This is a genomic window from Bifidobacterium ramosum, from assembly GCF_009299505.1.
GTDB lineage: Bacteria > Actinomycetota > Actinomycetes > Actinomycetales > Bifidobacteriaceae > Bifidobacterium > Bifidobacterium ramosum.
The window spans coordinates 57,672-112,737 of sequence record NZ_WBSM01000011.1; the positions used below are offsets into that span (position 1 = coordinate 57,672).

General features: G+C 58.8%; 37 protein-coding genes (1 of these 37 running past the window's edge). 12 read left to right on the forward strand and 25 right to left on the reverse strand.

The genetic code is table 11. The features are described from left to right. From DSM100688_RS09640 to DSM100688_RS09655, 6 genes are all read right to left on the reverse strand, one after another. Positions 1 to 1,335, reverse strand: the 5' portion of a protein-coding gene (locus DSM100688_RS09640) for a restriction endonuclease (protein WP_152358881.1). Its footprint begins 1,920 nt before the window's first position; only the first 1,335 of its 3,255 coding nucleotides appear in the window; it begins with the start codon at positions 1,333 to 1,335; its stop codon lies beyond the left edge, outside the window. Positions 1,336 to 1,347: 12 nt separating this feature from the next. Next, positions 1,348 to 1,680, reverse strand: coding sequence for a hypothetical protein (locus tag DSM100688_RS12135; RefSeq protein WP_239519366.1), 333 nt, complete (start codon positions 1,678 to 1,680; stop codon positions 1,348 to 1,350). Between the two features lie 118 nt (positions 1,681 to 1,798). Next, on the reverse strand, positions 1,799 to 3,244 hold the full coding sequence (locus tag DSM100688_RS09645; RefSeq protein ID WP_239519365.1) for a site-specific DNA-methyltransferase: 1,446 nt from the start codon (positions 3,242 to 3,244) through the stop codon (positions 1,799 to 1,801). A 182-nt stretch (positions 3,245 to 3,426) separates the two neighbouring features. Next, on the reverse strand, positions 3,427 to 5,313 hold the full coding sequence (locus DSM100688_RS09650; RefSeq protein ID WP_152358882.1) for a site-specific DNA-methyltransferase: 1,887 nt from the start codon (positions 5,311 to 5,313) through the stop codon (positions 3,427 to 3,429). A gap of 205 nt (positions 5,314 to 5,518) precedes the next feature. Beyond that, the gene (locus DSM100688_RS11825; protein WP_170286289.1) at positions 5,519 to 5,689 is read right to left on the reverse strand and encodes a hypothetical protein; all 171 of its coding nucleotides are present in this window, start codon (positions 5,687 to 5,689) and stop codon (positions 5,519 to 5,521) included. A gap of 80 nt (positions 5,690 to 5,769) precedes the next feature. Next, positions 5,770 to 6,942 carry a tetratricopeptide repeat protein gene (locus tag DSM100688_RS09655; RefSeq protein WP_152358883.1) on the reverse strand — a complete coding sequence of 391 codons (1,173 nt, stop codon included), beginning with the start codon at positions 6,940 to 6,942 and terminating at the stop codon, positions 5,770 to 5,772. Between the two features lie 168 nt (positions 6,943 to 7,110). Here DSM100688_RS09655 and DSM100688_RS09660 point away from each other — a divergent pair, with 168 nt between their 5' ends. After that, a complete protein-coding gene (locus DSM100688_RS09660) occupies positions 7,111 to 7,584 on the forward strand; it encodes a hypothetical protein (protein WP_152358884.1) in 474 nt (157 codons plus the stop codon). A gap of 400 nt (positions 7,585 to 7,984) precedes the next feature. On the opposite strand, the gene DSM100688_RS09665 is transcribed toward DSM100688_RS09660, so the two are convergent. After that, positions 7,985 to 8,689, reverse strand: a complete 705-nt coding sequence (locus DSM100688_RS09665) for a DUF4391 domain-containing protein (RefSeq protein WP_152358885.1) — start codon at positions 8,687 to 8,689, stop codon at positions 7,985 to 7,987. Beyond that, the gene (locus DSM100688_RS09670) at positions 8,682 to 12,713 is read right to left on the reverse strand and encodes a helicase-related protein (protein WP_163146862.1); all 4,032 of its coding nucleotides are present in this window, start codon (positions 12,711 to 12,713) and stop codon (positions 8,682 to 8,684) included. The genes DSM100688_RS09665 and DSM100688_RS09670 overlap by 8 nt, the downstream gene beginning before the upstream one ends. Between DSM100688_RS09670 and DSM100688_RS11830 the strand changes: the two genes are divergently transcribed. Continuing rightward, positions 12,696 to 12,968, forward strand: a complete 273-nt coding sequence (locus tag DSM100688_RS11830) for a hypothetical protein (RefSeq protein ID WP_204316687.1) — start codon at positions 12,696 to 12,698, stop codon at positions 12,966 to 12,968. The genes DSM100688_RS09670 and DSM100688_RS11830 overlap by 18 nt on opposite strands. A 110-nt stretch (positions 12,969 to 13,078) precedes the next feature. On the opposite strand, the gene DSM100688_RS09675 is transcribed toward DSM100688_RS11830, so the two are convergent. From DSM100688_RS09675 to DSM100688_RS09705, 7 genes are all read right to left on the reverse strand, one after another. Next, positions 13,079 to 14,098 (reverse strand): hypothetical protein, encoded by a 1,020-nt coding sequence (locus tag DSM100688_RS09675; protein ID WP_152358887.1) that lies wholly within the window; start codon positions 14,096 to 14,098, stop codon positions 13,079 to 13,081. Then, positions 14,095 to 15,012, reverse strand: a complete 918-nt coding sequence (locus DSM100688_RS09680) for a hypothetical protein (RefSeq protein WP_152358888.1) — start codon at positions 15,010 to 15,012, stop codon at positions 14,095 to 14,097. The genes DSM100688_RS09675 and DSM100688_RS09680 overlap by 4 nt, the downstream gene beginning before the upstream one ends. A 193-nt stretch (positions 15,013 to 15,205) precedes the next feature. Next, positions 15,206 to 15,931 (reverse strand): hypothetical protein, encoded by a 726-nt coding sequence (locus DSM100688_RS09685; RefSeq protein ID WP_152358889.1) that lies wholly within the window; start codon positions 15,929 to 15,931, stop codon positions 15,206 to 15,208. Positions 15,932 to 16,103: 172 nt separating this feature from the next. Next, positions 16,104 to 16,472, reverse strand: a complete 369-nt coding sequence (locus DSM100688_RS09690) for a hypothetical protein (RefSeq protein WP_152358890.1) — start codon at positions 16,470 to 16,472, stop codon at positions 16,104 to 16,106. 5 nt (positions 16,473 to 16,477) lie between these two features. After that, positions 16,478 to 17,239 (reverse strand): hypothetical protein, encoded by a 762-nt coding sequence (locus DSM100688_RS09695; protein WP_163146861.1) that lies wholly within the window; start codon positions 17,237 to 17,239, stop codon positions 16,478 to 16,480. A gap of 410 nt (positions 17,240 to 17,649) precedes the next feature. Continuing rightward, positions 17,650 to 19,917, reverse strand: a complete 2,268-nt coding sequence (locus DSM100688_RS09700) for a zinc-ribbon domain-containing protein (RefSeq protein WP_152358892.1) — start codon at positions 19,915 to 19,917, stop codon at positions 17,650 to 17,652. Beyond that, positions 19,904 to 21,199: a zinc ribbon domain-containing protein gene (locus DSM100688_RS09705; RefSeq protein ID WP_152358893.1), complete on the reverse strand. Its 1,296-nt coding sequence runs from the start codon at positions 21,197 to 21,199 to the stop codon at positions 19,904 to 19,906. Before DSM100688_RS09705 ends, DSM100688_RS09700 begins: the two co-directional genes overlap by 14 nt. Before the next feature lie 11 nt (positions 21,200 to 21,210). Here DSM100688_RS09705 and DSM100688_RS09710 point away from each other — a divergent pair, with 11 nt between their 5' ends. From DSM100688_RS09710 to DSM100688_RS09735, 6 genes are all read left to right on the forward strand, one after another. Continuing rightward, positions 21,211 to 21,708 (forward strand): hypothetical protein, encoded by a 498-nt coding sequence (locus tag DSM100688_RS09710; protein ID WP_152358894.1) that lies wholly within the window; start codon positions 21,211 to 21,213, stop codon positions 21,706 to 21,708. An 82-nt stretch (positions 21,709 to 21,790) separates the two neighbouring features. Further along, on the forward strand, positions 21,791 to 22,600 hold the full coding sequence (locus DSM100688_RS09715; RefSeq protein WP_152358895.1) for a hypothetical protein: 810 nt from the start codon (positions 21,791 to 21,793) through the stop codon (positions 22,598 to 22,600). Beyond that, positions 22,581 to 23,120, forward strand: coding sequence for a hypothetical protein (locus DSM100688_RS09720; RefSeq protein WP_152358896.1), 540 nt, complete (start codon positions 22,581 to 22,583; stop codon positions 23,118 to 23,120). Before DSM100688_RS09715 ends, DSM100688_RS09720 begins: the two co-directional genes overlap by 20 nt. A 44-nt stretch (positions 23,121 to 23,164) precedes the next feature. Then, a complete protein-coding gene (locus DSM100688_RS09725; protein WP_152358897.1) occupies positions 23,165 to 23,542 on the forward strand; it encodes a hypothetical protein in 378 nt (125 codons plus the stop codon). A 117-nt stretch (positions 23,543 to 23,659) separates the two neighbouring features. Next, positions 23,660 to 27,187 carry a PD-(D/E)XK nuclease family protein gene (locus tag DSM100688_RS09730; protein WP_163146860.1) on the forward strand — a complete coding sequence of 1,176 codons (3,528 nt, stop codon included), beginning with the start codon at positions 23,660 to 23,662 and terminating at the stop codon, positions 27,185 to 27,187. Further along, the gene (locus tag DSM100688_RS09735; RefSeq protein WP_152358899.1) at positions 27,184 to 31,293 is read left to right on the forward strand and encodes a UvrD-helicase domain-containing protein; all 4,110 of its coding nucleotides are present in this window, start codon (positions 27,184 to 27,186) and stop codon (positions 31,291 to 31,293) included. The genes DSM100688_RS09730 and DSM100688_RS09735 overlap by 4 nt, the downstream gene beginning before the upstream one ends. Before the next feature lie 86 nt (positions 31,294 to 31,379). Here the strand turns inward: DSM100688_RS09735 and DSM100688_RS09740 are convergent, their stop codons facing one another. Then, the gene (locus DSM100688_RS09740; protein ID WP_152358900.1) at positions 31,380 to 33,260 is read right to left on the reverse strand and encodes a hypothetical protein; all 1,881 of its coding nucleotides are present in this window, start codon (positions 33,258 to 33,260) and stop codon (positions 31,380 to 31,382) included. A gap of 350 nt (positions 33,261 to 33,610) precedes the next feature. Between DSM100688_RS09740 and DSM100688_RS09745 the strand changes: the two genes are divergently transcribed. From DSM100688_RS09745 to DSM100688_RS09755, 3 genes are all read left to right on the forward strand, one after another. Further along, complete coding sequence (locus DSM100688_RS09745; protein ID WP_152358901.1) at positions 33,611 to 34,399, forward strand: hypothetical protein; 789 nt, start codon at positions 33,611 to 33,613, stop codon at positions 34,397 to 34,399. A gap of 2 nt (positions 34,400 to 34,401) precedes the next feature. Continuing rightward, positions 34,402 to 34,851 carry a hypothetical protein gene (locus tag DSM100688_RS09750; RefSeq protein ID WP_152358902.1) on the forward strand — a complete coding sequence of 150 codons (450 nt, stop codon included), beginning with the start codon at positions 34,402 to 34,404 and terminating at the stop codon, positions 34,849 to 34,851. 74 nt (positions 34,852 to 34,925) lie between these two features. After that, positions 34,926 to 35,567, forward strand: a complete 642-nt coding sequence (locus DSM100688_RS09755) for a hypothetical protein (RefSeq protein WP_152358903.1) — start codon at positions 34,926 to 34,928, stop codon at positions 35,565 to 35,567. 498 nt (positions 35,568 to 36,065) lie between these two features. On the opposite strand, the gene DSM100688_RS09760 is transcribed toward DSM100688_RS09755, so the two are convergent. Both DSM100688_RS09760 and DSM100688_RS09765 read right to left on the reverse strand, forming a co-directional pair. Continuing rightward, positions 36,066 to 38,126 carry a SpaA isopeptide-forming pilin-related protein gene (locus DSM100688_RS09760; RefSeq protein WP_152358904.1) on the reverse strand — a complete coding sequence of 687 codons (2,061 nt, stop codon included), beginning with the start codon at positions 38,124 to 38,126 and terminating at the stop codon, positions 36,066 to 36,068. 251 nt (positions 38,127 to 38,377) lie between these two features. Then, positions 38,378 to 42,283, reverse strand: coding sequence for a prealbumin-like fold domain-containing protein (locus DSM100688_RS09765; protein WP_170286291.1), 3,906 nt, complete (start codon positions 42,281 to 42,283; stop codon positions 38,378 to 38,380). Between the two features lie 580 nt (positions 42,284 to 42,863). On the opposite strand from DSM100688_RS09765, the gene DSM100688_RS09775 reads away from it, so the two are divergent. Continuing rightward, entirely contained in the window at positions 42,864 to 44,174 is a 1,311-nt protein-coding gene (locus tag DSM100688_RS09775; protein ID WP_152358907.1) for an ATP-binding protein, read from the forward strand. A 33-nt stretch (positions 44,175 to 44,207) separates the two neighbouring features. Here the strand turns inward: DSM100688_RS09775 and recR are convergent, their stop codons facing one another. The 7 genes from recR to DSM100688_RS09810 all read right to left on the reverse strand — a co-directional run bounded on the left by recR (position 44,208) and on the right by DSM100688_RS09810 (position 54,039). After that, positions 44,208 to 44,810 carry a recombination mediator RecR gene (gene recR / locus DSM100688_RS09780; protein WP_152358908.1) on the reverse strand — a complete coding sequence of 201 codons (603 nt, stop codon included), beginning with the start codon at positions 44,808 to 44,810 and terminating at the stop codon, positions 44,208 to 44,210. A gap of 108 nt (positions 44,811 to 44,918) precedes the next feature. Then, positions 44,919 to 47,876, reverse strand: a complete 2,958-nt coding sequence (dnaX, locus tag DSM100688_RS09785) for a DNA polymerase III subunit gamma/tau (RefSeq protein WP_152358909.1) — start codon at positions 47,874 to 47,876, stop codon at positions 44,919 to 44,921. Between the two features lie 361 nt (positions 47,877 to 48,237). After that, positions 48,238 to 49,086, reverse strand: coding sequence for an ABC transporter ATP-binding protein (locus DSM100688_RS09790; protein WP_204316747.1), 849 nt, complete (start codon positions 49,084 to 49,086; stop codon positions 48,238 to 48,240). Positions 49,087 to 49,215: 129 nt separating this feature from the next. After that, positions 49,216 to 50,313 carry a taurine ABC transporter substrate-binding protein gene (locus DSM100688_RS09795; protein ID WP_152358910.1) on the reverse strand — a complete coding sequence of 366 codons (1,098 nt, stop codon included), beginning with the start codon at positions 50,311 to 50,313 and terminating at the stop codon, positions 49,216 to 49,218. 60 nt (positions 50,314 to 50,373) lie between these two features. After that, positions 50,374 to 51,333 (reverse strand): ABC transporter permease, encoded by a 960-nt coding sequence (locus tag DSM100688_RS09800; RefSeq protein WP_152358911.1) that lies wholly within the window; start codon positions 51,331 to 51,333, stop codon positions 50,374 to 50,376. Between the two features lie 172 nt (positions 51,334 to 51,505). Beyond that, on the reverse strand, positions 51,506 to 52,636 hold the full coding sequence (locus DSM100688_RS09805; RefSeq protein ID WP_152358912.1) for an iron-containing alcohol dehydrogenase family protein: 1,131 nt from the start codon (positions 52,634 to 52,636) through the stop codon (positions 51,506 to 51,508). A gap of 41 nt (positions 52,637 to 52,677) precedes the next feature. Beyond that, the gene (locus DSM100688_RS09810) at positions 52,678 to 54,039 is read right to left on the reverse strand and encodes an aminotransferase class III-fold pyridoxal phosphate-dependent enzyme (RefSeq protein ID WP_152358913.1); all 1,362 of its coding nucleotides are present in this window, start codon (positions 54,037 to 54,039) and stop codon (positions 52,678 to 52,680) included. Between the last annotated feature and the right edge of the window lie 1,027 nt (positions 54,040 to 55,066).

Consider the following 55,066-nt stretch of genomic DNA (forward strand, 5'->3'; position numbering starts at 1 on the left):
CTTGTCGAGGTGGCTTTTGATGGTTTCGCGGATCTGGATGCGGCGCATGTCCGCTTCCGCACCGTCGTTGAGGATCTCGCCGCGGTTCAGGACGGTGCCGTTGAGGAACCGCACATAGCCGACGCCGGTCGCGCTCAACTGATCGGGTACGATGCCGTCCGGCGCGATACGCCAATCGTCGCGGTACGCTTCCAGTTCGTTGGATGCCAGATACAGGTCGTCGTTCACGTCGAACGTGGAGGTCGTTTTGACGACCTTGCCGGTGGTGGGGCGCATCTGCTTGAACTCGATGCGGGCCTGTGGCGCGCGGTTCGGCCGCACGATGATGTCTTGCAGATACAGGTAGCCGTCGGTGCCGCGCATGTTGTTCAGTTCGATGCCCTTGACCTCGATGCGCTTGACGAGACGCTGGTTGTACGCGTCCAGCGCATCGAGCGAGTACACGAGATCATGCTTGACTTTGTGCGTGGCCGAATAGTTGAGCACGAACAGCGGTTTGAACAGTCCGATGCCCTGCTGTGTGGCCTTGCCGCCCATTTTCTGCGGTTCATCCATGATGATGATCGGACGCATGGCGGCGATCACGTCGATCGGCCGGCGCGAACCGAAGTCGTCGCGCGGGGAGAAGATGATGCGCGATTCCTTGCTGCGGCCGTTCTCCTTCATGGATGTGTTGAACGCCTGCATGTTGATGACCATGACCGAGATGTCGGCCGATTGCGCGAACCGGTCGAGTTCGGTCAGGTTCGAGGAATTGTAGACGAACCAATTGATGTGCTTGCCGTAGCCTTTGCCATCGTCCGCACCGGACGTATAGAAGTAGTCGTCGGTCAGCGACAGCGACTTGGCCACGCCCTCGCGGATCGCGATGGACGGCACCACGATGATAAATTTCGACCAGCCGTACCGGCGGTTCAGCTCGAAAATGGTTTTCGTGTACACGAACGTCTTGCCGGTGCCGGTCTCCATCTCCACATCCAATTCGACCGCACCGTTGCCGACGAACAGTTTCTTGGAGTCGGGAAGACCGTTGTTGCGCTGCACCTTGTGGATATTGTCGAGCAGCTGGTTGGAGGATAGGACCAGGTCACCGTTGCGGTAACCGGTGTCGTCCAGTTCGTCGTAAAGCGCGTCGGATAGCGTGCCCTGTTCGGTCGCGGCAGGATCGATGCCAAGATCGCCCTGTTTCGGTTCCGGTGCCAGGCTTGGCGACTGCCACTGACCGACGTCACGGATGTAGCTGACCCGTTCCTGCGGCGGCTGGCCGGAGAACACATCGCAGACGGCGTTCGCCGCGTCGGTCTGGTATTGGTAGCGTGAGAACTCGAATTTCATGATTCATCCACCTCAGATGATGCGAATCTGCGTAGAGCCTTGCTGGGCGTTCGCGGTCTGCTTGAAGATCTCCGCGAAGTTCGTGACCGTCTTGCTGTTCTTCAGACCGGACTCAGCCGCGACCGCGTATGACGGCTTCGGGTCGAGCGCGGCCATGCCACGCAGCACGGATTCGGGGATTCCCGTGTCGAAGCACGCGACCAACTGCCCGCCGTTCACGCTGTACACGGTATGGCCGGCGAACGCGGGACCGTCCAGCACTTCGATCGAGGAATCATACGGCAGCTGGAACGTCGGGAAGCATTCGAACAGTTTGTCGAGGCTTTCGCGATCAGATTTGGCCACATCGATCAGATCGTCAAGCGATCCCTGAACCGTTTCCTCCGGAGTGCGACGAGCATCCTGATAGTTCGAGGAGTCCACACGCAATACACGGAAGCCGATATCCGGCACCTGCTTCAGATCACCCCCCCCCCAATGCCAATTGCTGATTCTCCACTTCAGCCTTGATCTTTTCTCCGGCGCGACGGATACGTTCTTCTCCGATCTCGCAGATCGTGTGATAACCGGCCTTCGCCGCCTCCGACTTCTCATCACACACTTCAGGCAACTGCACCATAATGAACTTACGATGGCCGCCATCCTCAGCATTCAACTGCATGACAGCGTGAGCCGTCGTGGCAGAGCCAGAGAAGAAATCAAGAATAATTGAATCTTTATCAAGATAAGAAATCAGTTGAAGCATGCGGTAAATCAGAGAGACTGGTTTAGGCGCATCAAAAGTTTTCCCTCCCATTAATGTTTTCAAATTGGCAGTAGCCGTCGAAGTTAAGCCAGCATCATCCCACCATGTCGTAGCCGTTTTACGAGATTCCTTCGCCTGAGCAAGGTAATACTTCTGAGCGAGACTGTCTCCTCGTTTAACAATTAATCCGTTCTGATATTTTTCCTGCATTGTTTGCTTGGAAAAACGCCAATATCCTTCAACTCCGAGGAATGAGTAGTAAGGATTACCTTTCCTAGCTCCGCCAGGACCATCTACAGGAACTAGCTTATACGGTCCGCGATTATCTTGATCGTCATTATCAAAGCCGGTTAAATCCGGATCTAGCCCAATTTTAGATTTTGTTTTTTCAACAAGATCAACATTCTTAACATAAAACAAAATAAGATTATGGTTTGGTGAAATAACCTTATCATTAGAAATGGATGCACGAGATTTATGACAAATAATCGCAACGCGATTCTTTTCACCATATATTTCATCCATGATTTTTGTTGCATTAGTTATTTCATTATCATCAAGACTGACAAAAATCGCACCATCAGAACTTAACAGGTCACGGGCAAGCAACAGCCTCGGATACATCATGCTGCACCAGTCGGAATGAAACCGACCGTTGGACTCAGGATTGGCTACAAGCTGACCTTCTTCCGTATGCTCGCCGTTATTGGGTTTGTAGTCATTATCCTTCTGAGCAAAATGATCATGGTACACAAAATCATGTCCGGTGTTGTACGGAGGATCGATGTAGATCATCTTGATCTTACCGGCGTAGGTTTCACGCAGAATCTTCAACGCATCGAGGTTGTCACCTTCGATGTAGAGGTTCTGGGTGTCATCCCAGTTCTTGCTACGCTCCTTGACCGGACGCAGGGTCTTGGCGATCGGGCGGCGCGCCTCTTCCTTGGCGGCGCGCTTGCCGGGCCACGTGAACTGGTAGCGTTCGCGCATGCCTTCGGCCACGTCACCGAGCTGGTCGCGCAACGCGTCGAAATCGATCGCACACTTGATCTCGCCGGTTTCCTTGTCTTGCACTTCGGTTCCCACGTTCGGGAACAGGGCAAGAATCTTCTCCACGTTCTCCTGCGTCAGATCAGGCGTCACTGCCTCAATGCGCTCTGGCATTGCTTCCTCCTTGTCGGCTGGCTTACCGGCCCACGCCGGCAAGCCCTCACTTGATGGCTCACATGCAGCGTCAGCCTCGGCATCCCCTGCACTCTGTATTACCGGACAATGCACGTTGTCTCAATCCAAAATCTTACCGTCGCCGCTCATCCCCTATCAGGAGTGACACCGCCGAGCCGGTTTTAGATAATGCGAATCTGCGTTGAACCTTGCTGGGCGTTCGCCGTCTGCTTGAAGATCTCCGCGAAGTTCGTCACCGTCTTGCTGCTCTTCAAACCGGACTCGGCCGCGACCGCATACGACGGCTTCGGATTGAGCGCGGCCATGCCATGCAACACCGACTCCGGAATCTCCGCATCGAAACACGCGACCAACTGACCGCCGTTCACGCTGTACACCGTGTGACCGGCAAATGCTGGAGCGTCCAGCACTTCGATCGAGGAATCATACGGCAACTGGAACGTCGGGAAGCACTCGAACAGCTTATCCAAGCTCTCACGATCCGACTTCGCCACATCGATCAGATCATCCAACGAGCCCTGAGTCATCTCCTCCGGAGTACGGCGAACATCCTCATAGTTCGATGAATCCACACGCAGCACGCGGAACCCGATATCCGGCACCCGCTTCGGCTCCGCGCCCAACTCAAGCTGTCCATTCGCCCCCTCAACCTCAGCCTTGATCTTCTCGCCAGCCCGCCGAATACGCTCCTCACCAATCTCACAGAGGTCGCCGAATGTAGTCTGTACGCTACCGGTCAGTTCCACGCCAGAGGGTATCTGCACAAGAATGTACTTCCTATGTCCATCATCAGTCGCATTCTTCTGCATCACCGCATCTGCGAGACTTGCCGAGCCGGAGAAGAAGTCCAGTACGACAGAATCTGGGTCGGAAGCAACATCCAGAATGCGTCGCATAAGTCGCGTCGGTTTCGGAGTATCAAAAGGCACGCCTTCCGGGAACAGTGCCTTCAGTTCCTTCTTGCCTTCCTGACTGTGGCCGACTTCTTCATACGGCCAGATTGTCTGGCACGCAACGCCTTGCTTGACTTCGGACAGAAAACGTTTGATGGCGGGAACATTGTTCCCATCTTCTCCGAACCAGACGCGGTTATCGGCAATTAGTCTCCCCATAGCATCCTGCGTATAGCGCCAACACATTCCACTCGGTAAATGATGTTGCTTTCCATTTGGGGCAGTTAAAACATAGAACTGACTTTTCGTTCCGTGTCCTGCCTGAGCATATGAATCACCCGCTTTCCAAGGCCCTCTTGGATCATTGTCGCGATTCGTATACCGAGCATTCATTTCCGCACTGCGCTCGAGCAGATTCGGCCGCCATGCTTCTTTGTTCTTTGCGTACACGAGGATGAAATCATGGCTTTCAGAGAACCATTGCACGGCATTCTGCGGGCTATAGCGCTTTTGCCAGATAATCGTGTCGACAAAATTCTGCGCGCCGAAAATCTCATCACAGATATTGCGTAGATTGCGATTCTCATTGTCGTCGATGCTGATAAAGATGGCGCCATCGTCAGCAAGCAAATCATACGCGACCCGCAACCGCGGATAGATCATGCTACACCAGTCGGAATGAAAACGACCGTTGGCTTCTAGATTAGCCACCAATTGTTCGCCGAATTCCCCGTGCTCTCCATCTTTTGACGCGAAATCATCCTTGTTGACAGAGAAGTCATCGTGGTACACAAAATCATGTCCGGTGTTGTACGGCGGATCGATGTAAATCATCTTGATCTTGCCCGCATAGGTCTCGCGCAAAATCTTCAACGCGTCAAGGTTGTCGCCCTCGATATAGAGGTTGTGTGTCTCGTCCCAGTTCTTGCTGCGCTCCTTCACCGGGCGCAAAGTCTTGGCGATCGACCGACGCGCCTCCTCCTTGGCCGCACGCTTACCCGGCCACGTGAACTGGTAGCGTTCACGCATCCCCTCGGCCACATCGCCGAGCTGCTCGCGCAACGCGTCGAAGTCCACCACACGCCTGATCTCACCGGTTTCCGGGTCCCGCACCTCAGTACCGACGTTCGGAAACATGGCAAGAATCTTCTCCACATTCTCCCGCGTCAGATCAGGTGTAACCGAGTCAACAGCCCTTAGGGGGGGGCATATGTTTCTGCTCCTTCATCGCAACCTTCAGTTATCAAAAGCCTTGTTCACATGCAAGGTCAGCTTCGGCGTCCCCTGCACAGAACCACTACCGGACAACCTGTCATCACCCGACACAGCAAAAACATTCCCAAACGACAGATCGTGGAGTTTAAGCGGCAACATTGTCGCTCTCATTGCGTTCATTGCCTCGCACCTCCACGATCTGATCGTTCTCACCAATCTCGCCAAGTACAATGCGCTTGTCCCACCCTATGATTTTACCGTCATCACTCACACCGATTGGGAGCGACACATCCAAGCCAAAGACTTCATTACCCATGATACGGCGAATAGCAGCAGCTACAGCGTCTAAAGACACTCTTCCGTCATTTCACACCAATCACAGCAAATTGAAAGAGTCTACAACGCTGGAGCCGTAGCTGCATCCAGCACTTCAGCACGATGCTGCCATCGAGTTCGCCTCACATCATCTCCAATGGAATCGGCCGCAGCTGCGCACAATTTTGCGATGCTCGCATCCGTCGATTCGGTGCTAACAAGCTCAGCCTTGCCACCCCTACCCACCTGCCATATAATTGCGGGTGTCGATCCGCGTTCAGATTCACGAAATTCGCACCAATACTTATCAGCCTCTTGCAATGCCTGCATCACATCGCCTCGCAACAACCGGCAATAACAAATGTTGTATATTCCTAAACCTCTCGTAGGCAATCCTCCACAGACTGCCTGCCGAATCAGTTTTTCCGCTTTGTCAGTATCCACAGGAATCAAGCAGAACCCCTTCGCATTTAGCGCTGTCATGTTGCCCGGATATTGCCTAAGGAAGAAATCAAATAAAGTTGCGGCCTGCTCACAATCACCCTTCTTAAGGTGTGCGAGGGCTGATTCATACACCTGTGAATACAGGCGATATTCTAATACAGATTCCTTTGACGAGTAAACCGCCCTATTCGCAATGATCTCGACGAGCTCCGATCTGGTCACAGGAAGTTCTTCGACAGCCCGTTCAGGAAAATCACCAATCTCCTTATCCACTACATACCTGTACTCGTAATGCAAGGATGTGGTCGACCAGGCGTTCAACTCCGTGAACAGATATCTGTCGTACAGCCACTGATACTGCTCAGATACAACTGCATCCTCGTCTGGGGTTAAGCGCAGCTTGTCCCATTCCTCGTCCGACGGCGGTTCAAGATCGATAATATTTCGCAAATCGGCACTAGCCATCCATTTTGCCAGCATCATATAACGATCTGAAAGCATCAGGAGTGAATCAGGCAAATCACCCTTGACCAGAATCCGTTTCCAACGGCTCAGCAACGATTCTGGATATAGGTCATTCGGAATGAGATTCATCGCCCGAAATAACAATGGCGATGCAACATGGTCCGCGAACCCGTATCTGAGCACCCCGTCGGTCAACCCATACCGTCCCAGAATGCCCAACATTCTATTAATGGTGTTGCCCCTGAGGGACACCTCCCCTGAATCACCAATCAAAGGCTTGTTCAGTGCGCTGCCAAGCGCCCGAAACGCCGCGCAAACATCGTAATCGTTTGACAGCACTGACACTTAAATCTCCTTATTTTTCTGCACACGATTATGCGTATAATTTACACACGATCATATGCATCATATTGACATTAGAGTGCTTTTGATGTTATCATATCAGTAACAATAAGCCCAATTGGCCATGGTCGTGCCATGCCAAAAACGCATATACCCCAGCAAAGGAAAACTATGACGATTTTCCAAGCGTCGGATCTCGCAGCCAAAAGGACCGAGGTCCTTCAAGCCGCTCGTGACGGAAAAGCCGTCATTCGCGATCCGCAAGGCCAAGGCTTGGTGATGCTCCCTGAAAACAGACTGCAAAATCTCGAGCAATACAATCAGTGGTCATTGCACCTCGAACGGTTGCGCCGCATCATCGCTTCTGGCAGACGCCCCTCTATCGCAGAACTTGGCGAACTCGCTTGGCTGCGAGTCTTTGACAATGAAGATCTAGAGTCGTTCTGCGAAGACCTTTCCGATCAGCTCATTGCATGCTCAGCGGATGAAGATTACTCACAACTCGAACAGATGATCAAGGAATGGAAGGTAACTGCCGGGCAGCTTGAAGACCCGCTTCGCAAACGCATCCTATTGCATAACGGTGTTGACCCTGATGACTTCGACGACGCCAAGCCCTTTATGGAACAGGACAACGTCCAGTGATAGATAGTGCCTACGCTCCGTATGAGCCCACGAGAAGGCCTGGCGGACATCCAGATCAACAACCCACTTACAGAATCGTAGTGCATCACCGGTATGCCGACGCATGGAGCCAACTCGAGTCACGTGTTGGAACAAAACAAGCTCAACAGTTCTGGGATCACGTCTCATCTACTCCCGGGCTGCCTGATCCCATTGCCCCCACATGCTTTCTGAGAGGAAAAGCCGGCAGACCAAAGCAACCTGGGTTCTCCCGGACAGTTCACTATGAAGTCTCCAGTATGGCCAGAATTAACTACCAGTATTGTGATTCCTATCAGACTTCATCTGAAAGAGAACCACACCCAACAGTCTTTATTCTTACCATCGACTACTCATCTCATTAACAATGACGTATCGTCTATCAACCGTTCAACTCTTTGAGCTGGAAGCGGGCTAGGCGGAGTTTGTTCCAGAGGTCGTTGCGCTTGGCAATCTGGCGGGTTTTGGCGTGGGCGGACTCCAGCTTGGCGATCTCCGCACGGAGCGCTTTCTTCTTGGCGTCGACGGCGATACGATGATCGACCTGATTCGGATTCGCGTCGTTGAGAATGACCTGCGAGCAGATGGCATCCCACGCGCGGCCAAGATCATGCTCGTCGAGCTGAATCGACTCCTGCGTGAAGTTCACGTTCTCAACCGTGTAGATATGGCCTTCCGCCAGACCCTGATTGACGTTGGCGTTACGGAACACGGCAAGCGTACATTCGCCGGCGCACGTGCACAGGAACAGGATGCGGGTCTTGTAGCCGGTCTGCTCTCCATAAAAGCGGGCAATGTGTTCCATGACCTGCACCGGCGGCTTTTCGGTTTTGGTTTCGATGCCGAGCACGAAGATCGTGGACACTGTTTCGCTTGACGGGATGCCGGTGGAACGCTCGTTGATCTGGGCGAGCATGGTGAACGATTCCACGTCGTCCACAAATCGGCGGCGCAATGCCGCGGACGCATCCATGCCCCGATAGAAGCCCTCCTTGGTCAAGTGTCCGCGGCCGGCCGGGACCGCCGTGGTGCTGGGCAATCCCATATCAAGCGCGGAGATCGGGCCGCAGTATTCGACGTCACTCATCACCGGTCTCCCCTCGCTTGGCCTGCTTGGGCAGGATCACCAGGAAACAGATAAGTTCGAAGTCATCGATGCCCTGAACCGTCGGCGCAAGGAAGTCGGCCATGCCGGTGGACAGGAACCCATCTGCCGCGGACTGCGAATCCGTCTGCACGATGCCGGCGACCGCGTCCTGCAACAGCTGGGAGGCGCGGCTCATGTCCTTGCCGTTCTTCGTGGACCGGTTGTATGCCTTGCACAGCCGGTCGTCCGGCTCGTTCTTGCCCTTGCACAACATGCGCATGAGATCAAGGCATGCCTTCGGTTCCAGATGCCCGTGCCGAATCGTGCCATCGCTGCCCACATGCACCAGATAGTACGGGTGCAGCTGGTTTTTACCGCTCGTGTTGACACCTTCGTTCACGTTCTTCAGTACGAACATGATGCCCGGCTCGTCGCCCTCGACCACCGCGTCAATACCGTCCGGAGTGCGTTCGATGTCGGGGTTCTGGCGGTGGTATTCGACCAGATCCATACGGAACTCGTTCAAACCAAGATCGGTGATGCTGATGCCGCCTTCCACATCCTCCAGATCGGGAACCTCGGTCTGCATCTGCTTGAGCTGACGCGCCCGGTAGGCAAGATCACCGGTCTCGCTCTCGTTGATATAGTCATCGTCTCCGGTCGACGTGAGCACGGTCAGCCGCATGCGCGCCTCGACGCGGTCCTTGAGCTTCAAATACTTGTCGAGATCCACATCGGGCCAGTAGTTGACCAATTGGATACGTTCGTTCTTCGAGCCGATACGATCTACACGACCGAACCGCTGCACGATGCGCACCGGGTTCCAGTGGATGTCGTAGTTGACCATCTCGTCGCAATCCTGCAGGTTCTGACCTTCGGAAATGCAGTCGGTGGCGATCAGAATATCGATGTTCTGATCCGTCAGACCGGGCGCGGTCTTGTCGCGCTCCTTGGAGATCGGCGAGAAGCAGGCAAGGATGTCTCCCATATCGCCGCCGACCTTCTTCAGCGTGCAACGGCCCGGACGAGAACCGGTCACCTCCGCCGTCTCCATGCCGAGCGTCTTCGCATAGGCGCTGACATGCTCGTACAAATAGTCGGCGGTGTCCGCAAACGCGGTGAACACCAGCAGCTTGCGATTGCCCGGATTGATCGGATGCTCGACCTTCTCACGGATCGTCCGGTACAGCTGCTGGAGTTTGGCGTCATGCTCCGCATCGATTCCGCGAATCAGCGACAGCAGGCCATTGATCACGGTGATGTCGGACTGGATATAGCGGCGCCAGTCCTTCCAGTTCATGTCCGACAGGGCGAACCGGTTCTTGCCCTGCGTGGTGAACTCCATCTGCTCGTCGTCGTCCTGATCCAAGTCGAACCCGTCATCGAACTGGCCGGCGTCGATGTCCTTGAACATGCTCAGGTCGCGATGCTCACTGCGATACTTCTCGTACCGGTCGATCACCGACACAGTGTTCTTCATGTATTCGAGCACGCGCTCCAACGTCAGCCGGAACGAGCTCACACTGCTTTCGAAGCGTTTCAGCAGGTTCGTGGCCATGAGCTTGCGCACACCGGTTTCACGGCCCTTCGTCGTCAGGCTCCCGTCCTCGCCATCGAAATACTTTGCCCTGCGTGAATCAAGCACGAACTCGGACGGCATGTACAAGGCCAGCGACAGCTTGTCCAGTTCGTCGTAAATCCGATCGTAGGCAACCGCGTCCGCATCGGTCGACAGTTTCGGGCGCACGCTGACCGGCTTCAGACGTTGCGGGAACCTGCCGATGGCGTTCATATCGTAATAGCGCTGGATATGCTTGCGGCTGCGGGCCACCGTCACCTGGTCCAACACCTTGAAGAAATCGAAGTCGAGACGATCCATGAGGTTCGCGGTGGTACGCTCCTCAGGATCGAGCTTCGACCACGCCGAATACGCCTTCTGCGCGTTGCGGAACACGTTGTCGATATCCGTGGTCAGACCGAGTTTCGCAGTCCAATCGTCGTCGTTGCCCTCATACGCCAACGCAAGCTGGTTCTCGAGATCGCGGAACCGGTTGTTCACCGGAGTCGCGGACAGCATCAGCACCTTCGTGCGTACACCGGAATGAATGACCTTGTCCAGCAGTTTGCGATACCGGTTCTCGTTGTTGTCGGCCTTCACGGCGGAATCGTTGCCGTTGCGGAAGTTGTGCGATTCGTCGATGACGACCAGATCGTAACCGCCCCAGTTGATGCGGTCGACCGGAATGTTCATGATCGTGTTGCCGCTGGTACGGCTCAGATCGGTGTGATACAGCACGTCGTAACGCAGACGGTCCTCGATGATCGGATTGTTCGTCGCATTCGACCGGTACGTGACCCAGTTGTCTTTGAGCTTCTTCGGGCACAGGACCAGCACGTTGCGGTTACGCGACTCGAAGTACTTGATGACCGCCAGCGCGGTGACCGTCTTGCCCAGACCGACCGAATCGGCCAGAATGCAGCCGTTATACGTCTCCAGTTTGTTGATGATCGACAGTGCCGCGTCTTTCTGGAAGTCGTACAGCATATGCCAGATCTTGCTGTCCTTGAATCCGGTGCCGTCCTTGGCGAGCGTGTCCTCGTCCACGTTCTCCAAGAACTCGCTGAAGATGCGGTACAGGGCCTTGTAATACACCAGTTCGGGCGGATTCTCGCGGTACATGCGCTCGATGCCGTCGATCACCGCCTCGGTGACGTCATGCACCTGATTGCTGTGCCACACCTGATCGAACATGGTCAGCAAGCCGCGTGTCTGCGTCGCATCCTGCTTCATGACGAACGACGCATACGACGGCGCCGACGCATGCTTGGTCACACCCAGTTGCGTGGTCGAGAACTCGGTGAACGGCATATAGCCGGTCGCGCCGTCGTCTCCGCGTTCGACGGCAAGGAACTGCGGGAAGCCACCCTCGCCGTCGAACGACATGAACCGGGCGCCCTTGCGGCGAATCCAATCCACGCACTCCAAGGCGACGGCCTTCTGCGTCATCTCGTTACGCAGACGGATCTCCAGATTCGTGCCGTACAGGCTCTGCTCACGCCCCATTCGCGGGATGTAGAACTCGCGGCGTTCCTTGGACGTGCGATCCTTCGTGAACGCCTTCGACGTGAACAGGAAGCGGAACGAATCCAACGACTCCAGCTGATCGCGCAACTCGCGGTACGCGTACATCGAGAACAGCGACGCCGCCACCGATACACGGTCGCCGGAACGGATCGTGCGCACCAGATCATCCTTCACCAGCGATGTGCGATTGTCGATCATGCCATATGAAGCGTCCATGCGCTGCGTTCCTTCGTCTTTCTTCGGAGTTTCCGAGCGGTGCTTGTTGAGTGTGTCCGATACGGTTCCGAGCAACGGGCTCGTTTCACGGGGCATAAGCTCCGTTTCTTGGGATGCTGTCGTCTCTTTCTCAGATAGCGACGAGTCCGACTGGACCGGATGGGCCGCTTGAGCCGGCTGAGCCGCGGTCTCCTGCTCGATCACGATGAAGTGGTATTTCGACCAGCCCTTCGACGTGACGACGCTGGCGCGCAACGGAGTCCCGTCATCCGCTGCGAGCTGGTAGAAACAGGGACGGCCCGGTTCCAAATCAGACCCCGCGAGATCCAACACCTCGCGTTCGGTTGCGGTCAGATCGCCTTCATAATCGGCTCGGCCGTCGGAATACGCACGAACGTTGAGCTTGCCGTCCTTGAGCAACGTCACGGTACCGGGAGCGCGCAGGAAATCTGCCATGCGGCGGGCCACCACGGGGCGGGACGCGCGCATCAGCTTCGACCTGGTCGGCCTCCCCTGCTCGAAGACCTGGTTGACCGCGGCGGCGGTGACGGCATCCCCCTTCAACGCGTCATGCACATAGGGTTCAGGCAGCAGCGAGAACGAGGCGAATCGGTTGCAGGAGTCCTCCTCCATGCGCTTGCTTTCGGCAGAGTCCGAAATGGACTTGAACAGCTGGAACAAATCATTATCTGTTTGCTGCAGATAATGTCCAAGCTCATGCATCAACGTGAAATTGCGACGGGCTGTATACTCGCCATCCTGGAACTGCACCTGTATTCGGCTCAGCTCGCCATCTTTGGTCGAGAGACTGAACAGGCCAAGCAATCCCCCACCGTCTTTGTCGTTTACCGTGACATAATCATCCGTATCGCTGTCGCTGATCGAATCGACATATTGGATCAGAACCTCGTTACTCCAACGATCCACAACCTCGCCGGGATCGACCTCACTCGCGGGAGGGAATTCAGGGTGGCGTGAAGAAGCCAAGGCAAGCATGGCTCGCGCTTGGTTCTCCACGTAACGGTGATGCTGCAAGAAATCTGACATGAATGCTCTTAACCTATTCCGCTAGCTCTCACGCCTCGCTATCACTTATCGGCTGCAGATATCACCTCGTTTGCGATCTTATGCAACGCGCCGCGCACCGCCGTTGCGCCGTGACCGTTTACCCTAGCGGCAAGTTCAAACTGAGCTTTGTAGGCCAGCCGCTCACGCGGGTCACCGGGCAATCCACTCGACGCATACGCATCCGCTGCCACACGCCATAACGGCTGTTCGACCTCGATCAAATAATCATCATCAGCAACGGGCTTGCTATATGGAGATTCCGGGAAACCTGCCTCGGTCATCTGTTGCTGTTGCTCAGGGGTGAGTTCCTTGCCTCGGATCACTGCGAGACGCTGCCCGGGAACCAGGTGCAATACCGTTTCCAACGCGTCCGCATACGCTTCAAGTTCCTCCTTGGAATGTTGCGTAACCTTTCGCCCATCGTGCAGTTTCGGCAGCTGTGCGCACATGACGTGCCACTTGAGCAGGATCGCGATCGTGTCCTCACGGTTCTGCACGAACGGGGAATCGTTCTCCTCGTTGGTTTCGCCCTGGCGAACAACATCGGCCGGATCGGCCTTGGCCGGGTCGTTCGCGACGATCGCATCCACGGTGGCGGGAGCGAACTGCTTGAGCGGCTTGTACAGCAGACGCACCGGAATGATCGCCGGAATCGTCGGCCATGCGACCATCGGCTCGCCAAGCGGGGAGCCCTGTTCGATCACCAGCGAATCGTCGGTTTCGGCACGCAGGTCGTTCGACAGCGGAATCACCGTTACCAGACGGGGATCGTCAGTGTTCACGCCGGCGACCAGCACATACAGCGAGTTGTCATCGAGATCATCGGCATCATCCGAATCCGCGGCGACGGCATCCGCGGTGCTGCCGATGCCGCACCCGTAATCGGACGCGAGCCAGACCTGGCCACGCTTGACGCCTTCCGCCAGCTGACGTTCGATACGCTTCGGCGAATCCAGATCGTCACCGGACGGGGGAACGAGTTCGAGATCCTCGTCGTCGTAGGACTGCAACAGTTCAGTTAAAGAGCTTGTGTTGTTCATGAGAGTTCCTCCCGATCATGCGGGTCATTTTCCAAGCGGCTGGTCAGCATTTCAGCGACGCCCGGATGTTGTCTTATATAGTCACGAGTCCATTCGCTTCCGCGACGTTTCATTTCTTCCACGATACGTTTCGCGTCATCATCCGGAATATCCGAATATTGGCTGAGAGCCTGTTCTTCCACTGACTGGTCGTCAACTGGAAGATCTATCGGTTCGCCACCAGCGTCGATGCTTTGGACAAGTGTCTTTTCCAGCATTGATATTCGATGGACAACTATGCGTCGCAAAACGCTCAGTTCAAGAGTGCCGCGCGCTTCCTTCAGCACGGCCTCCAGCAGATTTTCCATCTGTCCTGTCTTACCGTAATTCGGCATACGCTTGCGACTCTCGTCGAGTAATGCTTTGGCATTAAAATCGAGCGGACAGCTGTCGGCAACGGTATACAATTCCTGTTCGGGAACCGAAGATGCGATATGAATAGAGTCAATATCGTCGGTCAAACCCCAACGGTTGCCTCCCATATTCACAAACCGCTTTTTCTTGTCACGCTTCATTCTATTGCGAAGCGCATCGCGCTCACGGCCTTCTTCGGTCGCTCTGTACAAGTTCAGAAACCATCCATTGACAGACGAACGAATATACCGCTCAAATGCAACGTCATCCGCCATTTTCGGCCCACGCATCGCGTTCGTGAGTGACACCAGCCTGTCCTTGAAGAATTGGTTGGCACAGTCCTGAGCGGTCTGCGGCGCGTTATCCGGCAGAGTGGATTGGTATTGCTTGAACTTCTTAGCGACGCACTGCATGATGAATGCAGCAGCAAGATTACCAAACCGGAGTCTCGGCTTACGGACTTCCTTCGTACTGCGGACACGAATCTCTCCGAAGAATTCGTCCAGATACTTCCTTGACATGTCGCCTCCCTGCGCGGAACTGACTGATGTCAAGTGTACCGTCTTGACGCACGAAGAGAGTGATAACGTCGACCGCGTCCCCTCCCATGTGCCGAAATTTCTTAATCGTGTGTTTTCTCGCACTGAGCTTTTTCTCCTTTCTGATTGCCTTTTCGCATGTATGAATTCGCTTCCGCCGTCGATCAGACTTGCTTCATCTTCCCTTCGAAAGACGAGACATGTTCTGCGTTTCAAGAAACATCAGATACCTCAGGAGCGCACTACGCAAATAATTGCGGTTCATGGAGCGCGAATTGCGCTGAAACATCTGGTCCGCGAAGATCATAGTGATGATCTCTCGCAGCTCGTCAACGTTCGAATACTCAAAGAGTGTGTCTGCCTTAAGCCGGTTAATCACGCTCGAAGAACACCCCATTCTGCGCAGGTCCGTCTTTACATGGTTCAGATGGGAATGCATGGCCTGTCGTGTGCCAGATGCCAAAGGGCGAGACGCCATACCCCGAGAACGATGTGCAGAAGGCGTGACTGCATTCCATGCGACAAATGCGGTCTCATTACGCTTCCTTCGCGTGGTGCAACGAACCGGCGAAGACAGGACAACCGCTCGACCCTCCGAATCAACGTAGTCGTCGAACCAAGAATTAGAAACGGGGTTGTAATTCAACGATTCGATAGAATATCCCTGATTCATTACCATGTGGCCGTTCCCCATCCCGTCGGTCTCTTCATGGGTGAGGCCATATGTTTCAGCGGTTATCCCGGCTATCCAATCGTCGTCAAACGGCGTCGCATCGGCGATGCCGCACACCAGTTGAGGATAATCCGGATCATCGCAATTCAAGAAGAATCGCATGCCGTCGGCATAATACACGATGAAGAAAACGTCGCACGGAGCGTCGCGGAACATATACTTATACATAATTCAATCCTTTCTGCCATGTAGCCGTAGCCGTCGTCGATGGAATTACCGTCTCATGAATTCAGCTGCGGTCGCTTACACTCCGGTAAAAACGACAATTCGATCTCAGCACGCATTCCGTTTCAAGAAACCGCGTCATTCCAACGGTTTGCTCGGCGTGTCGCGGCGGGGTTCAGAAGCCGAATCGGCCCCATTCGATGAGGAACGTATGGAATACATCACGACGCTGCGCAGGGGTCTGTTGTGCCGCGAAGTAGGTGCTGTGAGCCATTGCGTCGACGATGTCATGCAGGATGAGCGCGAAATGCTTCGGGCAGTAGAACCGCTTCTCTCCGTTCCTTGACGTGACCAGCCAGAAACGTGCGATCTGGTCGCATTCGCCGATGTAGAACTGGCAGAACTCATCGTGCGGTCCATCGTCGTCTTCGTCGAAGTAGCCGCCGTGGATGATATCGTCGAAGTCGTCCTCGATCTGCTCCCGGCCCTCGACGGACAGCGTCGTCTGGACACGTTCGATCGTCGCTGTTGATGCCATAGCCATATCAGTCAGTTCCTTTCCTTGAGATTGGTATTGCCACCATGAGACTGTGCGAACGGGTATCGCGGCATGTTGTTCAGCAGATCATCCTGTGTGAAGAAACCCTGTTCCAGTTTTTCGATCACATCCAGACAGCCGGCGATATCCCGTTCAACGTCATCCTCGTTGAGCACAACTTCCGTATCGAAGTATTCGGGATACCGGTTCATGCGATCACGCATGGCGATGCCGTCGTACACGGCGATCTCAACACCGGAGCCATCCCCGAAATACAGCCACGACACCACACAGCCGGACGGCAACGGCAACACCAGGCCGGAACGCTCCTCCACCAAAGCGACAACACCTTTCTCGCGCCGGCCACGCGGCTTGGCCAGCATGTTACGCGATTCGAGATCATCAAGCCTCATCGCGGAGAAATACTGGTGCGACGCGTCCCAATCGGGAACGATCCGCCCGTCATCCACAGCCGTATAGCGCAGGAACAGGTCGGCGAGGCAATGATTGTTGCATGGGGCGCAACGCCGCAACCCACTGATGTCGAACGCCCATCCGTTTCCTGATCCCCACCGTTGGTCGCGGACCATACCCGCCGAATCATCCCATTTATGTTCGATCAGCCGGCAATCACACGGCACGCCCCACTGGTCGCGAGCGCGGTTCCGAAACGGAACGAACGGTCGGATTGTGAACTTCGGCATGATCCTGCCGATCTGATCGAACTGCTTCTGCAAACGAGATGGATACCCCGCTGCGGTCGTGTCGTCCACCCAGATCAGTCCCTGTGCATTGCAAGGGATATCGGCGATGACGTCTTCGTTCTGGCTCATCAGAATCTCCTTAGCGATTCCTGTTTTCTCGGCCGGCGGATGCCGGCACTAATTACGTACCGGACACGCTCATCGAATAAGGACGCATATAGCGAAAATGCGGCGTGTTGCGTCAACCACATCCCACTGATCTCAGCGGATTTCACGCACTATCACCCCGATCTACAACAACATGCGCAGTCCATACATACCGTCGATTTCGTGTATGGAAGACCCCGCAAACGCATACGCATCGCTATATATGGCACGCTGCCTGCAACAATGACCCTGACGCCGCTGCGCGCACGCTGCGAAAGCGGCGACGCAACGGCAACAGGGCCGAACCGGGCGAATGCGCAAATGATCGCTGATCACTGCCTCTGCTGGTAGAAGGCCTCCTGGGTGGAGTCGTTGACCAGGATTATGGCGGGAGCGCTGGTGAACTTGGAGTCGTAGCCCCCTCCGAAAGCCTGTCCTCGCACCTTTTCGCTGAGTTTGGATGCTGCGTACCCCTTGGGATATACGGTGAACGTACCGCAAGGAGTCATGCCGTACGCGTCACCGGTGGTGAAACGCATACCGTTCTCGATACGCTCATCTCCCTTGGCACCTTCCACAGCGAGCGCATCCGAAGCACAAGTCAGGTTGTAGGAGCCATCGTCGTACTTGGTGGCCGACTCGAACCGTCCCGAGAACTTCGCCTCGTCCCGCGTGCCCTTGGGGTAATCGTCGCCGATGTCGCCCAGGTTGTCGTCGTGGTAGTAGCCCGTGAACGTGCCGTCGTCTTTCAGCCACAGCGTCGTGTCCCATGCGCCGGCGCCGGACGAGAACATGTACGTGCCGGCGAGTTCCTTCCACGCGGCAGCGGACTTGGAATCCGCGTCGGACGAACCGCCAGAGGAATGTACGCCGCCATCAGCATCACCGTCGGCCGTGCCGTCGGATGCGACCGTACCGTCGATCAGGCTCCAGTCGATCGGGGTTTCGACCAAATAGTAGACGTTCTTCTTGTTCGGAGCCTCCTTGAACTTGACCATCTTGCTGTTAGAGTTCGGAATGTACGGGTTGTACTGCGGGCCGGTCGCCTTGCTATCGATGACCGCCGGCTTGTAGTCGGAGTTGTCGCGCTTGATGATGTACGGGCGATCCTTGTCCGGCTGATAGTCGGACGTGTTCGTGAAGTAGCCGCTCGATTCGATCGCGGACAGGTCCGCGTCGACCGGCATGTACACGAAAAAGTCATCTGCCTTGTAGGTCTCACCGCTGTTCTGCCGCATACCGTCACCCTTGGCAAGGTGACCGTTATCGCAGTAGATATACCCTGGGCCGAGAGGAGCAAGATCGTCGCCGCAGTATGCGGTGCCGAGCCCCTTGAACAGCTCGAATGCGCCGGTATCTCCGGAGATCAGGCTGTTCCCAAGCGAAGAGAACTGTGCGACCGCTTCGGTGTCCGCCTGATTGGTAGGAGTACATCCGTTGGCATTCTGGACGACGCCACACAGATTCAAGCTGTCGACTTTGTTGTACTCGCCGCTCACGTAGTATGTGGTGTCGCTCTTCTGCGATTCGTCCGTGCTCATGGTGATGCAGTCGCCATCTTCGGTGCAGTAACTGCCGGCGAGACGATCGGTACGAGCAATATCCTTGGAATCGCCCATGTCATGTTCTTTTGCACCGGTCAGCACGTCATACCGGCCACTCGCATCGACGCCATAATACAGCGTGACATCGGTCGCATCGGTCTTGACACCGATGCCGGGATTCGCACCCACGATCTTGCCGAGGTACTGTCTGCCGCTGAACCGCGGTTCGAGCGTGACCGTGTAGCCCTTGCCGGTCAGCTCGCTTTCGGCCTGGTCCTTGTCTATGCCGGCGATCTCCACGGGCACGCCGTCGCCCTCGATGCCGACGCCGATGTGAATGCCCTCATCCGTATCGGTGACGGGCTGGCCGTCGGCCGGCATGGTGACGGACACCTTACCGGGATTCTCGGAGACGACCTCGTGCTCGGTGACCTTCACTCCCATGTCTTTAAGCGCGGTCTCGGCCTGCTTGGCGGTGGAACCCACCGTGCCCTTGGGCACGCCAGGGCCAAGTGATTCAAGCACCGTGACCTCGCTGCCCTTGGCGATGCGCTCGCCGGACTTTGCGCCTTCCATGCCGATGTAGCCACCCTTGCGGATCGCGCTGTACTGCTGCTGCTTCTTGACGATGAAGCCCTTGTCGGCCAGCTGCTTGGCCACATCGCCCGCATTGGACGCCTCGACCGTTGGCACGGTCTGCGGCCCCCATAGTTCCATCTTGTACGTGATGAACGTGGCCACGCACACCGCCACCGCAATGAACGCCGCGACAATGGTGACCATCATCGCAATCGGAGGCTTGCGCTGGGCTACAGAGCCGGCAGACGGTTCGTCAGTTTGTTGCGGTTCCGGTACCGTCGTTTCCGGCTCGGACTGCGACTCGGATTCGGCCACCGGTACCGGTTCCGCAGTCACGGACGTATCGATCGTGGTCTGCATCTCAGCAACAGGCTGCGCCTCGGACGCCGGTTCGACGAACGGTTCCAGCGGATGCCCGCAACTAGTGCAGAACCGCGAATTATCAGCGTTACGCGCACCGCATTCAGTACAGAACATTGTGCATCGCCCCCGCAATGATCGCGCCGACGATAGCCGACAACACCGTCACCAGAATGATGAACACGATCGCACTGAGCACGATCTGCAGCAGCACGCACAGGAACTTGACCCACTGCGAGTCGAGCGGGCGACGACTGTCGCCTTCGTAAACGAGCACCATCATCCACATGCTCTGCGTTACCACCGCCAGCACCCATAGCGTAATCGCCAGTACGTCGACGTGAATCAGCGCAAACACGGCGGCCAAGGCAAACAGGCCAAGCCACGGAGCCAGCCGGTGCGCATAATCGTCGTGCAGCGTACGGAACGTCACCGGGTCACCCATCAGAGCACGCATCAACCGCAGTACCAGCAGAATGCCGTACAGGTACAGGCTGAACATGATCCACAGCACGACGAACACGAACGGCGCAGCCTCATCCACGGCTTCACTGATGTAGTAGGAGTCCACGAATGGGATCATGCTCAGAATAGAGCTGCCACCGTGCGAAATCTCGCTCGTCGCGGCCAATGCGGACAGCATCGTGGTCGCGAAGATCACGGCCAACGCATACCACGGCTTGCCGCCACCGACCTCGCTCGGACGCAGAAAGAACGTCTTGAACCAGTCACCGAACGCACGCGCCTCGGCCTTCATCTCCGGGGTGATCAGCGGCTTGACCTCACTCTGAGGCTGGAACTGGCCAGGCTGGCTAAACTGCGGCTGCGAAGCGGGCTGCGGCCCGAACTGGGCAGGCTGCGGCTGAGCCTGTGGCGGAACGTTCGACTGCGCTACCGGTGGAATATACGACTGGCCGACGGACTGTCCGCTCGAAGAATTCTGCGTCATTTGACCACTCGGATCTGGCTGCGTGGCCGACTGCGTCGCGGTCGGCACCGGCACGAATGGAGAACCGCATTGACGACAGAACTTCGCCCCGTCCTGATTGTTCGCCCCACACTGTGTGCAAGGTTTCATGGCCATGCTTCCTTTCTCTGTCTCATCTTCGTTGATAAGCCGGTTTCCGACCGGCTCACCAACCGTTCTACCAAAACAACCAAGCCGGCATGTCACCACGCTCATTCGCAGGTAATGCGTCGGCCGAGTTGCATCGACACCCAAACAAACCGGACAAGCACACGACACACCGACGAATCGTTGGTATTGCAGGCGTGTCGCATCATCCCGTTCAAACCCCAACAGCTTGTCCGGTTTGGGTAGGCAGAGGCGATCGGGACGGCCGGTCGCACGAAGCACAACAACCAAGGCGGCAACGCCAGTAAAGAAGGGAACCAACAATGGTACACGATATGGGCAAGGTCAAGGTCGAATACGTTTCGATCGAGGACTCCGACAGGGACGCCGAGGAGCACCCGTACACGGTCCCGATCCCGGAGGACCTGACCGAGGATTTCGAACCCTCCAAGCCTGTGACCCGCGAGCAGATGATACGCTGGATGACCCGCCACATCGAACCCTACCCGGGATACGCCGAAGAAGAAGGAGCATGGGAGCGCGCCTGGCAAGAAGTTGAGCTCGCCCAACTCAAAGCCGACGGCGAACCCGTACTCGAAATGGACCCCGTACATCTTCAAATGACGGAAACCTGCACCAAGATCGCAGAAGAGGATCAGACGGACTCCACCGCCACTCAGGGCATCGACTCTGAAAACACAGCCGATGACATCAATGACGAGGACGAGAACGACTATGCGGACGGCCTTGGATTCAATCCCTTCGCGACGCTGCGCGAGATCATGGACGCCGACGGCGAAGGCCCGATCGACCCCGACTCCGACCTGCAGTAAGCCGCACAATCGGGCGATACCTCGAAATTGTCCGGTATCCATCAATATCGATCAACGCCAACCCGCAGAAAGGAAGCACATCATGGACGTGTCAAGCAATCGTTACTTCAGTCCTATTCCGACCGGTGAGCATCGTTTCGCCGCGCATTTCAGCCTGCAGTATCCCACTCATTTGGACTGGCTGGTCAAATTCATGGAAAAACGCACTGCGGAAACCCCGCTACAGTTCTCGGCCGCATTCTTCCGCCGCCCAGCACGAGACAAGCACGGCAACTGGACCGGCAAGTGGATCGAACACTGCACGGTCACCGATGCGACCGGCAGCCGCATTGTCAACGAATACTATCCCAAACGCCAGCAGATCCACATCCCGTATCTGCACTACCGGCTGAACACACGCCAGCTCATGCCGCTGATGAAAGTCAGCTTCCGCCCGGCGTTCGCGGACGCGCCTGACTCCCCCGTCGTCACGCACGTCGAACGGCTGTGGGATGTGCTCGACTACGAAACGGCGCTACGCGGCAACATGCTCACCGACGATGCCGAAGAAGCCGAACCGGATGTATACGCGATCATCGAGCACACCACCGGAATCATCATTCCGATCGCCGTCGGCATGAAAGCCGAGTTCATTGTCGGCCAAGACGACATGATGACGATCCGCGTACTGCCGATGGCCTCCCGCAGCGGATATCGCAGCTACAACGGCCACGAACGCTACGAGGACGAAGGCACGTACAGCGAACAGGAACTGCGCGATGACATCGCACGATGGAGCCGCGAACTCGGCGAACAGATCGCCAAACGAGACACCGAAGAATTCGCCAACTGGCGTGAAGCAATCAAGGAACTCAAGGAGAGGACCCAGGAATATGACCGCGACAACCAATGACATCATGCTCGACCTCATCATGCGAGCCGATACCGCGCAACTGCTGACCACACTCGTACGCCGGCAGAACGTCAACACGACCGTCAGTACCGCAATGCTGCCGTCCGTCGTCTACTTCGACGATCTGATCGAACAGTTCAAGGACGACGACACCGGACTGCCGCCGCTTGAAGACGAAAACGACGGCGACAACAGGTTGCGATGCGTGTACGCGTACAACGGCATCGAGTCCGACGACGACTTCGCGGACCTGCGCGACCCGAAGTCGGCCGAACGCGACGACTGCCAGGAGACGCCGCAATACTACATCAAGGCGTATTCGTCTGATCCGGGCGATGCCAAGCCGACTCTGGAAACGTACTACTACTACCCGCGCCACTTCGCGCTGAACCTCGGCTACCTGTGCGACACGATGGCTCGACGCACGCCGGTGATGGAGATGAAGCGCTACATGCTGCGCGGCGAACTGCCGCCCCGCTACACCATCCAGGAATGGGGCCCGATCGCCTCCCTGCAGTAAGCCGAACGCACCAGCAGCGAACGGCAGAAGAGAAAGGAGCACACATGACCATCATGATTAAGCCGGAAACGCAGGGGCTGCTCCACGGGGCGAAGGCCGTTGGAGTCGAATATGCGATCCGCCGCACGCGCGACAAGGCGTGGCTGTTCGACGCGGATTGGGACGGCACCGACACCGCGTGGGAGCCGGATGCGGATAACGCGACCTGGCAGGGCGACCTCGAGGATATCACCCGTCTGGCGCGGCTCAACCACATGCTCGCCTACGACAGCGCCGGCGACCCGCAGCTGATGAGCGGGCTGGAATTCGTGGCGCGACCATGGTTCTACGAGGAGGACTACCTCGATTCGACGGAGGATACGCCGCTTGACGAGCTGGACTTCAGCACGATCGGCGTGAACCCCGCCGATTTCGCCGAGTGATCGGCTTCGGCGGGGTCCGGCAGCGGCGATGCACGGCCGCACCGCGAGTCGGCACGGATTTCGCGGCGCGGAGAGTGTAGATTGGCAAGAGTAAGGGATATGGCGCAAGGGGGCCTCATGGTCTTGGACATACTGGAAACCACCGGCGACGATGATGCGCTGGATGCACTGATCACGCGAGCCACAGCCGATATGGCCACATCCGGCGCAGATGAGGCCGGCGATCAGGCCGGCGAACGATTCATTCTGGTCACGCCGGCACGACTGCGCTCCTACGCGGAGCGCCAAGTGCTGGAACATCTGGGCGCGCATCCCACAGGCAAACCGGGCGTGACGCTCGAGGTGCATTCGTTCACCAGCATGGCCCGTTCGGTAATCGGCAACCGGTACGACGGCCGATACACGAAGCCCGTGGTAAGCCCGTTCACACTGCGCGCGTTCCTGGCGACACGCATGCGTCACGATCCGCAGACGTTCCGCACCGCCGGCGAGACGTTCGGTTCCGCGAACCAATTCGCCGCGCAGGTGACGGAACTGCTCAACGCCGGCATCCGCCCGCACGACATCACCGGCATGCCCGACGCCGACGAGCGCATGCTCGCACTGGCGAAACTGCTCGCGCTGGTCGAGGACGAGTTCGGCAATTTCACGATGCCGGGAGCCAACGCAAGCGTGATAGTGCCGTGGGCCGAGGACCACGGCGACCGACTGCATGTCTATCTATATGGATTTGAATGGATGACGGCAGACGAGATGCTTGCCACAATGGCACTGGCCAAATCGGCTGACTGCGTAGTGTGCACCGAAGAAGGATGCCGTCCCGATTTCGTGAATACGTTTGCTGCCAATGCCGAACATTCCGCCGGCGAATCATTCGACGAGCTTCCACCTCTGCGCCGTCCAACAGCCGGATTAACCGCATATCGGGCTCTGGACGAGTGCGACGAAGTTCGTCAGGCGGCAGCCTTGATCGAACTGTTGCACGAACAGGCCGCCGAGGACGGCGAACCGTTCTCTTATGGCGACGTGCTGATCACGGCACGCAACCTCGAGCCATATCAAGCACTGCTGGCGGACGAGTTCGCCTATCACGGCATACCAGTGAATATGACGTCGATGGCGACGATGGCCGACCAGCCATTCGCAAAACTACTGCTCAGCCTGCTGGACGAGAGACTGTATGGCAAGGTGCCGGATGCGACCGTTCTGTCAAACGTGTTCCGCTCCCATCTGCTGCGCGGCCAGTATCGGGTCTCGAATCGAGACTTGGATCGGGTGGAAGATGCATTGTACTCGTACGACCCGGTCAAGGTCTGGGATTGCGGTTCGAATTCAATCGCGGTGAACAACACGATCGCACGTATGCACACGCTGATCGCAGAAGCGTACCCGGTGTTCATGGAGAACGAACACGCTGAAACGCGAACGGTGCGCGAGACGCTGGGCGGCATGATCCGTTTCCTAGTGCGAATCGGAGCCAATCTATCATGGACCGAGATCGTCGCCGACGACGCGCACGCAGCGGAATCCAATGATGCGCACGTCCGCCGCGGGACAAGTGAACGTCTGTTCTCGCAGACCCGAATCGTATGGAATCTGGTCATGCGCGAGTTCGACGAGTTGGTCGACCGTTTCGGCGACGAGCCATTCAATGATTTTCGGCCGACATTCCGGGCCAATTTGGAGACACTGCTGCTGGAACAGCCGTTGCACGATCAGGCGAGGGCCTCGAACGCGGTTGACGTGATCGCGTTCCCGACGCCGATGCGCCCGTACCGTCACGTGTTCGTGTTGGGTGCAACGGAATCTCAGCTGCCTGCCATCCCAAGCGAGGCAGGGCTGCTGGACGAGTCGGAACGGCTGAGACTCGCCGACTCGCTGGCAAGACACGGCAATACCATCGCGGCGGTCGGTTTGCGTTCCGGAATCATGCAAAGCAAAGCCCGTCGCGAAGTGCTCGCGTTCAACCGCGTGACGCGTTACGCGCAAGACCTAACGGCGTTCTGCCCGGGTACGGCAGGCGGTGCAGCGCAAGCATTGTCGCCTTTCGTCGCAGCGCTGCTAGTCACCGACAATACGACGGATGCCGATGAGCGAATCGCAACGCCGACGATCAACGACCTGCCCACGACATTCGACGACCTCTCGCATCCGCTAACATTGCGCACCGCAAACAACGGTAATCTGGACCCCGGGATCATGCTCGACCTGTTCACCCGCCCGTCCGACCCCAACGACATATCCTCGCCACGTGTGCTAGACACATCGGTATCCGCAGTGCAGGGCTTCTACGCCAATCCGTTCGACACATTTCTGCTCCGAGGACTCAAACTCCAACCGGTCAAACCGTTCGAACTTGATTCGGCGACCAAGGGCAGCTTCTACCATGCAGTGCTGGAACGTCTGATTGACGTGAAGATCGCCGCTCAGCATTGCGGCGATAACCTGTCTGCGCTTCCCACCATCTACCGGAACGGGAATGTGCTGAAATCCGATACCGAACTGATCGACCTGCTCGCGCAATTGGATTTCCAGCCCGAACCGATTGCCGGCTCCCCGCTGACGACGGCAAGTCTGCTCGAAGAGAACCCGGAGTTCGCAATTCTCGATTGCAGCCACCGTATGAACGCCGTACACGGCCAGCTGAAGAACACGCTACGTTTATTCCTACAGAGACTCGATCTGACCGTCGAGTCATGGCAGACCAATCTACTTGACGCGACGGCCCCGGCCCCGAAGGCCGGAACACGATCCAAGAACACGGACCAAGTCATCGCCGTGCACGATACGCCGCTATTCACCGAAAAGCAGTTCGGCGACATCCACGGCACCCGCGCAGACTGGCCTGCAGTGACCTCGCGTATCAGTGGGGCCAAGGATGGACTTCCCGTCAATGTGACCGTACAAGTGCGAGGCAAAGTCGATCGCATCGAGCGCATCGAGCGCAATGGCCTCGAAGGTTCGCTGGTGATCGATTACAAGTCATCCCCGCACACGCTGTTCGACGCGAACAACAAAACCGAGCTGGGCACCCTTGTGTACTACGGGCATGAACTGCAGTTGCTGAACTACGCGCGGGCCATAATGGCATCCGGCGAGGATCTTCCGCCGGTCATGGGCATGGTGTTTTTGCCGATACAGAACACGAAGGACGCTTATGACATCGGAAAGCTGCCGGAAAACGGAACCGCATCCGGCGAGCGCACCAGGACCATCGGCGATACCGGATTGGAATTACCAAGTCTGACAGCACTGAACCTGACCACCGCCGGCACACTGGTCAGCCCGTGGGAGCGTGGCAAAGCAGCCTCGCTGCCGCGGTTCTCTCTGTCTCCCGAGAATCTGCGGCTGCTGGTCAATTACGTGCGACGCATGATCGACCAAGCCTGTCGGGCTATGCTGTCCGGCAACATGCCAGTGGCACCGTACAGGGCATTGAAAAGCGATGCCAGCGAAGCCGGACGAGACGGTCTGAAGTACAGCGACTACCGGGACGTCATGGCGTTGGATCTGCTGGACGACCGGGCGTGGCGGATGCAGTCACCGGTACTGCTCGGACAGTTGGTTGACGCGGCCAAGGACGTGGCATTGCCGGATCTGATCGGCGGAACGACCGTCATGACCGGGAAGGAAGAGGAACAGTGAACGACAATCGATATTTCATCAGCGCGTCGGCCGGCACCGGCAAGACCACACGGCTACTGCAGGACGTGATGCTCGACCTGCTGAAGCGTGGGCAATCCGACAGACAATCGTCCATACGCGAATCATTGATCGTGACGTTCACGATCGCCGCAGCCGCGGAACTGCGGGCCAAGCTCGATCGCAACCTCAGGTTCGCGGTCGACTACGCGCACTCGTATGAATCCGATGGCAGACGGATGCACGACACCGACTACTTCATCGGAGGCGACGACGGCGAACTCGCGCGCATGATCGTCCAGGACCCGCATACCGCAGCGGCGGTGTTCTCCAAGGCAGTCAACGAACTACCGACCGCTCAGATCAGCACGATCGACGCACTGTGCAAGCGCATCGTCGACCGCAACGCGGACGTGCTCAACATCGACCCCGGATATCAGATCATGGCGGATGCGGCGATCCGATCCGGCATGCAACACGATGTACTCACTGCATTGTTCGAGCAATGGTATGCGCCGGACAGTCCTGAACATGACGCGTTCCTCGACCTGTTGGACAACACCGGCGGCGCTAACAACGATACCTTGCTTGCCAGTGAGATGCTGCGTTTGCACGACCAGACGCAGACCAAGCCGAACGGCTTGAAATGGCTGGATAGACTATCGGAACCGTATCGAGTGCGTTTCGACGGGTTGCGACCGTTGCGCGGAGCGAGTTGGATCGTCGACGGGATCATGGACGACCGGCACGCCGCTCTGGAACGGCTACGCAAGCAGGTCGCGGACCAGCTTGCCGCTTTTGGAGAGGACCGCGGCGATCCGCGCGACGGCACGCAACTGCTGAACGACAGCAAGGTGTTCGCTCCGGTATTCGACGCATTGGATGCGATATATGACACGTACGACACCGGCTCGTGGGATGATGTGATCGCCGCAATGAATCATGTTTCGGATGTGATCATGGAGGCCAACTCCGGGCGGAAAACACTGAACGGCAGCAATCTCGACGTGGTGGCCGATCTGTTCCCCGACATCGTCAAAAAATCCGATGACAATGCAACCGCTTTCAAATTGCTCAAGAACATGTCGAATCACGTCAAAGAGGATCTGCACAAGATATTCGCGCTGCCGGCCGCGCAGATGGATAGGTTGGATGCGGTCGCGCAACGGCGCATCGACACGCTGGCGCATCTGACGGGATTGTTCGCGGCCCAGTATGGGGACAAGAAGCGGCGTGCGGCGGTACAGGAGTTCTCCGACATCACGTTCCTGGCGCTTTCCGCACTGGAGCGCGACGATGTACGTGGACGTGTCAGCGACCAATGGCGCTACGTGTACGTGGACGAATGTCAGGACAACAATGCGTTGCAGAACCGGTTCATCGACCTGATCGGCCGAGATGCCGCGAAGGTGACGATGGTCGGCGACGTCAAGCAGAGCATCTACGGGTTCCGGTATGCACAGCCCGAAGAGTTCCGACGTAAAAGCCGGGAAGTGCCGGCGGAGCATCTGTCGACGCTGGACCAGAACCATCGTTCGGTTCCCGAGATCCTTATCTTTGCCAATACGGTATTCGACCATCTCATGCGAAAGGACATGGGAGGTGCCGACTATCTGCAGGACCGTTTCCATATCCCCGCAGCCCCGAACCAGTACGACGCAACGGCCGTGGAACTGTTGATACGCCAGCAATACAAAGCCGGCAAGGACACCGAGTCGAACGAATCCGGTGGAAGTGCGCCGGCATCATACGACGGAACGTCATTGCCGCGTATCGATCCGAATCAGCAACAGGTTGACATGATCGTACGGCGCATCCAACGGCTGCACGACGAGGAGGGATACCAGTACGGCGACATCGCGGTATTGGAACGTAGTGCAAAACTATTCGGGGAACTTCATGACGCGTTGGCCGAGGCGGGAATCTCCGTCGAAGTCAACGGCGTGGGCGACTACTACAAGAAGCCGGAAATCCTGCTCGCCTTGGATTGGCTGCGCGTGATCGACAATCCGCATCACGACGTGCCGCTGGTCGCCTTGATGCGCGCCTACGGCATCGCGGACAACGATCTTGCCGCGATGCGACTGCTCGGCACGGGAAGCTATTACGGCATCCTGCACCGGCTCACGCATCCTTCGGACGAATTCCCGCTGCCCGATCCGTTGCCCGGCGAACTGGCCTGTCATATCGACATGTTGCGAGCGTTTCTTGACCAGCTCGAATCACTGCGCACATTCGCCACAACACATCCGGTCGACGAGCTGCTATGGCGCGTTTACACGCAAACCGGCTGGTACGACTACTGCGGGCAATTGCCTGACGGCTATCAGCGGCAAGCGAACCTCGCTCAGCTGTGTGCCAAGGCGCGTACATTCGCCGGCACGGGAGCTCGGGGCATCCCCGCGTTCCTCAAGGCCGTCGAACAATGGCAGACCAATGACAACAAGGACGTCAACGCAGAAGCCGTGACGTTGTCCACCAAGGACGCGGTACACCTGACTTCCATTCACCAAGCCAAAGGTCTGCAATGGAAGGTCGTGATCCTCGCGGATGCGACATCGGACACGTATAGAACCAACCAGCTATCACAGTTCGTTACCGTGCAAAAGCCCGGTGACCCTGAACACGGAGTCGCCGTATGCAAGATTGCCGACGAACGCTCACAAAGTGTGGTGGGCACGTTCCAGTATGACCGCCTGACCGGCATGGTCAGACGGCAGACCGTCGACGAACAGCTGCGCCTGCTGTATGTGGCATTGACCCGCCCGGAACGCAAACTCATCATTGCCGGCATCAGCGCAAGTGAAATCGCCGATCTGCTGGTCGATGCACAGGCGAAGGCGCAGATGCTGAGGGACGATAACACCGTGACCGCAGACGGCATCGTGAATGGCAACAAGTATCTGACTTGGATACTGCAGGCGCTCTATGCGGCGAGTCGGCATACCGAAGCGCAGGGCACGAACGAGTTCCGGGCATATCTTAACGAAAGCAATGCGGATGCCGGCCCAGTGTTCGAAGGATTTCTACCTCTTCCGGACGGATTGGCCGCGGACACAATGGCCGGCAACGCGTCCGTTCGTCGCGTCACGCTGCTGCATGATCTGACGGATGTGCACACGCATGCTCAGGCCGCCGGTAGCGAGCGAAATGTTCAGGAGTCCGCTGCTCTGAAGATGCGACCGTCGCCGGAAGGATTCGTATCGGTTGACGAGCGTGTGCCGGTTGAATGTCGTCGTCCGCTCACGATCAATGCGTCCGGCGTTCGCTCCTGGGCTGAGCTGACGGCGCCGGTCGAACCGGGCGATGACGATGATGCGGCATCGTCGGCGGTTTCGGGAGAATCCGTCGTGCGGGACGATGCGGACGAACGTTCGTGGAGGTTCTCCTCCTACCCGCTGCCGGACTTCCTCACGGATGCCGGGCACAGCCCGTCCGCGGCCGAGATCGGCACCGGCGTGCACAACGTGCTCGAACAGTTCCACTGGTCGACGCCGCCGGATGCGGCCGCGTGCGCCGAGCAGCTGCGCAAGGTGATCCATCGCCTTGAGATGACGCAGGTCATCTCCGCTGCAGCCGCGTGCCAAATCGAGCAGGGGCCGCTGTTCGACGGCATGATGTGGTTCGTGTGCCCGGACGACGAAACGGCGGACGGCGATGGAACGGTTGACGCAGGGGCATCGCTGCCGGCGGGCATCCGATCCCATCGTGGACGGCTGTTCCGTGAGGCTCCGTTCTCGCTGCTGCTTGATGATCGCGAGCTGCGTAGGATCGCGAATCCGAACGGGTCGCATGGTTCCGGCGAGTTCGGTTCCGCGCAGGACGGCGAGGTGTCGGCGGACGCAGGAATCGTCGTGCGCGGCGTGATCGACGGCTACTATGTTGACGACGAGACGCGCAGCATCGTGTTGTTCGATTACAAAACCGACGCGGTGTGGGACGAGGAGCACGATGACCTTGCGCACTGGGAGCGGCGTCTTCACGACGATTACGTCGGACAGCAGGCACTGTACGCTAAGGCGCTGGAACGGCTCTACCCCGGTTATACGGTCACGCAGCGTTGGCTGGTCGGCCTGGCAGGGCACCGGTTCATCAATGTGGCGAGGTAGGCAATCGTTCACATGTTGCGCGGGATTCAAGGCGAAGCGGCATTTCACCCCCCCCTCATTCTCAATCCCGCTACAGCGCCGTTCCATCACCACATCAGTTCGCAGCTGCTCCGGCCGATGCTCATCTGGCATCCCACGGCGGGCGCGAGACGGAACATCGTCAGGAACCCCTGCAACAGTTCCGGACCGCCGCAGTCGAGCAACCGGGCGGCCGCACGCAGCAGATATGCGTACTCCTGATTGCAACCAAACATCTTGGTACCGCCGCTGATGTGCGGAGACGCATAACGCTTCGCGGCCACGGCGAACACACCCTCCCACGCGCTGGCATCCGCATGGGCCAACAACTGCATGCGCTGATTGGGAGACAGGTATCGGCCGCCGAACCGGTCGCTCAACGCGATCATCCATGCTGGCGACAATTCGTAACGGAAATCGTCCAGATGATCGCAGTGATCGCACTGTCCGAGACCTTCCATCGGCGTGAAGAAATGCGATCTCACCTGCGCGAACAGCGGATGGTCGACGATGCGTCGAATCACGCGATCCGGCACCAACTGGTTCTCCATCACCTGCGCGAGCAGCGGGCATCGTTCCGCGCGGGTCCGCCAATCAGCGCGCGGTTTCCATGCATGATCGTCGCGATGATCATCGGTCATAGCCGTCTCCTTCTGCTCGCTGACCGCTGGCGAACGGTCTGTCGTCGCATGATTCGGCATTGCAGCATCAGTCACTGCAAGCGGTATCGGCACGGCAACGCTTCCGGTCGCACGTTGATCGTCATCACCGGCCGCAACGCCGCTTTCGGCATCCCGCAGTCGTATCAACTTGCGGATATGCAGATCTGCCAGTCTCGGATCGTCGCAGCCGCGAACATTGTCGCGCACCCAATCGGCCAGCGGAGTGTCGTCCTGTTGCCCGATCAGTTCCTCCCAATCATCAAAGGCCCGTGTAGTGGCGAGCATCTCCGCATGGCCGTCATTGACGTGACGGCTGAGATAGCACCGCTCACACAACGGGAGAATCCATCCCGTGCGCGGACGACGGATGTCATCCTGCGCGCCGCAATCGACGCACGTGCACGTCGACAGACTCTCGTACATGGCGATCAGCGAGTGCATCAGCCCGGCCAGATCCAGCCATTCCGCCGATCGTTCCTCTCTGGCGAGCGCATCCCACGCATCATCGTCGAAATACACGCGCAGACCGCCGTACTTCTCCTTGACCTGATCAAGTTTGAAACCGGTCAGGCCAAGGCCGATCACGGTCTGCATGTCGTCAAGTAGTTCGGCGCCGAACCGGACTTTCCATCCCGCCGGCATCTGATCGAGATCCGCAGCCCACGGCCAGTTACGATGCAATGCCTTGACAAGTTTGATATTCGAGCGCCAGCTCACCGCGAACAGGTCGCGCAGGACGGGCAGCGACGGCTTGCCGGTGATGATGCGCATGCGTTCCTCGCTGCTCATGCCCGGCTCCAGATGCAGTTCGTGCTCGTACAGCAGCCGCGAATCCACAGCGTATTCACGCAGCCAGCCGATCAATGTGCCGACCACCGTGTCTCGATCATGCCGGTCGAGCGCGATGAACTCCCGTCCCAGATCATGCCGTCTTGCGTCGTATTTCGCTGCTTGACGTTCGTCTCCGTTGTCTTGATCGTGGTCGCGGTTGGCTGCAGCCAAACCAATCCACATCGCTTCGAGCGCCCGGTAGGCGTCGTAGGCCATCCGATACAGGTCGGCGGTCATGTGACCGTCGATGTCGACATCATCCCAACGCAACCGGTGACTCAACAGTCGTCGGTCGTCGGCGGACAGCGGCGACATCGCATCAATCGTCTCCCAGTTCATGCGGCTCAGGCACACATTGCGCGCGCCGGTCTGCGATGCGGCCGTCAGTTCGGCTCCCCGGCCAGGATGCAACGGCTCCGGCAACTTGCCCGACTTCGCGCACACGGAACGCTTCATCTGACCCAACGCCCTATCGGAATCCCGCGATTCCGCCGCGGGCAGTTCAGGCATTTCTTCACAGGTGACGCGATAAACGAAACTAGTCTCATCCCAATGAAACCGGTACGTATACTCATCAACAATGCCTTTCCGCATGCACATGGTCGTTCCTTTCCGCCACATGGTAAAAACGTCTCCGCTAAAACCAACCGGACAAATCGGTGTCGGCAGGTCACGAGGGCAACAGACTCACCCAACTCACGCAATGAAGTGCACTGTGCGGATTGCGCGGCACACGCACAGGTCATCGCCGCAGTTGTCCGGTTACATGACATGGCGCCACGAACAGCACCGTAGAAGGAGCAAATATGACAACCGAAACCATGGTGATCGACGTGCGACCATACACGCAAGCAACCCAGCTGGAACACGAGTTCCGCAATATCAACCACCGGTACGGCACAGACTTCTCCCTACACCGGTTCCGCATGCCGATACGACGGCCGGACGGCGAATGGGACTGCATGTTCCAGCTGCCGGTGCTCACCTACCGATATGGCGAAGTGGAGCACGAGCACGGTCTGCCCGACTACCGCATGTTCGACCTGCGGTATCTGCGCGCATGGCTGGCCGACGACTGCTTCCCGTCGTATACGGAACTCGAGGCGAGCATCGTCGAAGACAATCCGATCAACCGGAGCGCAGCAAAACTGTCGATCAGCGGCATGGGCTGGGTGCTCGGTCTCGAAGATGCGCACCATGCCAGACTGCTGACCGAACTCGACGCCGACGAACCGACCGTCACCGGACTGTACGCCGCGGTCGAACGCAAGACCGGACTGGTGTACCCGATGGCAACCGGCACGCGGATGACCGTCACCCGTGACCGAGACGACGATCATCGCAACCAGTGGAAGCTCACTATCGCAGTCGGACTGCCGCCCGAGCAGACGTTGCGCTGGCCCAGCCCGTACGACGACTATTTCGGCAAGGACTGCCCGGACGAACGCACGATGCGCGATCAGCTGGAGCGCGATCTCGATCTGCTGCGGGAGCAGGTGCTCGCCCGGGATTCGGATCGTTGCCGCATCGTGCGGCAGGCCGCGGAATCGCTGTGCCGCGAATACGCCGCCACGCAGGACAAGGAGGAACGATAATCATGAACGCAATGATCATGCCGGCCGCCGCACCGCAGCTGGACTCGCATCTGTCGTTCGACGAGTCGACGATGCCGGACGACGACATCGACCTGTTCGACTTCCCGCCGTCATTGGACGACTGGGCGCGCGACAAGAAGGTATGCCAGTATTTCAACGCCGACGACGAAGCCGAAACATGCGGCACGGACCCGGAATACTTCATCCGCGCCGACCATTGCTGGGACCCGGGATGCCATGAAGTGCACACCTGGTACTACTGCCTGCGCCACTTCGCCGCAAACATCGGATATCTCGCACGGGAGATATGCGCATTGCCAACGGATCTGGAACTCACGCGATATGTGCGCTGCGGCGATATCCCGCCCCGGTACCAACTGATCGAATGGGGGCGCATCGGCGAGGAAGGCACGCACGAGCTGCCGCACGATAGCGCAAGAACGGTACGATGACGACAAATAATAGGAAGGACATTACGTTGACGCTCCCGAAACAACATGTGGACCAACGCCCTGACGCGAGACACGTGGAGACCGGCAACCGCCGGCCACTGGTATTGATTGATTTCGACGGCGTAATTAACCAGTTCCCGGACGAGAAAGTGCGTCGTCGGCAGAACTCGACCGCATGGATGAAGCCCGGAGACCCGCGTATCCCCGTGTACGATCCAACCAACTGGTTTCCACCCGACCATAGCCGTACCGTGTGGGCGGGCAATTATCATGGCAACATCCACATCCACTGGGCCGCGCAGCTGGTCGACCGGCTACGCGAACTCGACGCCGAAATACTGTGGTTGAGCACCTGGCAGCCATACACCGCCGCGCTCAATCTCGCGCTCGACGTAGATTGGCAGACGATTACTTGGTACGATCCGATCACCAGAGAAGGCCGCTATACCGGCAAACGACGTTCTGTGATCTCTCGGCTCGTGCTCGGCCGACCAATCGTGTGGATCGACGATGAAGAAACCACGTACGATGCCGGATTGGCCATCCAATCAAGCAGACCGACCGCGCCTGTGCTCGGTGTGGGGCCACATTCGGATATCGGCATCAGTCGACCGCAAATGGACCTGATCGAACAGTTTGTTGCCGCACCACCAGCCGAGCCGACAGTACGGTTCGAAGTCACCGGCAACGGGCACGAAGGCCACTGGGGATTCTAAGCGCTTCCGCTTTTCCGTGAAGTAGTTGCCAGACGACCGCGCGCAGGAAATTCGGGAACGCGCGGCTTCGTCCCGAAATTGTTGCACTGACTACGACTCAGCGCGGGAATTTCGGGAAATCAACCCTTTCGTCCCGAAATTGTTGCACTGAGGGATCGTCAGTGCAAGAAATTCGGGAACGCGCGGCGAATCACGGCCAGCCCTGGCATCCCGGACGCACGCTCGGCAAACAACTCGGTAACGGCACCACAGCCGCGGCGGAAATCGCTCGCTGGGACGCGTCCCAGCGAGCGATTTCCGCCACACGGGTAACAGACGCAAAAAGTCCGGCACCCCGTTGGACGGGATGCCGGACTCCTGTAGCCGCGCGACCGACTCGCGGCTGACGTGCAGTCGAGCCGAGTCGACGTGCGATGACGCTACCGGTTACGCAATGCGGATGACGGCACGTCATGACCACAATCGCGGATCGGTGACGTCAGCGATACCGCGGTCGGCTCAGTGACGACGCAGCGCGCGGGTCGTGGCGCGGGACTTCGTGTACACGAGGCCAGCCGCCGCGGCGAGCAGGAGACCCGCCATCGTGAACAGCATGATGCCCGCAGCACCGGTCAGCGGCAGCTGCGACACGGAGGTGACGTTGGTGACCTTAACGTTGCCTTCGATCACACCGTTATCGACCAGCTTCCACACGTCCTGCTTGGCAACAGTGACAGTGGTCTTGGCGTTCGCCTTATCAACGGGAACGGGCTTGCCATCTTGCATTTCCATGTCGGACGACATGTACCACTTGTTGTTGACCAGCGTATCGGACTTGATCGGCGTAGTGGTCACCGTCACCTGGAACTCCGGCAGGAACAGGCTGGAGTAGCCAGCCGGCGCCTGGGTTTCCTTCACCGTGTAGGTACCTTCCAGACCAGAGAGGTGCAGCAGACCATCAGCACCGACCTCAACCTCGGTGGCAGTCGGCTTGGCATCGGCGGTCGCAACCTTGTAGCTGCCTGCAGTGCCGGTGAATGCGATAGCCTGACCGTTCTTGGAGACGGTGAACTTGGCACCAGCAAGCGTCTTGCCATCCTTGTTAACCTTTTTGAGACCGAATTTTCCAGTAAAGACCTGCGTATCCGGCGGCGTGACAGTACCGTGGCTCTCAGAACCCGGGTTGTTGGAGTAGTCGAGCTTTACACCGTTGTCGTTGCTGCCGTCAGGGTAGACGATAGCATCGTCGTTCAGCGTCGCGGTGTAGGTAACGTAGATCTTCTTGCCGATAAGGTCAGGATCGAGGCCAGCGGCGGAACCATCGACCAATGCCGTACGATCGTTGGAGTAGCCACCAACATACTTAGCAAGATCAACAAGAATCGTGGTATTCTGATCAGCATCATTGGCGGTCGGCTTGGTAACAGTCAACACGTAATCATAAGTACTCTTATCCGCATCAGCCGAAGATGCCGCCCTCAGCAGCTCATCATCCGTCAGTTTGCCATCACCGTTCTTATCGACATAGACCTTGGCATCATCGTTGTACGTCTGACCTTTGTGCAGGGTATCAGTGATCTTGAAGGTGTACTGGAACTTGATCGTATCGTAGCCAACAGTGGACGGAATTTCGACGTTACCGATCTTATAGCTGATCTTGTCACCGACCGCGGCACTGGCGGCCTTCCCGTCAGCCGTTACGTTGGTCTGCTGATTTTCCTTATCAGTAGTCGTATCGTCGACGCCAGTGATGGTCTTATCGATCGTCGGACGATCGTTCTTCACCGAGACAGTGCCGAGTGGACCACTGGCCAGATCAAATTCTCGCGTAGTGGAAGTCGGAGAACCATCATTTGCGGTATATGCGACGGTACCCACGATCTTTGTCCCGACAACCATCGGGATGGATGCACGGTACTTGCCTTCCGTCCCCTTCACGTCATCAGAGGGAGATGCGTTGTTCGTCACATCGACAACCACATATAGACCCTGCGATACAGACTGCGCGAACGAGGAAACGCCATCGGCGTTCTCACCAATATTGGTGTTCACCTCCGCTGAGGTGCCAGAGGACTTCTGAAAAGCATCATTCTGAGCCAGCTTAGTGACAAAGTTGCGCAGCGTACCCGACCAAGTAGGAGAAGCCGAAGCGCCCGAGTCATTCATGTGCTCGGCGATATATCCAGCCGGGTTGCTGCTGTAATAAACCGTATCCTTGGCGTAAGCATCATCAACCTGAGTTAGCACAGTATTCAAATAATCCTTGGCAGCCGAGTCCGTTTCGACCGACACACCGGCAACCTTCAATGTGTCACCGTCGGTTTCCGCATACGGAGCGGTCTTTGCATATGTGTACGTACCGATGCGAACATACTTGAACTTATGCCCAGCTAGACGAGCCTTCGCCCCAGTAATGGTGATATTGGTCGGGGCGTCCTGAATCAACGTTACATTCTGGTTGCCAGCGGTTCCGTTAAGTTCCGTTTGCGTTGTATCCGCAGTGGCAGTGGCGCCGAGGGCGAGGCCGCCGAGCATGGTGGCTGCGGCGGCGAGGCCGGCGAATAGTTTCCTCATTCGCATGAGAAACCTTCTTTCTGTATTCCTTCTTGTTTCCTTGATGTGTGTTTTGCAATCGCGGAGGACGAAACCGCATGTGCTCCGCGATCCGCAAGTCTTTGGTGTTTGGGGGGGGGGTTGTGTTGTGTGGGTGACGGGTGACTCCCCTCAGTCAGCTTCGCTGACAGCTCCCCTCGGCAGAGGTGAGCCGCGCTCCTGCCGCTACGGGACGGATCCCGGGTCATGGCAGTGCCGATCACTGCGTTGACGCGTGATCATACGATCGCCACCTTCCGCTTGCGCCACTCGTTCGTCAGCGCCAGCGCCGCGATCGCCACCGCAGCGATGCCACCGCCAACCAGCATCCAGTCGCAAGCCGCCCAGTTCCCCGGACCACCGGTCAGCGGAAGTGCGGAGACCGTCTTTACATTCGGGATGCAGTTCGTGCCGCCGACTTCCGAAGAGCACGACTCCCCCACCGTCAAGTTGGAATCGGATTCACGGGCGCCGATACTGAACACGTATTCCTTGGCCGACTTCACATACCCGTCAGGAGCCTTGGTCTCGGTAAGCACATACTGATACCGGATACCGGCGGCATCCTGCTCGGCGGTCGGACGTTGCAGTCCGGATATTGTGAGGAAGCCCTTGGCGTTATCCAGATCGTTGTATGAATACCGCGCGCTTGTTCCCGTACCAGATTGTTGCAATCCGGTGGCATGTTGGTCGCAGGAATCACTTGTCGATCCGGAACGAGAAGAGCAATCAACGACGGACGCCGTAACCGATTCAACATTCTCCGGCGAATCCGTTACGGCATCGCCATCAGTCAGCACGGCAACCGGACCGGTAATAGCCCATTCAGTCGAAGAAGAATCGATTATTGAGCCGCTATCCTTGGCGACTTTCTTCCACGAAATCTGAGGAAGTTTATTTACGATATTGGCGCTATTCGTCCCCGCAGACCCGACTGGAGTCTTCCCATCGGCTTGATACAACGTTACGGATTGGTTATTCGCAGACGCATTCTTGTCTGGAATCGTGAACACGTACGTTTCGCTTAACTCGGGATCCCAGTATCCGTTCGGGGTAGCCGATTCTCGCAACTGATATTTACCAGGATCTAGGCCGGAGATATTGAACTTGCCCTCGTCATTGTCATGATCGGCAAGTTCATCGCCGTTGTTCTCGGCGCGAGAACAGTCAATGCCCTTGTCCTTGTTATGCACGCAATCCGTTACCGTCCAACGCGTATCAGTGAGTTCCGAACTGTTGGCCGACTTGTACTTTGTCACCGTCCACTGCGATTCCGACAGGAATGCCCCGCTATCGGTATCGACCTTGCCCCATGAGACGCCCGGTAACGGAGCGTTGCCGATTTTGTTACCGGATACACTGGAATCTGCAGTACCGTCTTCCTGTACCTCATAGATCGTCGGATCCTCAGGAATGGCGTTACCCGTTGGAGTTTTGATAGTAAACGTGTAAGTGATGTTGCTGGCCTTATACCCGGTCGGAGCTTTCGTTTCCTTAAGCGTATAGGTTCCAGGCTGAAGATTTTCGACGCCTATTTTACCGACGTCCGGATTGGTGTCGGCAAATCCATCGTCCGATACGGTGACGCTCCATGTCTTGGTGCTGGCATCGAACGACCAGCAGTTCTTCTTGTTGGCTTCGTCGACCGCCTGACACGCTTGCGGACGAAAATCCTCTTCCATATAGGGGGACGCAGCCTGCTTGTCTTCCAACGCGGACTGCTGGATCGACAACTCCCATTCCGAGCCAGACAGTAACGTATCAGTCGTATTCCCTGAAGCATCCTGCGCAGCCTTGCTCCACGACGCAGTGTACGGAGTAGCGAATGCGATCACACCATTACTGCCGATACCGCCGCCGGATAGACGCGCCGAATTGTCATAGACGAGAATCTGGGCACTATCGATGGCCTGCTGCTTGTCGGCGGTCGGGAGAACCTCTGCTTTCAATCCGACGCCCGTGGTGAACTTTGTAGTCGTTTTGTCAGACTGCTGCTCCGCTAATTTCGTATGCTCAGCGGATTGCGGAACGTACAGATACAGCGTCGTAGACTCCGGCTTGGTGGTTGACTCGTTGATCACCTTGTCATTAGATGTCGTAGACTCCGGCTTGGTGGTTGACTCGTTGATCACCTTGTCATTAGATGTCGTAGACTCCGGCTTGGTGGTTGACTCGTTGATCACCTTGTCATTAGATGATGCTCCCGCTTGATATCGCGGACCATCCGCATGAACTGCAACGGTCCCGTGCCCTGTTGCGCCACCAGTATTCGGCAGCCATGAATCATAGAAACCGCTGGCTTCTTCCTTCGGAATGCCGTCCTTATACCACTCCACGGTTTGCTCGGTACGATCAGTAAACCACGACGACAACAACTTGAACTGCGTCGGCTGAAGCGTCTTCAAGGTCTCGTCATTCCATTTTTTATAAGGATTCATCAACGCCAGATCTGCACCGGCCTCCGTCAAAAAGCCAGTCTTGCTGGATAGATTCTGCGTATTCGCATCAATATTCTGATCCACATCGTTGTCGAACACTGCCACATTACCGCCTTCGGAAGCGGTCGACGAACCGGATGGGCAGAACCACAGACCACCACCGAAGTGACCCGCAACATTTGAATATGTTGCAGTACGCCCGACATACGTGGTCGAATTGATTTCCGTATAAATGGCCCCACCCAGATATCCGGACACGTTCCATGCGAATACACCGCCGGTAAGATATGCAACCGACCCTTCTTCTAGGAACAGCGCTCCACCGGCGCCACCGCGTTCAACCTTCGACGCTTCTCGATTCCCGTTCGTTGCGGGCTTCGATACAGAGGCGTAATTTTCTTCAAAAGTCGGACGCAAAATTGTCGTCTTACCGTTTGCGTCAGTAACCGATTTATTACGGATACGCAATGTCCCCTTGATCCATAGAGCACCGCCACCGGACCCCCAGGACCATGCCTTGGCATAATTTTGGATGAATTTCACATCGCCCTGAATGGTTACGGAACCCTTCCCATCCGCGTGTATGGCACCGCCACCGGATTTCATCTGACGGCATACGCTATTGCCATCATCCGTAGAGCAAGAACCTGGATCCTGACCGTTACCCTTAAATAGACCTCCACTGATGACAAGGTTCCCATCATCTTGCGAGATAACGCCACCACCGGCGCCAAGCGCCTTATTGCCGGTGAATGAGCCATTAGCGACGGTGATGTCGCCGCCCTCGTTATCACCTGTGCTCGCATTGGAGATGACTGCTCCGTTGACGCCGGTGTTGCTGGAGAACGTACCGTTGTTGACGGTGATGGAACCAGCCTTTTGTTGGAATACGCCAGTAAAGAATTGGTTCCGAGTCGAGATGTGGTCGAACACGCCGCTGTTCACGGTGATCGCGCCGCCGCGGTTGATTGCGACGCCGGCGGTTGCTCCTCGTTCTTCCACGAGTCTGCCATTGTCATATATCCGTTCAGCGATGTCGTACCGATCTCCGACGTCGATGTAGCTGAATGTGCCGCCGTTGATGGTGAGGGACGAGCCCTTGTATACGGTCGCGAAACGACGGGAAAGTGCGGCGTTGCCAGTGCCGGAATACGCGAACTTTTCCTGCGCGCCGGTACCGATGGTGAGGTTGCCGATGGCTTTGCCGTCGGCGCTGCCCACGTTGAACAGCGAGCCTTCGGTGTCTCCGTCAGCGGGCTTCAGCGATGTTCCGCTGGCCACCGTCGACGTCAACGTAACGTTGCGGGTAACGGTGATGGCGGCGTCTTTATCCGCGGTGATCGACTTGACGATGGTCACGGTCGCGGTCGTTTCCTGCTCGATGCACTGCTTGAGCGTGGGCCAGTTGGCGACGGCGGCGCAGTCGGGAGTTGCGGCGGCATCGGCGGCAGGAGCGTCGGCGTTGGGATCGGCCGTTGAGGATGAGTCGTTGGCGCTGTTGGCCGCGGCGTTGCCGGAGGACTGCTGATCGTGTGACGCGTCAGTGGCGGTATCAGCCGAGTCGGTGCTGGAGTCGGCAGATTCAGTATCGGTAACGGGGGGGGGTTGCCGAGTTTTCGGCGGTGGCGTTATCAGTCTTGGCGGCGGAATCGACGGACTGAGTGGACTGCGCAGCGGTGCCGTCGGCGGGCGTCGGCTCGTCGGCAAGGGACACTCCCGTCAAGCCGCACACCATGGCGACGGTCAGCAACGCCGACACCGTCGCGTACGCGTACCTCCTCATAGCATCGCGCATCGCGCGTTCCTCCTCACATCATCGAGGGGCCTCTCCATAGCATTCCCAACCTCTCAACAGGAATGCCATACCCCCGATAAACTCCATTGTGCCCTTATTATAGGGGGATCATTAACGATAATCCACGGCGTTTGCAAACTTTTTCATCATCACCAATCACACATCAATGATCACAAGCACACAGCAACGATCACCATCGATCATTCCGATACAACGCAGTATCACCAGCAATACCAACGCTTACCAAATCTTCAACATCACTCCGCCGCACACACAACCCCATCACATCCACGCCACCGCGTGATCATTCATGATCACGACACGCCAACGACAACCACCACCCTTTACACACCGCCCGATACCCCGATATCACTCTCGCTATCATCCTCGACACAGACTTATCTATGGAAAAATGTCATAATTTACATTTTTATCTATGAATAATTGTATAATTAAACATATTTCCACAGCTAACGCACTCTAAGGAGACCCATGCAACGAAACCTACTCCGACGCCTCACCGCATGGGCGAACACGCCAAGCGACAGCCGCAAACCACTCCTGCTCTACGGAGCCCGCCAAACCGGCAAAACCTACCTGCTCTCCGAACTGGCAGCTACCACATTCCGCAACGATTCCGTGCGTTTCGACCTGGAACGAGACGCTCGCGCCCGACAGGCATTCGAACAGGACCTCACGCCAACCACCATCATCCGTCGACTGTCGCAGATATCCGGTCGGACCATCACACCAGGGCATACCCTGCTCATCCTCGACGAGATCCAGGCATCGAACCGAGCCCTGACCTCGCTGAAATACTTTTGCGAAGACATGCCCGGCCTGCATATCGCAGCGGCGGGCAGCCTGTTGGGCGTCGCCGTCAACCGCCAAGGATTCAGCATGCCGGTAGGCAAGGTGCACACCATGACGCTGCATCCCATGAGCTTCGACGAGTTTCTCGACGCCACCGGAAGCGGCGCCCTAATAGACGAGATCCGTGACTGCTATCGCCACGCACAGCCGTTCTACCTGCACGACGACATGCTCGAACGATTCTGGCAATACGTGATCGTCGGCGGTATGCCGGAAGCCGTCTCTCGTTTCGCCGCAACCGGCGATTACGATACGGTCCGCGACATCCAACTCACCATCGCCGATCTGTACGCGGCCGACATGGCCAAATACGCGACGCCCGAGGAAACCGCCCGCATCCGGGACACATGGCGCAGCATTCCCGCGCAACTCGCCAAGGACAACCACAAATTCCAATACAAACTCGTGAAGACCGGAGGGCGTGCATCGGTATACTCATCCGCAATCTCATGGCTGCTGGCCGCAGGACTGGTGAACCGTTGCACACGAATCTCCAACGCGCAACTGCCACTCGCCATGCATGAAGACGCCGCGGCCTTCAAAATCTACATGTCCGATACCGGACTGCTTTCCGCCCGCTCACAATTGGAACCGGCCATCGCAACGGACCGCGAGTATCGCAGTCGGATCGACCTCGGCGGCATCGTCGAGAATTATGTCGGTCAGGCGCTCAGCACGAACGGCATACCCCTGCGCTATTGGACCAGCGGAAACACTGCCGAAGTGGACTTCGTCATCCAGCTGGCAGATACGAGCGCCGCAGTGCCAGTAGAGGTTAAATCATCGGACAACACCCGCTCTCGCAGCCTGTCCGTGTATCGGGACAGATATCGGCCAGACGAGGCCATCCGCCTATCCACCAAGAATTTCGGCATCGACAACGGCATACACAGCGTGCCTTTGTACGCCGCGTTCTGCATCGGCGGATAAGCGGGAAACACCCCCGCACCTCGCACCTGCCGCTCACGCGTCGCGGCGGCCGGCGAGGGCACGGCCGAGCGTGATCTCGTCGGCATACTCGAGGTCGGAGCCGACCGGCAGACCGCTGGCGAGCTTGGTGACCTTGATGCCGAGCGGGCTGAGCAGACGGCTCAGATACGTGGTGGTCGCCTCGCCTTCGATGTTCGGGTCGAGCGCGAGGATGACCTCCTTGACCTCGTCGGTCTTGAGCCGGTCGAGCAGCTTGGGAATGTTGAGGTCGGCCGGGCCGACGTTTGCCATCGGGTTGATCGCGCCGCCGAGCACGTGGTAGAGGCCGCGGTATTCGCGCGTGCGTTCGATGCTCATCACGTCCTTCGGCTCCTCGACCACGCAGATCATGCTGTGGTCGCGGCGCGGGTCGACGCACACCGGGCACGGGCTCGTCTCGCACACGTTGCCGCACACGTCACAGAACCGCACCTTCTCCTTGACCTCGGTGATCGCGTCGATGAGCTGCTGCGCCTCCTCGTCGGACGCGGACAGCATGTAGAACGCGATGCGCTGCGCGCCCTTCGGCCCGATGCCGGGCAGATGCGCGAACGCGTCGATCAGGCGCTGGATCGCGCCGTCATATGCGAGTGCCATGTGCGGTTGCCTTTCTGACGCGAGATGACATACGTTGCCGTATGCACAGTATATCGATCGCGACGCTCAACGATTGACGAATGACCGGCCCGCGCCGCCAAGCCCGCGCTACTCCTCGTGCTTGGCGGCGTGGAGGAGGTTGCGCGGGTTCTTCGGGTCGTCGGCCTTGAACTCCTCGACCTTCTTGACCTCGAAGAACTTCTGGAGTTCCTCAAGGCTCATCGCGGTCGCAGTGCCGAGCGACTCGTCGCTCATCGAATACTCGTCCTCGTCCGGGGCGACCTGCGGGGTCGACTGGGACTGCGGTTGGAACGGATTCGGCTGCGACGTGAACGACTGCTGCGGTTGCGCGGCGGACGGCTGCTGACGGTTCAGGACCGGGATCGGCTGCTGCGCGGCCCATGGATCGTCGTCCGGCGGGGCGACGTCCGGCAGCGGAATCGGCTGATCCCACGGATCGGCAGTGGCGAATGACGGATCCGCCGGGATATTCGGCGCGACTGCGGCGTGTTCGGCGGCGACCGAGGCGTGCTGAGCGAGCGGGGTCGGCTGGTTCCACGGATCGACAGATGGTTGCGGCTGGGATGCCACTGCCGGTTGGTTCCACGGATCGGCGGACGGCGACGGATGAGCCGCGGCTACGGGCTGCGACGCGGCCGACGACTGGGACGCCGCCGGAGTCGCCGGCGGGGTCGCCGGCGGGGTCGCCGATGCAGGCTGCGCCCACGGATCGGTGTCGTCGGACAGGTCGGGGACGGCAACGTGCTTGTGGTGCGGTTCGCCGGCCGGCCGAGCGTTATCCGACGCGACCGCCGTACCCGACGCCGCGTGATGCGCGGCCGTGGTCGACTTCGGCAGCGCATGCACGGTGCCGTCGGGCTGCGCCCACGGATCGTCAGCGGCGGATGTGTCGGACGCTGCCGCACCGGCACCATTGGCCCACGGATCATCGTCCATCAGCGTGGCATCATGCGCAGCGTCATTATGCGCGGCATCCACAGCGGACGGAGCCGACGCACCGGATGCACCGGCTCGATGAACCTCGTCGTCATCCACATGGGCCGCGGACTCGGCGGCCGACGACGTATGCTGCTCACGATCGCCGGACTCCTGCGCACCGGTCGCCTCGGCCGAGGTCTTGGCAACCGCGGCCTGCAGGCTCTCCTGCAACAGCTGCGCCTTGACCTTCTGCTGCTGATCCTGCGGCAGTTTGCTGAACGGCGGCGCGACGCTGCCGTCGGCCATCTTGTTGGTCGGGGCGATCGACACGTTCTGGCCGAACATGGTGTGGACCTGATTGCGCAGGATGCTCACCACGTTCGTGGTGCCATCCACCGCCTCGTCCGCCACAGCCAGCGCGAACGCATACTTGCTCAGCGACTTGTCGAACTTGAGCCACAACCGCTGGCGGCCGGCATGCTCCTTGTCGGCAGACAGCAGGATCTTGGGGATCTTGTGGCGGTCGACGTAGCGGCGCACATCGGCGGGGAGCGCGGCGATCAGGGCATCCCACTTCTCATCGGGCGTGCGGGTGTCGGGAACCGGAGCTGGGGCCGGTTCCGACCGCGGAGTCGTTTGATCCGGGGAAGAGGCCGGCACCTCCTTGCCCCCCTCAGTCACGCTGCTCGTGACAGCTCCCCCTGCGAAGGGGAGCCGAGTTGCGAGTTCGCCTCCCTCGGCACGCGCGCCGGAAGCGGCTCCTTCCGACGATTGCTGCTGGGTTGTGGGTTCCGACGGCTGAGGCCGGGACTCGGTCGATCCGGCCGCATCGGCTACGGCCTGATTGCGCGCGGCACCGGCGAAACCGGTGCGCTGATTGCGCGACGAGCCGGCGAAACCGCCGGCGCGTGGCGCGGCGGTCGCGGCCCCTGCAGTCACGCCGGCCGAAGCACCGCCGCCGGCAACGCCCGCCGCCGCGGCATCAGCGCCGGCGCCGCCGGCATCAGACATCGCGAAACCGTGCTCGCGCCCGGCCAACAGTCGCGCGGCGAGCAGTTCCAGTCGCATACGCGGCGAAATCGCACCGGTCATCGATCCCAACGTCGTGTTGATCGTATCGGCCATCGCCGTCAGCGACGCCAATCCCAACGCCGACGCCTGCCGCTGCAAGTCGCCCATGTCCTCACCCTCGGCGGTATCGGACATCACCGATTCGGCCTTCTCGCCCGCCAACAGCAACACGAGCAGATCACGGACGCGCGCGAGCAGATCCTCCACGAACCGGCGCGGATCAAATCCGCCGACCACAACCTTCTGAATCACGCCGTACAACGCCTCGCCGTTCCGGTCGATCACCGCGTCGATCGCCTCGCCAATCAGCGCATCCGGAGTAAAACCGAGCAGCGCGACCGCCGAATCATGCGAGATCACACCGTCCACGGCACCGACCATCAGCTGATCGAGCACGCTCAACGTATCACGCACCGAACCGCCGCCCGCGCGCATCGCCAACTTGAGCACGCCCGGCTCAGGCTTGATCGACTCCTTCGCGCAGATCGACTCGAGATACGGGCCCATGATCTCCTGTGGGACCAAGCGGAACGGGTAGTGGTGGGTGCGCGAACGGATCGTGCCGATCACCTTGTCCGGCTCGGTCGTCGCGAAGATGAACATGACGTGTTCCGGCGGCTCCTCCACGATCTTGAGCAGCGCGTTGAAGCCCTGCTGCGTGACCATGTGCGCCTCGTCGAGGATGAAGATCTTGTACCGGTCGCGGGCAGGCGCGAAGCCGGCGCGCTCGCGCAGTTCGCGGGCGTCGTCCACGCCGTTGTGGCTGGCCGCGTCGATCTCGACCACGTCGATCGAGCCGGGGCCGCCGGTGGCGAGGTCCTTGCAGCTCGCGCACTCGCCGCACGGGTGCGAGGTCGGGCCCTTCGCGCAGTTGATGCAGCGGGCGAGGATGCGGGCGGAGCTGGTCTTGCCGCAGCCGCGCGGGCCGGAGAACAGGTAGGCGTGGGTGAGCTTGCCCGCGTCGAGCGCGCGCATCAGCGGGATCGTGACCTGATCCTGCCCGATGACCCCGTCGAAGGTGTCCGGTCGATAACGTCGATACAGTGCAAGTGCCATGCCCACCAACCTACCGCAAGCCGGGTATCCGACCCGCGCGGCCCGGTCAACCGCGATCATCCGCGATCAACCGCTGCAGTCATACGCCGCGACCGTAACTCAACATCATCCCATCCTTCTCATTGAGTTACGGCCTTCCACAGCCTCCCAAACGACCGTAACTCAACATTATTCTGTCCCTACTGTTGAGTTACGGCCGTTTACCGACCCGAAAACGACCGTAACTCAACAAGAGACACGAGATGATGATGAGTTACGGTCGCCGCGCAGCTGATCGGCCCGGTTGATCGCCCAGACTGCCTGCCGCGGTCAACGGTCACGCCACCCCGCGCACCGTCACGCCGTCACGCCGCCACGCGCCCTACTCCTGGTCGTCCTGCACGTAGATGGCCTGCGTGATCTCCTCGCGCAATGCCGCAAACTCGGGCATCGCGCGCACCTTGTCCATGTTGTCGGGGTCGTCCGGATCGCGCGGCAGGGTGATCGGAATGTCCATCTTCACGGTGCCCGGGTGCGCGCTCATCACGATCACGCGGGTGGCGAGGAAGATCGCCTCGTCCACGCTGTGCGTGATGAAGAACACGGTGCTGTGTCGCTCGCGCCAGATGCGCAGCAGCTCGTTCTGCAGCTTCTCGCGAGTGAGCGCGTCCAGCGCGCCGTACGGCTCGTCCATGAGGATCAGGTCCGGTTCGGTGGCGAGCACGCGCGCGATCTGCGCACGCTGCTGCATGCCGCCGGACAACTCGTACGGACGGCGATCAGCCGCCGACGTCAGCCCGACCAGATCGAGGAAATGATCGGCCTTCTCCTTGCGCTCCCCCGCCGGCACGCCCTGCATCTTCATGCCGAACTCGACGTTCTTGCGCACGGTGAGCCACGGGTACAGCGGCGGCTTCTGGAACACGACGCCACGCTTCGGGCTCGGTCCGTTGATCGCGACGCCGCCCGACACGAGCGCGCCGTCGGTCGGCTTCTCGAATCCGGCGAGCATGTTGAGCAACGTCGTCTTGCCGCAGCCGGACCGGCCGACCACGCAGATGAAGTCGTGCTTGTTGATGGTCAGGTTGATGTCGTGCAGCGCGGTGACCTCGTCGCCCTGTTGGGTGACGAACCGCTTGTTGACGCCGCGGATGTCAACCGCGACGCCGCGTTCGTCCATCGACTTCTTTTCGGTGAGCTCGCCCCAGGTGAGTCCGTTGTTGTCAGCCATGATCGGGTCCTTTCGTATGGAAGTCGTATTGAAGCAAGTGGCGAGTGTGCCGTCGAAGCCGCCGCTCCCCTCAGTCAACTACGTTGACAGCTCCCCTCCTGGAGGGGAGCCGAATATACGGCAACGGCGCTATTCCTTCGCCACCGCGTCGATCGCATCGGTGTAGAGCACGCTCGCGTAGTCGCCGCTCACCGCGTCGAGGCTGCCCTGTGTTTTGAGGAATTCGGCGGTGGCTTTGAAGATGCCAGGCAGCTGGCCGTGGAAAATGTCACTCTGGTCCTTGGCCTGCGGGTACGTGTAGCCGGCGAACTGCTGTTTGACGTCGTCGACCGAGTTGCCGAGGATCGTGGAGATCGATTCGGCGGAGGATTCCTCGTCGCTGGAGATCAGTCCGACGGCGTAGTTTTCGACCGCGGTCCATGTCGTCATCACGTCCGGATGCGCGGTGATGAACGCGTCGGTCGCGAGTTCCATATCGTAGGTCGCGGAACCGGTTTTCGCGGTCGCCGCGCTCGACGTGACGATCGTGCCGCCGTCGGCCTTGAGCGTGCTCAGCACCGGGTCCCATACCCATGCCGCGTCGATTTCGCCGCGCGTCCATGCGGCCGACATCTTGTCGGGGTCGAGGTTGATGAGGTGCACGCTCGTCTCGTTCATGCCGGCGTTGTGCAGTGCGGACAGCAGCGAGAAGTGCGAGGTCGAGCCGAATGGCACGGCGATGTTCTTGCCGGCGAGGTCCTTGACGGACTGGTAGTCGCCGCCGCGTGCGACGAGCGATTCGGCGTCGCCGATGATGTCGTGGATCCAGATGACCTTGATTGGCAGGTTGAGCGGGGCGGAGGCGGCGCGTACGGCCGGTGACGATCCGGCGAGGCCGATGTCGAGCGAGTTCGAGCCGAACGCCTGGATGACGTCGCCGCCGAAGTTGAATTGGCTCCACTGGATCGTCGCGTTCGGCAGGCAGGCTTCGAGCAGGCCCTTGTCCTTGACGATCAGGTCGGCGTTCGGGATGGCCTGCCATGCGATGCGCACGGTGCCAGTGAACTTGTCGTTTTTGGCCGATGCGACCGGGCATTCGGTGACGGCCGCGCCGGAGGTGTTGCCGACGAGTTCGTCGGCGGTCGGCATCTTTCCGCAGGCCGTGACGCCGGTCAGTGTCGCGCCGGCGAGCAGCGCGGCTGCGGTGCGGCGGATGACGGTTGCGGTACGTACGTTCACGCTCATCATGATTCCTCTCTACGATCGCTCGGTTTGCTGGTTGCATACGGCTGGTTGCATACGGCTGGCTTATTCCTTGCCGACCCACGGCGTCACCAGATGCGTGATGCCGAGGATGAGCCAGTCGAGCAGCAGTGCGGCGATGCCGATCACGAAGATGCAGGCGATGGTCAGCGGCGTGTTCAGTTCGGTGCCGGACAGGTACGCGAGCGCACCGATGCCGGGGATGCCGTTGTTGAGTTCGGCCGCGACGACGGTGGTCCATGCGAAGCCGACCGCGAGGCGTATGCCGTTCATGATGGACGGCAGCGCGCTTGGGAACACGACGAACAGGAACGCCTTCGGCCGTGAGGCGCCGAGCGAGAGTGCCGAGTTGACGCGGTCGCGGTTCACGCCGTTGATGCCGTCCACCGTGGCGAGCACGATCGGCGGGAACGCGGCGAGGAACAGCAGCCAGATCTTCGTGGTGTCACCGATGCCGAACCAGACGATGAGCAGGCCGATGTAGCCGAGCGGCGGCAGGGCGCGGATGAAGTTGATGTACGGCAGGATGATGCGGTTGAGCCAGCCGATTTCGGCGAGCAGGAAGCCGACGAGCACGCCGACGATGATGCCGAGCAGCATGCCGATGCCGATGCGTTCGAGGCTGACGACGAGGTGCTGCCACAGGAAGTACTGCTGTTCGCCGCACACGATGCGTGACGATCCGGCGGATGCCGGGCGGCAGCTGTTCGCTTCGATGAACGCGTGCCATACGGCTTGCGGGCTGGGCAGGTACAGCGAGTTGATCAGGTTCGCGGAGGTCGCCGCCCACCACACTGCGATGAGCAGGATGAGCGAGATGATCGGCTGGATTTTCTTCGACTGCATCCATGCCGGCATCGGCTTGCGTTTGGCGGTCGCCGCGCCTTCCACGATCGCGGTGCCGGCGATCGCGGTTCCCGCCGCGACTGGCGTGGTCGGCGCCGCCGGCGCCGTATCCGTGGTCGTCGGGCCGTCTGATGCGGTCGGTGTTGTTGCATCGCTCATGATCGTTCCTCTCTTCATTCGCGTCTTGTTTGGCCAGTCTTCTGGCTCCCCTCAGTCAGCTTCGCTGACAGCTCCCCTCAGCGAGGGGAGCCGCTACAAGGCTCGGCTCCCCCTATAAGGGGGAGCCGGCAGCCGCAGGCTGACTGAGCCGCTACAGGCCCACCAGCTGCCGTCACTCCGTCGCCGCGAGGTGCTCGTACATGTCGCGCAGCATGTCGTCGGTGATTTCGACCGGGTTGTTGTACAGGTTCGGATGCCGGCTGATGCGCACCAGATCGTCGATCTGCGCATCGGTCAACTGCAAATCCTTCAGTCCGGTACGCAACCCGACCTTGACTTTCAGATCGTGGATCGCGTCGGCCATCGCGTCGACGTCGGCGAATCCGATCGCCTGCGCGAACTCCTGCACGCGACCGTGCTGCGCGTCCGCGTTCACCCGCGCGAACCAGTCCAGCGTCAGTCCACAGGCCTCGCCGTGCGGAATCCCGTGGATGTTGGTCAACGGGAACGAGCAGGCGTGCGACGACGTGGTCTTCGGCAGCGTGAACGCGAGTCCGGCGATCACCGACGCCTCGCACATCTTCTGCCGCGCCTCCGCGTTGGTCGGATCGGCCACGGCGATCGGCAGGTACTTGAAGACGAGCGGCGCGGCGTGGATCGCGCACGCGTCGCAGATCGGCTGGTGACCCTTGCTCCAGTAGCCTTCGATCGCCTGGCTGAGCACGTCCATGCCGCAGGACGCGGTGACGTGCGGCGGCACGGAGTACGTGAGTTCGGGGTCGATGATCGCGACGGACGGGAAGAATCCGTCGGAGACGATCGGTGCCTTCTTGCCGAGCGCACGGTTGGTAAGCACGGATACGCAGGTGACCTCGCTGCCTGTACCGGCGGTGGTCGGCACGGCGATGAGCGGCAGATGGCCGAGCGGCATCGGCTTGCCGGTACCGTGATAGTCGGCGATCGAATCGTCCGTCAGGGCGATGCTGGCCGCGGCTTTCGCGAGGTCCATCGCGCTGCCGCCGCCCATCGCGACGACGAACTTGAGGTGCTTGGCGCGGATGATCGCGGCGGCCGCGTCCACCTCGGTCACGTCCGGGTTCGGCGAAAAGTCGGCGAAAACCTCGGTGAGGGCGCCATCCGACTCGGCGACGAGCCGTGCCGCCGTGCCGTCGTGCACGAAATGATCGGAGGTGACGAGCAGGCCGCCCTCGGTCAGGCCCATGTCGGCGGCGACGTCCTTGATCTCGCGCACGCGTCCGTTGCCGAAGCGGATCGCGACCGGCTGCTCATAATCCCACAGCATGATGATTCCTTTCCGTGTGTCCCGGGCCGCGCCCGTAAAACTCAGTCGCAGAAGTTCTCGTCCACCCAGGTGAGCACCTCGTCGACCTTCGGCAGTTCGGCCTTGAGCTCCTCGGCGGTGATCGTCAGCGGCGGGCAGATGTTCACGTTCGTCTCGCGGCCGAACGTGAGGAATCCCTTGTCCTTGAGCGCGCCCATGATCTTGCCCATCACCGGGTTCGCGGTGTGATACGGGCTCATCAGCTCGCGCGTCTCCTTGTTCTTCACGATCGTCATCGCGGCGAACAGGCCGATGCAGCGGGACTCGCCCACGCACTGGTGCTTCGCCGCCATCTCCTCGAGGAACGGCTTGAGGATCCCTTCCATCTCCATCACGTGACCGGCGATGTCGTGCTCGACGTAGTAGTTCACGGCGGCGACGCCCGCTGCGCAGGCCAGCGTGTGGCCGGAGTACGTCAGGCCGCACTGCAGCACGTGATCGGTGAAGTAGTCGGAGACCTTCTTCGAGACGACCACGCCGCCGAGCGGCACGTAACCGCAGGTGACGCCTTTCGCGAACGTGAAGATGTCGGGCTTGATGTCGAAGTTCTGCCACGCGAACATCTTGCCGGTGCGGCACCAGCCGGCCATCACCTCGTCGCAGATCATGAGGATGCCGTACTTGTCGCACAGCGCGCGCACGCCCTCCATGTAGCCTTCAGGCGGCAGGATCACGCCGTTCGCGCCGACGATCGACTCCATGAGGATCGCGGCCACGTTGTCCGGGTTCTCGTAGATGAGCTGATCTTCGAGACGCTTGAGGTACAGCGCGGTGACCTTGGCGTCGTCCTTGCCGCGTTCGAAGCCGTCCTCGTACATGTTCGGGTTCATGAAGTGCACGAAGCTCGGGGCCGCGCCGCCCGCCTCGGAGGCGAAGCGACGCCAGTCGCCGGACGCGAACGAGGCGCCGAGGGTGGAGCCGTGGTAGGAGCGGTAGCAGCTGAAGATCTTCTCGCGGCCGGTCACCATGCGGGCCATCTTGATCGCGTTCTCGTTGGAGTCAGCGCCGCCGTTGGTGAAGAACACGCGCTGGTAGAAGTCGGCTCCGGCGAGGTCGACGATCATCTTGGCGAGCTTTGACTTCGGTTCGGACGCGTAGGCGGGGGCCATGAAGCACATCTTGTCGGCCTGTGCCTTGATCGCGTCCACGATCTCGGGCAGTTCGTGGCCGAGGTTGGAGCACACGAGCAGCGACGACATGTCGGCGTACTTGTTGCCGTCGTAGTCGTACACGTAGATGCCCTTGGCGGACTTGACCGGCATGACCGGCTCGCCCTGCTTGTGCCACGACTGCATCACGTATTCGCGGTGCAGCTCGGCCACTTCGTCGCCGGTCAGTTCCTTGGTCGCCAGTGATTCGCTCATCGTCTCGTCCTTTCGGTTGCGGCTGCGTACGCGGCGCGTCCGGTACGTGATGTACGTGCGTACGTGCGCGTGTGCGCGGCCGGGTGGTGATGCCGGATGGATGAGACGGAAACGTGCGATATATGTGCACGATACACAATCGAAACATATTGCCGTGGTGTTGTGCGGTGATATGGTACGACGGTCATCCGTTCGGCGACTGCCCGGAATCCTTGTGGATTCCGTGATTGCTTAGCAGTCTACGAGCGAACGATGCGCCAATCCATATCGCACAACCTAAACCTGATTGTGCTCCAGCACAATCTCATCCCACGAATAGCTTTCCCCGCAAGTAACCCCACCCACCCCTCTCCCAACGGACTTACAGCCGATTTCGCCACCCGTATCGGCTGTATGTCCGTCGAGGAAGGGAAGCCACAAGAAAGCAGGAACGCCCACGGGAATCACCCGCCTCTCACGCAAGCCACACACAAGCCCCCAATACAAGCAATCCCCTCTTTTCTCAACGGACATACAGCCGATACGGGCCACGAAAACGGCTGTATGTCCGTTAGGGGGACGAGCCGCAAAAGCGCCAAGTCACGCCCATAACACGCCACTCGCCTCATCATCAACGGACAACCAGCCGATTTCGGGGTCCGTATCGGCTGTATGTCCGTAAGGGGGTGGTGGCACGAACCCATCGCCCGCCCCGACACCCATCCGCCTCAGCGGACATCCAGCCGATTTCACCGCCCCAATCGGCTGGTTGTCCGTTGAAGGGACGAACAGCACAACGCCAAATCACGCCAGCGACACGCCCATCCCACCCTAACGGACATATAGCCGATTTACGCCCCGAAATCGGCTGGATGTCCGTTAGGGGAAATCAGCAATCGAGGATCTCGCGGACCTGCAGACTGTTTAGCTTCAGCGGATAGTTGACGCATGTGTCGGGGCATGGTTGACGGTATGTCCTGGGGCATGGTTGACGGGTTTGGGTGGTGACAATGGTGTATGGACACGTTTTCATCATCATCGGCCGGCA

Excerpts from the sequence above, each read along its gene's own strand:
- DSM100688_RS09645 (WP_239519365.1), bottom strand. The coding sequence starts at position 3,244 with ATGCCAGAGCGCATTGAGGCAGTGACGCCTGATCTGACGCAGGAGAAC.
- DSM100688_RS11825 (WP_170286289.1), bottom strand. The coding sequence starts at position 5,689 with ATGGGTAATGAAGTCTTTGGCTTGGATGTGTCGCTCCCAATCGGTGTG.
- DSM100688_RS09725 (WP_152358897.1), top strand. The coding sequence starts at position 23,165 with ATGACCATCATGATTAAGCCGGAAACGCAGGGGCTGCTCCACGGGGCG.
- DSM100688_RS09715 (WP_152358895.1), top strand. The coding sequence starts at position 21,791 with ATGGACGTGTCAAGCAATCGTTACTTCAGTCCTATTCCGACCGGTGAG.
- DSM100688_RS09680 (WP_152358888.1), bottom strand. The coding sequence starts at position 15,012 with ATGTCAAGGAAGTATCTGGACGAATTCTTCGGAGAGATTCGTGTCCGC.
- recR (WP_152358908.1), bottom strand. The coding sequence starts at position 44,810 with ATGGCACTCGCATATGACGGCGCGATCCAGCGCCTGATCGACGCGTTC.
- DSM100688_RS09685 (WP_152358889.1), bottom strand. The coding sequence starts at position 15,931 with ATGTATAAGTATATGTTCCGCGACGCTCCGTGCGACGTTTTCTTCATC.
- DSM100688_RS09750 (WP_152358902.1), top strand. The coding sequence starts at position 34,402 with ATGAACGCAATGATCATGCCGGCCGCCGCACCGCAGCTGGACTCGCAT.
- DSM100688_RS11830 (WP_204316687.1), top strand. The coding sequence starts at position 12,696 with ATGTCCAAGCTCATGCATCAACGTGAAATTGCGACGGGCTGTATACTC.
- DSM100688_RS09745 (WP_152358901.1), top strand. The coding sequence starts at position 33,611 with ATGACAACCGAAACCATGGTGATCGACGTGCGACCATACACGCAAGCA.
- DSM100688_RS09740 (WP_152358900.1), bottom strand. The coding sequence starts at position 33,260 with ATGAAGCGTTCCGTGTGCGCGAAGTCGGGCAAGTTGCCGGAGCCGTTG.
- DSM100688_RS09675 (WP_152358887.1), bottom strand. The coding sequence starts at position 14,098 with ATGAACAACACAAGCTCTTTAACTGAACTGTTGCAGTCCTACGACGAC.
- DSM100688_RS09720 (WP_152358896.1), top strand. The coding sequence starts at position 22,581 with ATGACCGCGACAACCAATGACATCATGCTCGACCTCATCATGCGAGCC.
- DSM100688_RS09730 (WP_163146860.1), top strand. The coding sequence starts at position 23,660 with ATGGTCTTGGACATACTGGAAACCACCGGCGACGATGATGCGCTGGAT.
- DSM100688_RS09660 (WP_152358884.1), top strand. The coding sequence starts at position 7,111 with ATGACGATTTTCCAAGCGTCGGATCTCGCAGCCAAAAGGACCGAGGTC.
- DSM100688_RS09710 (WP_152358894.1), top strand. The coding sequence starts at position 21,211 with ATGGGCAAGGTCAAGGTCGAATACGTTTCGATCGAGGACTCCGACAGG.
- DSM100688_RS09810 (WP_152358913.1), bottom strand. The coding sequence starts at position 54,039 with ATGAGCGAATCACTGGCGACCAAGGAACTGACCGGCGACGAAGTGGCC.
- DSM100688_RS09790 (WP_204316747.1), bottom strand. The coding sequence starts at position 49,086 with ATGGCTGACAACAACGGACTCACCTGGGGCGAGCTCACCGAAAAGAAG.
- DSM100688_RS09775 (WP_152358907.1), top strand. The coding sequence starts at position 42,864 with ATGCAACGAAACCTACTCCGACGCCTCACCGCATGGGCGAACACGCCA.
- DSM100688_RS09795 (WP_152358910.1), bottom strand. The coding sequence starts at position 50,313 with ATGATGAGCGTGAACGTACGTACCGCAACCGTCATCCGCCGCACCGCA.
- DSM100688_RS09665 (WP_152358885.1), bottom strand. The coding sequence starts at position 8,689 with ATGAGTGACGTCGAATACTGCGGCCCGATCTCCGCGCTTGATATGGGA.
- DSM100688_RS09670 (WP_163146862.1), bottom strand. The coding sequence starts at position 12,713 with ATGCATGAGCTTGGACATTATCTGCAGCAAACAGATAATGATTTGTTC.
- DSM100688_RS09760 (WP_152358904.1), bottom strand. The coding sequence starts at position 38,126 with ATGCGAATGAGGAAACTATTCGCCGGCCTCGCCGCCGCAGCCACCATG.
- DSM100688_RS09800 (WP_152358911.1), bottom strand. The coding sequence starts at position 51,333 with ATGAGCGATGCAACAACACCGACCGCATCAGACGGCCCGACGACCACG.
- DSM100688_RS09805 (WP_152358912.1), bottom strand. The coding sequence starts at position 52,636 with ATGCTGTGGGATTATGAGCAGCCGGTCGCGATCCGCTTCGGCAACGGA.
- dnaX (WP_152358909.1), bottom strand. The coding sequence starts at position 47,876 with ATGGCACTTGCACTGTATCGACGTTATCGACCGGACACCTTCGACGGG.
- DSM100688_RS09690 (WP_152358890.1), bottom strand. The coding sequence starts at position 16,472 with ATGGCTATGGCATCAACAGCGACGATCGAACGTGTCCAGACGACGCTG.
- DSM100688_RS09700 (WP_152358892.1), bottom strand. The coding sequence starts at position 19,917 with ATGTTCTGTACTGAATGCGGTGCGCGTAACGCTGATAATTCGCGGTTC.